Annotated in this window: 52 protein-coding genes and 4 pseudogenes (2 of these 56 running past the window's edge); 27 read left to right on the top strand and 29 right to left on the bottom strand. The window is 71.1% G+C overall.

Annotation, left to right across the window (positions count from 1 at the left end):
• From QNO09_RS03385 to QNO09_RS03375, 3 genes are all read right to left on the bottom strand, one after another.
• Positions 1–190, bottom strand: the 5' end (the start) of a protein-coding gene (locus QNO09_RS03385; protein WP_283968504.1) for a cation:proton antiporter. It extends 1,052 nt beyond the left edge of the window; 190 of the gene's 1,242 nt are visible here — the first part of the coding sequence; it begins with the start codon at positions 188–190; its stop codon lies off the left edge, out of view.
• 210 nt (positions 191–400) lie between these two features.
• A complete protein-coding gene (nhaA, locus tag QNO09_RS03380) occupies positions 401–1,717 on the bottom strand; it encodes a Na+/H+ antiporter NhaA (RefSeq protein ID WP_283968503.1) in 1,317 nt (438 codons plus the stop codon).
• A 534-nt stretch (positions 1,718–2,251) separates the two neighbouring features.
• Positions 2,252–2,773: a nitroreductase family deazaflavin-dependent oxidoreductase gene (locus QNO09_RS03375; RefSeq protein WP_283968502.1), complete on the bottom strand. Its 522-nt coding sequence runs from the start codon at positions 2,771–2,773 to the stop codon at positions 2,252–2,254.
• Positions 2,774–3,216: 443 nt separating this feature from the next.
• On the opposite strand from QNO09_RS03375, the gene QNO09_RS03370 reads away from it, so the two are divergent.
• The 3 genes from QNO09_RS03370 (at position 3,217) to QNO09_RS03360 (ending at position 5,324) form a co-directional block, all read left to right on the top strand.
• Positions 3,217–3,753: a MarR family winged helix-turn-helix transcriptional regulator gene (locus tag QNO09_RS03370; protein ID WP_283968501.1), complete on the top strand. Its 537-nt coding sequence runs from the start codon at positions 3,217–3,219 to the stop codon at positions 3,751–3,753.
• A 180-nt stretch (positions 3,754–3,933) separates the two neighbouring features.
• Positions 3,934–4,641: a hypothetical protein gene (locus tag QNO09_RS03365; RefSeq protein WP_283968500.1), complete on the top strand. Its 708-nt coding sequence runs from the start codon at positions 3,934–3,936 to the stop codon at positions 4,639–4,641.
• A 299-nt stretch (positions 4,642–4,940) separates the two neighbouring features.
• Positions 4,941–5,324 carry an STAS domain-containing protein gene (locus QNO09_RS03360; RefSeq protein WP_283968499.1) on the top strand — a complete coding sequence of 128 codons (384 nt, stop codon included), beginning with the start codon at positions 4,941–4,943 and terminating at the stop codon, positions 5,322–5,324.
• Between the two features lie 252 nt (positions 5,325–5,576).
• Here the strand turns inward: QNO09_RS03360 and thpD are convergent, their stop codons facing one another.
• The 6 genes from thpD to QNO09_RS03330 form a co-directional block, all read right to left on the bottom strand.
• Entirely contained in the window at positions 5,577–6,434 is an 858-nt protein-coding gene (gene thpD, locus QNO09_RS03355; protein ID WP_283968498.1) for an ectoine hydroxylase, read from the bottom strand.
• A 1-nt stretch (position 6,435) separates the two neighbouring features.
• The gene (locus QNO09_RS03350; protein ID WP_502962236.1) at positions 6,436–6,549 is read right to left on the bottom strand and encodes an ectoine synthase; all 114 of its coding nucleotides are present in this window, start codon (positions 6,547–6,549) and stop codon (positions 6,436–6,438) included.
• A 17-nt stretch (positions 6,550–6,566) separates the two neighbouring features.
• Positions 6,567–7,838, bottom strand: coding sequence for a diaminobutyrate--2-oxoglutarate transaminase (gene ectB / locus QNO09_RS03345; RefSeq protein WP_283968497.1), 1,272 nt, complete (start codon positions 7,836–7,838; stop codon positions 6,567–6,569).
• On the bottom strand, positions 7,835–8,125 hold the full coding sequence (locus tag QNO09_RS03340; protein WP_283968496.1) for a GNAT family protein: 291 nt from the start codon (positions 8,123–8,125) through the stop codon (positions 7,835–7,837). The genes ectB and QNO09_RS03340 overlap by 4 nt, the downstream gene beginning before the upstream one ends.
• Before the next feature lie 1,211 nt (positions 8,126–9,336).
• Positions 9,337–11,025: a chloride channel protein gene (locus tag QNO09_RS03335; protein ID WP_283968835.1), complete on the bottom strand. Its 1,689-nt coding sequence runs from the start codon at positions 11,023–11,025 to the stop codon at positions 9,337–9,339.
• 236 nt (positions 11,026–11,261) lie between these two features.
• Entirely contained in the window at positions 11,262–11,744 is a 483-nt protein-coding gene (locus QNO09_RS03330) for a DUF3040 domain-containing protein (RefSeq protein ID WP_283968495.1), read from the bottom strand.
• Positions 11,745–12,511: 767 nt separating this feature from the next.
• On the opposite strand from QNO09_RS03330, the gene QNO09_RS03325 reads away from it, so the two are divergent.
• Both QNO09_RS03325 and QNO09_RS03320 read left to right on the top strand, forming a co-directional pair.
• Positions 12,512–13,642 carry a PucR family transcriptional regulator gene (locus tag QNO09_RS03325; RefSeq protein WP_283968494.1) on the top strand — a complete coding sequence of 377 codons (1,131 nt, stop codon included), beginning with the start codon at positions 12,512–12,514 and terminating at the stop codon, positions 13,640–13,642.
• Positions 13,643–13,744: 102 nt separating this feature from the next.
• Positions 13,745–13,990, top strand: coding sequence for a DUF2180 family protein (locus QNO09_RS03320; protein WP_283968493.1), 246 nt, complete (start codon positions 13,745–13,747; stop codon positions 13,988–13,990).
• A 334-nt stretch (positions 13,991–14,324) separates the two neighbouring features.
• Here the strand turns inward: QNO09_RS03320 and QNO09_RS03315 are convergent, their stop codons facing one another.
• From QNO09_RS03315 to QNO09_RS03290, 6 genes are all read right to left on the bottom strand, one after another.
• On the bottom strand, positions 14,325–14,825 hold the full coding sequence (locus QNO09_RS03315; protein ID WP_283968492.1) for an Asp23/Gls24 family envelope stress response protein: 501 nt from the start codon (positions 14,823–14,825) through the stop codon (positions 14,325–14,327).
• Between the two features lie 71 nt (positions 14,826–14,896).
• On the bottom strand, positions 14,897–16,279 hold the full coding sequence (locus QNO09_RS03310) for an SGNH/GDSL hydrolase family protein (protein WP_283968491.1): 1,383 nt from the start codon (positions 16,277–16,279) through the stop codon (positions 14,897–14,899).
• A gap of 121 nt (positions 16,280–16,400) precedes the next feature.
• A complete protein-coding gene (locus QNO09_RS03305) occupies positions 16,401–16,955 on the bottom strand; it encodes a copper chaperone PCu(A)C (RefSeq protein WP_283968490.1) in 555 nt (184 codons plus the stop codon).
• A gap of 253 nt (positions 16,956–17,208) precedes the next feature.
• The gene (locus QNO09_RS03300) at positions 17,209–17,649 is read right to left on the bottom strand and encodes a PRC-barrel domain-containing protein (protein WP_283968489.1); all 441 of its coding nucleotides are present in this window, start codon (positions 17,647–17,649) and stop codon (positions 17,209–17,211) included.
• A 3-nt stretch (positions 17,650–17,652) separates the two neighbouring features.
• On the bottom strand, positions 17,653–18,222 hold the full coding sequence (locus tag QNO09_RS03295) for a PRC-barrel domain-containing protein (RefSeq protein WP_283968488.1): 570 nt from the start codon (positions 18,220–18,222) through the stop codon (positions 17,653–17,655).
• A 362-nt stretch (positions 18,223–18,584) separates the two neighbouring features.
• On the bottom strand, positions 18,585–18,962 hold the full coding sequence (locus QNO09_RS03290; protein ID WP_283968487.1) for an aspartyl protease family protein: 378 nt from the start codon (positions 18,960–18,962) through the stop codon (positions 18,585–18,587).
• A gap of 330 nt (positions 18,963–19,292) precedes the next feature.
• Here QNO09_RS03290 and QNO09_RS03285 point away from each other — a divergent pair, with 330 nt between their 5' ends.
• The 3 genes from QNO09_RS03285 to QNO09_RS03275 all read left to right on the top strand — a co-directional run bounded on the left by QNO09_RS03285 (position 19,293) and on the right by QNO09_RS03275 (position 23,229).
• On the top strand, positions 19,293–19,637 hold the full coding sequence (locus QNO09_RS03285; RefSeq protein WP_283968486.1) for a hypothetical protein: 345 nt from the start codon (positions 19,293–19,295) through the stop codon (positions 19,635–19,637).
• A gap of 118 nt (positions 19,638–19,755) precedes the next feature.
• Positions 19,756–20,901, top strand: a complete 1,146-nt coding sequence (locus QNO09_RS03280; protein ID WP_283968485.1) for a site-2 protease family protein — start codon at positions 19,756–19,758, stop codon at positions 20,899–20,901.
• 1,239 nt (positions 20,902–22,140) lie between these two features.
• A complete protein-coding gene (locus QNO09_RS03275; RefSeq protein ID WP_283968484.1) occupies positions 22,141–23,229 on the top strand; it encodes a PP2C family protein-serine/threonine phosphatase in 1,089 nt (362 codons plus the stop codon).
• Positions 23,230–23,421: 192 nt separating this feature from the next.
• On the opposite strand, the gene QNO09_RS03270 is transcribed toward QNO09_RS03275, so the two are convergent.
• Positions 23,422–23,832, bottom strand: coding sequence for a four-helix bundle copper-binding protein (locus QNO09_RS03270; RefSeq protein ID WP_283968483.1), 411 nt, complete (start codon positions 23,830–23,832; stop codon positions 23,422–23,424).
• A gap of 465 nt (positions 23,833–24,297) precedes the next feature.
• On the opposite strand from QNO09_RS03270, the pseudogene QNO09_RS03265 reads away from it, so the two are divergent.
• From QNO09_RS03265 to QNO09_RS03235, 7 genes and pseudogenes are all read left to right on the top strand, one after another.
• A pseudogene (locus QNO09_RS03265) lies at positions 24,298–24,631 on the top strand (hemerythrin domain-containing protein); the annotation flags it as partial.
• Positions 24,632–24,968: 337 nt separating this feature from the next.
• Positions 24,969–26,435, top strand: a complete 1,467-nt coding sequence (locus tag QNO09_RS03260; RefSeq protein ID WP_283968482.1) for a cation:proton antiporter domain-containing protein — start codon at positions 24,969–24,971, stop codon at positions 26,433–26,435.
• A gap of 124 nt (positions 26,436–26,559) precedes the next feature.
• A pseudogene (locus QNO09_RS03255) lies at positions 26,560–26,947 on the top strand (GDP-mannose 4,6-dehydratase); the annotation flags it as partial.
• A gap of 116 nt (positions 26,948–27,063) precedes the next feature.
• A complete protein-coding gene (locus tag QNO09_RS03250) occupies positions 27,064–28,377 on the top strand; it encodes a carbamoyltransferase N-terminal domain-containing protein (protein WP_283968481.1) in 1,314 nt (437 codons plus the stop codon).
• Between the two features lie 50 nt (positions 28,378–28,427).
• A complete protein-coding gene (locus QNO09_RS03245) occupies positions 28,428–29,144 on the top strand; it encodes a D-glycero-alpha-D-manno-heptose-1,7-bisphosphate 7-phosphatase (RefSeq protein ID WP_283968834.1) in 717 nt (238 codons plus the stop codon).
• Positions 29,141–30,145, top strand: coding sequence for a glycosyltransferase family 9 protein (locus QNO09_RS03240; RefSeq protein WP_283968480.1), 1,005 nt, complete (start codon positions 29,141–29,143; stop codon positions 30,143–30,145). The genes QNO09_RS03245 and QNO09_RS03240 overlap by 4 nt, the downstream gene beginning before the upstream one ends.
• Positions 30,142–31,104 (top strand): glycosyltransferase, encoded by a 963-nt coding sequence (locus QNO09_RS03235; protein WP_283968479.1) that lies wholly within the window; start codon positions 30,142–30,144, stop codon positions 31,102–31,104. Before QNO09_RS03240 ends, QNO09_RS03235 begins: the two co-directional genes overlap by 4 nt.
• Positions 31,105–31,124: 20 nt before the next feature.
• Here QNO09_RS03235 and QNO09_RS03230 read toward each other — a convergent pair.
• Positions 31,125–31,361 (bottom strand): annotated as a pseudogene (locus QNO09_RS03230) (adenylyltransferase/cytidyltransferase family protein); the annotation flags it as partial.
• A gap of 260 nt (positions 31,362–31,621) precedes the next feature.
• On the opposite strand from QNO09_RS03230, the gene QNO09_RS03220 reads away from it, so the two are divergent.
• On the top strand, positions 31,622–32,611 hold the full coding sequence (locus QNO09_RS03220) for a glycosyltransferase family 9 protein (protein ID WP_283968478.1): 990 nt from the start codon (positions 31,622–31,624) through the stop codon (positions 32,609–32,611).
• 356 nt (positions 32,612–32,967) lie between these two features.
• Here the strand turns inward: QNO09_RS03220 and QNO09_RS03210 are convergent, their stop codons facing one another.
• Positions 32,968–33,723, bottom strand: coding sequence for a DUF4142 domain-containing protein (locus tag QNO09_RS03210; RefSeq protein ID WP_283968477.1), 756 nt, complete (start codon positions 33,721–33,723; stop codon positions 32,968–32,970).
• 208 nt (positions 33,724–33,931) lie between these two features.
• Between QNO09_RS03210 and QNO09_RS03205 the strand changes: the two genes are divergently transcribed.
• Together QNO09_RS03205 and hpnR are read left to right on the top strand one after the other, a co-directional pair.
• Positions 33,932–34,357 (top strand): (Fe-S)-binding protein, encoded by a 426-nt coding sequence (locus QNO09_RS03205; protein ID WP_283968476.1) that lies wholly within the window; start codon positions 33,932–33,934, stop codon positions 34,355–34,357.
• A 709-nt stretch (positions 34,358–35,066) separates the two neighbouring features.
• Positions 35,067–36,560, top strand: a complete 1,494-nt coding sequence (gene hpnR, locus QNO09_RS03200) for a hopanoid C-3 methylase HpnR (protein ID WP_283968475.1) — start codon at positions 35,067–35,069, stop codon at positions 36,558–36,560.
• Positions 36,561–36,633: 73 nt separating this feature from the next.
• On the opposite strand, the gene QNO09_RS03195 is transcribed toward hpnR, so the two are convergent.
• Positions 36,634–37,476 (bottom strand): SDR family NAD(P)-dependent oxidoreductase, encoded by an 843-nt coding sequence (locus QNO09_RS03195; protein ID WP_502962235.1) that lies wholly within the window; start codon positions 37,474–37,476, stop codon positions 36,634–36,636.
• 336 nt (positions 37,477–37,812) lie between these two features.
• On the opposite strand from QNO09_RS03195, the gene QNO09_RS03190 reads away from it, so the two are divergent.
• Both QNO09_RS03190 and QNO09_RS03185 read left to right on the top strand, forming a co-directional pair.
• The gene (locus QNO09_RS03190) at positions 37,813–38,256 is read left to right on the top strand and encodes an SPW repeat domain-containing protein (protein ID WP_283968474.1); all 444 of its coding nucleotides are present in this window, start codon (positions 37,813–37,815) and stop codon (positions 38,254–38,256) included.
• Between the two features lie 141 nt (positions 38,257–38,397).
• Positions 38,398–38,973 carry a PepSY domain-containing protein gene (locus tag QNO09_RS03185; protein ID WP_283968473.1) on the top strand — a complete coding sequence of 192 codons (576 nt, stop codon included), beginning with the start codon at positions 38,398–38,400 and terminating at the stop codon, positions 38,971–38,973.
• An 89-nt stretch (positions 38,974–39,062) separates the two neighbouring features.
• Here the strand turns inward: QNO09_RS03185 and QNO09_RS03180 are convergent, their stop codons facing one another.
• Both QNO09_RS03180 and QNO09_RS03175 read right to left on the bottom strand, forming a co-directional pair.
• Complete coding sequence (locus tag QNO09_RS03180) at positions 39,063–39,629, bottom strand: DUF2238 domain-containing protein (protein WP_283968472.1); 567 nt, start codon at positions 39,627–39,629, stop codon at positions 39,063–39,065.
• Positions 39,630–39,781: 152 nt separating this feature from the next.
• Positions 39,782–40,864 carry an AI-2E family transporter gene (locus tag QNO09_RS03175; protein ID WP_283968471.1) on the bottom strand — a complete coding sequence of 361 codons (1,083 nt, stop codon included), beginning with the start codon at positions 40,862–40,864 and terminating at the stop codon, positions 39,782–39,784.
• A 234-nt stretch (positions 40,865–41,098) separates the two neighbouring features.
• Between QNO09_RS03175 and QNO09_RS03170 the strand changes: the two genes are divergently transcribed.
• Positions 41,099–42,592 (top strand): phosphatase PAP2 family protein, encoded by a 1,494-nt coding sequence (locus tag QNO09_RS03170; RefSeq protein WP_283968470.1) that lies wholly within the window; start codon positions 41,099–41,101, stop codon positions 42,590–42,592.
• A gap of 77 nt (positions 42,593–42,669) precedes the next feature.
• Here the strand turns inward: QNO09_RS03170 and QNO09_RS03165 are convergent, their stop codons facing one another.
• Complete coding sequence (locus tag QNO09_RS03165; protein WP_283968469.1) at positions 42,670–43,365, bottom strand: ANTAR domain-containing protein; 696 nt, start codon at positions 43,363–43,365, stop codon at positions 42,670–42,672.
• A gap of 282 nt (positions 43,366–43,647) precedes the next feature.
• On the opposite strand from QNO09_RS03165, the gene QNO09_RS03160 reads away from it, so the two are divergent.
• The 4 genes from QNO09_RS03160 to QNO09_RS03145 all read left to right on the top strand — a co-directional run bounded on the left by QNO09_RS03160 (position 43,648) and on the right by QNO09_RS03145 (position 47,872).
• The gene (locus QNO09_RS03160) at positions 43,648–44,448 is read left to right on the top strand and encodes an endonuclease/exonuclease/phosphatase family protein (RefSeq protein WP_283968832.1); all 801 of its coding nucleotides are present in this window, start codon (positions 43,648–43,650) and stop codon (positions 44,446–44,448) included.
• 200 nt (positions 44,449–44,648) lie between these two features.
• The gene (locus QNO09_RS03155) at positions 44,649–46,364 is read left to right on the top strand and encodes a SpoIIE family protein phosphatase (protein ID WP_283968468.1); all 1,716 of its coding nucleotides are present in this window, start codon (positions 44,649–44,651) and stop codon (positions 46,362–46,364) included.
• Between the two features lie 121 nt (positions 46,365–46,485).
• Positions 46,486–46,608 (top strand): hypothetical protein, encoded by a 123-nt coding sequence (locus QNO09_RS03150; protein ID WP_283968467.1) that lies wholly within the window; start codon positions 46,486–46,488, stop codon positions 46,606–46,608.
• Positions 46,609–46,714: 106 nt separating this feature from the next.
• Positions 46,715–47,872 carry a Rieske 2Fe-2S domain-containing protein gene (locus QNO09_RS03145; RefSeq protein WP_283968466.1) on the top strand — a complete coding sequence of 386 codons (1,158 nt, stop codon included), beginning with the start codon at positions 46,715–46,717 and terminating at the stop codon, positions 47,870–47,872.
• Positions 47,873–48,150: 278 nt separating this feature from the next.
• On the opposite strand, the gene QNO09_RS03140 is transcribed toward QNO09_RS03145, so the two are convergent.
• Positions 48,151–48,438, bottom strand: coding sequence for a hypothetical protein (locus QNO09_RS03140; RefSeq protein ID WP_283968465.1), 288 nt, complete (start codon positions 48,436–48,438; stop codon positions 48,151–48,153).
• Between the two features lie 201 nt (positions 48,439–48,639).
• On the opposite strand from QNO09_RS03140, the gene QNO09_RS03135 reads away from it, so the two are divergent.
• The gene (locus tag QNO09_RS03135) at positions 48,640–50,154 is read left to right on the top strand and encodes an MFS transporter (protein ID WP_283968464.1); all 1,515 of its coding nucleotides are present in this window, start codon (positions 48,640–48,642) and stop codon (positions 50,152–50,154) included.
• A gap of 92 nt (positions 50,155–50,246) precedes the next feature.
• Here the strand turns inward: QNO09_RS03135 and QNO09_RS03130 are convergent.
• The 4 genes and pseudogenes from QNO09_RS03130 to QNO09_RS03115 form a co-directional block, all read right to left on the bottom strand.
• A pseudogene (locus QNO09_RS03130) lies at positions 50,247–50,570 on the bottom strand (aldo/keto reductase); the annotation flags it as partial.
• A gap of 105 nt (positions 50,571–50,675) precedes the next feature.
• Complete coding sequence (locus QNO09_RS03125) at positions 50,676–51,008, bottom strand: STAS domain-containing protein (RefSeq protein WP_283968463.1); 333 nt, start codon at positions 51,006–51,008, stop codon at positions 50,676–50,678.
• Positions 51,005–52,327 carry a PP2C family protein-serine/threonine phosphatase gene (locus tag QNO09_RS03120; RefSeq protein WP_283968831.1) on the bottom strand — a complete coding sequence of 441 codons (1,323 nt, stop codon included), beginning with the start codon at positions 52,325–52,327 and terminating at the stop codon, positions 51,005–51,007. The genes QNO09_RS03125 and QNO09_RS03120 overlap by 4 nt, the downstream gene beginning before the upstream one ends.
• Positions 52,327–53,130: an alpha/beta fold hydrolase gene (locus QNO09_RS03115; protein WP_283968830.1), complete on the bottom strand. Its 804-nt coding sequence runs from the start codon at positions 53,128–53,130 to the stop codon at positions 52,327–52,329. The genes QNO09_RS03120 and QNO09_RS03115 overlap by 1 nt, the downstream gene beginning before the upstream one ends.
• A 539-nt stretch (positions 53,131–53,669) precedes the next feature.
• Between QNO09_RS03115 and QNO09_RS03110 the strand changes: the two genes are divergently transcribed.
• The gene (locus QNO09_RS03110; protein WP_283968462.1) at positions 53,670–54,809 is read left to right on the top strand and encodes an amidinotransferase; all 1,140 of its coding nucleotides are present in this window, start codon (positions 53,670–53,672) and stop codon (positions 54,807–54,809) included.
• Positions 54,810–54,862: 53 nt separating this feature from the next.
• On the opposite strand, the gene QNO09_RS03105 is transcribed toward QNO09_RS03110, so the two are convergent.
• Complete coding sequence (locus tag QNO09_RS03105) at positions 54,863–55,717, bottom strand: energy-coupling factor ABC transporter ATP-binding protein (protein ID WP_283968461.1); 855 nt, start codon at positions 55,715–55,717, stop codon at positions 54,863–54,865.
• Positions 55,714–55,868, bottom strand: partial view of a cobalt ECF transporter T component CbiQ gene (gene cbiQ / locus QNO09_RS03100; protein WP_283968460.1) — the final stretch only. The gene runs 595 nt beyond the window's last position; 155 of the gene's 750 nt are visible here — the last part of the coding sequence; its start codon lies off the right edge, out of view — the gene reads right to left on this strand; the stop codon is at positions 55,714–55,716. Before cbiQ ends, QNO09_RS03105 begins: the two co-directional genes overlap by 4 nt.

Raw genomic sequence — 55,868 nt, 5'->3', positions numbered from 1 at the left:
GCGCCAGATCGGCCGTGACGGACACGATGTCGCTGTCCGGCGTGATGTGGATCAGCCCGAGGAAGCCGTCACTGACGAGCGCCCCGCCGACCAGGAAGAGGAACGAGGTGGACAGGACGGTCCGGGCGGCGAGCCCCGACAGCAGCACCGCGATCAGCAGCGCCACCCCGAAGACCACGACAAGAACCATGACCGAAACCCCCGCTCGACGAAGAGACTTGTCCTCATATCGCCGACCAGGCTTCCCGGCACACCAGTGGGGACCCTACACGTTCCTTGCACTGCGCTGACAGGTACCCGATACACACTCCGGCGCCCTCGGCATTGCCGGAATCCGGCCTGTCCGTGGTCACGAAGGGGCGAGGATCGGCGAGATCCCGTGCTCCTAGGGCCGTCCTCATCAGCCGTCGCCCGTGACGTTGCCGCGGCCGGGGCTGCTCCGCTGGTAGATGTCGGGGATCCCGTCGGCGTCCTCATCCCGCGTCTCTTCCTCCCACAAGCGGCGGTAGATCCCGTTGCGGCGCTTGACCAGCAGCGCCGCAACGGCCGCGGCGATCAGGGAGGCGAGCAGCACAGCGGCCTTGATGCGCTCGGCTGCGGCCGGGTCGGGGAAGGCGAGTTCGCCGATCAGCAGGGCGACGGTGAAACCGATCCCGGCGAGCACCGCGAGGGCGAACACATCGGCCCAGGCCAGGTCGGGGTTGAGGCGGGCCCGGGTGAAGCGCGCGGCGAGGTAGGTGCCCGCGAAGATGCCAAGGGTCTTTCCGGCGACCAGGCCGAGCATCACGCCGAGCGGCTCCGGTTGGGTGAACACCTCGCCCAGCGACCTGGTGGAGACCGCGACGCCAGCGGCGAAGAGAGCGAAGAGGGGTACGGCCACTCCCGCCGAGACCGGGTGCAGCAGGTGGGAGGTCCGCTCGGCGGGGGAGGCGTCCTCGCCCTTGTCGAGGGTGGTGCGCAGGATGAGGCCCATGGCCACCCCGGCGACGGTGGCGTGGACGCCTCCGTTGTACATCAGGGCCCAGATGGTGATGCCGAGCGGTACGTACCACCACCAGCCACGTACGCGGTACCGCTGGAGTATGGAGAAGACGACCAGTCCGGCGACGGCTCCGCCGAGGGCGGGGAAGTTCAGATCACTGGGGAAGAAGACCGCGATGACGAGGATCGCGCCGAGGTCGTCGACGACGGCGAGGGTGAGCAGGAAGGCGCGGAGGGCGGAGGGCAGGTGGGTGCTGAGGACGGCCAGGACCGCGAGGGCGAAGGCGATGTCGGTGGCCATGGGCACGGCCCAGCCCTCCAGGCTGCCTCCGCCGACCTCGGCGGTGGCCGCGTACACGGCAGCCGGCACCAGCATGCCGCACAGCGCTGCGACGACCGGCAGCGCGGCCGTGGCGGGCGTACGCAGCGAGCCCACGACCAGCTCGCGTTTCAGCTCGATACCCGCGACCAGGAAGAAGACGCTGAGCAGACCATCGGCGGTCCAGTGCTGAACCGACAGGTCGAGGCCGAGCGCGCCGATGCCGAAGTGGAAATCGCGGATCTTCTCGTAGGTGCCGCTCCATGGAGTGTTCGCCCACGCCAGCGCCACCACAGCCGCGGCCAGCAGGACCAGTCCGCCGACTGTCTCCGTCCGCAGGGCCTGGGCCACCGCCGCCCGCTCCGGCCACGGCAGAAGGCCGAGGAAGGTGGAACGCTCGCGCGGGGCAGCAGCCATCAGACGGACCTCCGGGGCATCGGCATGAGGGCATGTGCCCCTTCGACGCCGACCAGACTTCCCGGCACACCCAGCGTGCGGCGCCTGCTTCGAGCGGGCCGCTGACGCCTTCCGAACACCCTAACCGCCTGCAACGTGACCACACCAGGCGGCCTCTCATCTGCCGCCATGCACCACGAGAGGGTCCGTCCACAACCAAGGCGCGGGGTGTGCACGGACCCTCCCTCGGCCTTGGGCCGGGAGTCCTCATATGGCTTCGCTCAGGGGCCGGGCCGCAGTCCCTGCGTGGCGCACTTCAGCCGGACGCTCTCGGGTCCGGTGGGCCGGTGGGCTCGGGCGGGGGCGCAGTGCCCGCCGCTTCCCCTTCTGGCCGGTTCGGGTGAGGGCCTGCCGACGGCCAGTGTGCTGTTCCGTGCCACATCAAGCGTGCCAACTTCACTCCTGGGCGCCGAAACGGCGACCGGCCGTCGACTCGGCCCCCTAGGATCATTGCATAATGCAAAATAAGATCGCCAGTCCGTGTGGCCCAGGAGGTCACCTACGTCCGCGGCTCTGCGGGCGGGGCCCATCGGCAGTTTCGAGGCGGACGAACGGTATGGCCCGGCCGGCGTCGCGAAACGACGTCTCGCTGCCGTCGGCGGGCAGGCCCATGAACGCGCAGAGGCGGCGGGCCGTGCGGGGATGCCGGCGGGAGTAGTCCGCCATGATCCGGGCGCCGTCGTCGGGGGAGAGGAAGCGGGCGGTGACCGCGTGATGGCGGTTGCCGACCTGGACCACGGTCTTCGGCTGCGCGCGCAGGTTGCGGTACCAGTCCGAGCCGGGACCGAAGCCGGAGGCGACGGTCCAGCCGGGGGGCACGGCCTCACGTGACACGACCTCGAGGACGACGTGGCGGTCGAGACCCGTCCTGCGCCCGACGTGGTGCAGAAGGAGGAACCGCTTGCCGAGAACCGGCCCGAGCCCGACACGGAAAAGGAAGAGTGGTGCCCGCGCGGCCAGGCGCCGCCAGCCGGTCGGGAGGGGGGATCTGGTCTCGGGGGTCTCTCTGTGGGGCATCGTAGCCTTCCAGGAGTGTCGTCGGAGGTGCCGGTCTTCGACCTCAACCATTGCATAGTCCAAATATGCGGGCGTCGGATGGGGAAGACGGCTCCCGAGGCCGCCCGCCTATGCGCTGCCGCTCGGTGCGGGGTCCACGGTACGGAGGGGCCCGAGCCCTACCGGGTCCACTTCCAGCCTGGCGGCACCTGCTGTACACCGACGGCGTCAGTGACGCCCGGGATGAGCAAGGGCCTCTACCCGCTCGCCGACCGGGCGTTCCTGATCAGCATTCGACGCGCAGCCGGCTCTCGAAGCCTTGCGGGAGGACCTCCTACGGCACACCACAGGACCTCCACACGACGACGCCGCCATACCCCGGCTACCCTTCCATGGTCATGAGAAGGGAAAATCTGTTCGCGACATGTGAGTGAGCAGGTGCTTCGGCGCGATACAAAGGACGTATGCCGCAGCACGAGACCCCAGTGGGGGCGATGGACGATGTCGACGAGGTCACCCGAGCGGTGCTGACCGCGTCCCGGTTGTTGGTGGCCGTCTCCGCCCGCTCGATCGCCGCGGTCGAGGAGAGAGTGACCCTCGCGCAGTTCCGGATGCTCGTCGTGCTCTCCAGCCGCGGGGCGACCAAACTGGTCGCCCTGGCAGACCTGCTCCAGGTGGCACCCTCGACGGCCATGCGCATGGTGGACCGGCTCATCGCCGCCGGGCTCGCCGACCGCCAGACCAACCCCGGCAACCGCCGCGAGACCCTGCTGCAGCTGACCGAGGAGGGGCGGCGCACCGTCGAGGAGGTCACCGCCCGGCGACGTGAGGAGATCGCCGGGATCGTCGCACGGCTCAGGCCGACACAGCGACTGGCGCTCGTCGAGGCGTTGGGCGCCTTCAACGAGGCGGGAGGGGAGCCGCCCGCTCCCGATGCGGACGATCCGGAGCCGCATCCGCTCGGCTGGGGAGCGGACGCGGCAGCGGCCCGCGAGGCGTAAGTCACCCGGCCGCCTTCGCCCCGCGCCGGTCGAAAGCCGCGCTGGTCCAAGGGCGGACCTTTCCGCCCTTCCCGCTCTTCACGGAGTCCGCTGCGTTTTGCATAATGCAAGAAAAATGCGAACGCGGTTCTCCCCACAGGCACGGGAGGTCCGCACAGGGACGGGAAGGGTGAGTGACGCATGCGCTGGTGGCGTCGCTCGCCACGCGAGGTCGAGCCCCAGCTGATGGCGCATGTGCGGGCCACCGTGTGGGGGCCTGCCGAGTTCGTCGGCTTCCCGCCGTGGTGGCTGGTCGCAGAGGGCGTGTTCGTGGCCCTGTCGGCCGTCTTGGGCATCGTCGGCACGTCTGTCCTCGGCGCCTGGACGGGGCGTCCCGAGCTGACCGACGGCGCGGTCGGCCTGGTGTGTGCGCTCGCTCTCGCTGTCCACCTGATCGTGGTGCGGGCGGGCCGGGCGCTGGTGGGCGTCGTCGTCGTGCTCGCGGTGAGCCTGGCGGCGCAGGCGCCGCAGGCCGCCGCCGGCGTCGTCCTGGCGGAACAGGGCCGGGTGCAGTCCGTGGTGGTGACGTCGGTGCGGGACGCCGGGGTGGAGCGGGGAGGCCGTGGCCGCTATCTCTGTTCCGTGGCCGACCGGCGCGGGGTGCCTCTGGCGGTACGAGTCTGGCGCGGATGTGGGCAGGCCACCCGCCCCGGCGACGCCCTTGCCGTCGTCTACGACCCACAGGGACGGGTACCGCCGCGCGGTGTCGGGTCGGGCCTGGGGGCGTTGCGTGCGCTGCTCGGCCTCACCGGGTGGGTGGCCGCTCTCGCTGCGGCAACGGTCGTCGCGGTCGTGCGCTCCTACCGGATGACCGTCCCGTCCACCCGCCGACGGGACGGCCCCTGTTGATCGGGTTTCGGTCGGCACCCCCGCAGGCGGCGTGACGTGGGCGTGGGGGCGTGATCCGCGAGGCGGCGAGTTCGGTGGGGCGACCTCCTGGAAGAGGGGTCGACCCTGTGGGTCGAAAACTTTCCGCAGAAGGTTGATGTGGTCTTTGCCCTGTGCAAAGATGACCGCGTGGAGGCACTGCTGGTGCTTCCTGGAGCGCCGGGAAGCCTGGTCGGCAACTGTTGCCGAGCCGATCCGGAAAGCCGATGCCACCACCTCACCCCGCCCCGCAAGATGACGAGACAGTCGATGCCGCGCCGGTGGGTGGCGACGAGTCGACCTTGCCGCAAGAGCCCCAGGAGACGGCATTGTCGTCGAGACTGTCCGTCCATCGGGAGGTCGGAGAAGGGGCTCCGCCGCGACTGGTGTTGCACCTCACGGGAGATCTCGATGCCGACACCGCGCCGGTACTGCGTGAGGATCTGACCGTAATCGCCGCCCACTCGACCGCACGCTTGCTGGTGCTGAACCTGTCCGGGATCACCTTCTGTGACACCCCAGGGCTCTACACGTTGCTGGCCCTTCGCCAGACCCTGCCCCTGGCTGATGTCGACGTGCTGTTCACCAGCGCCAGCCCGGTGCTCCGATCCGCTGCCGACCGAGCCGGTCTGACCTCCCATCTGGCTCTGGGGGACATCTCCTGACTGCGGCCGTCGCCGGGGCCACGAACGGGTAGCCCCGGCGGTGCACGGTACGGATCAGTTCCTGTCGGCCACCGGTGTGACCCACGGCGACGCACGCGGTCCGCAGGGCCGTGATGAGGGCGGCCGTGCGGACACGGGCGGTGGCGCCCCCCGGCCCGGCCGAAGGGGAGGCCCTCAAGGGCCGCGCACGCCCGGAAGGCATCCGCCCGTCGCCCCTGTCGAACCCCGTGCCTGGGACTGCCGGGGGAGAAGCTACTTCACCGGCAGGAAGTCGCGGGCCGCGATGAACTCCGGTCGCCGCACCGGCGCGGCGAAGGGTTCCACCGCTTGGTTGTCGACGCTGTTGAAGACGATGAAGACGTTGCTGCGCGGGTAGGGAGTGATGTTGTCCCCGGATCCGTGCATGCAGTTGCAGTCGAACCAGGTGGCCGAGCCGGCGGGGCCGGTGAAGAGCTTGATGCCGTGCTCGACGGCCATCTCGGTCAGCCCCGAGGGCGAGGGGGTACCCGCTTCCTGCATCCGCAGCGACCGCTTGTAGTTGTCCTTCGGCGTGGCTCCGGCGCAGCCGAGGAAGGTCCGGTGCGAGCCCGGCATGATCATCAGACTGCCGTTGGTGTCACGGTTCTCGGTCAGCGCGATCGACACCGAGACCGTGCGCATCCGGGGCAGGCCGTCCTCGGCGTGCCAGGTCTCGAAGTCGGAGTGCCAGTAGAAGCCACTGGCCCCGAAGCCCGGCTTGATGTTGACCCGGCTCTGGTGGACGTACACGTCGGAGCCCAGGATCCGCCGAGCGGTGTCCACGACCCTTGGGTCGCGGACGAGTCGGGCGAAGACCTCGCTGATGCGATGGACCTCGAAGACCGAGCGGATCTCCTTGGAGGAGGGTTCGACGATGGCACGCTCGTCGTTGATCACTGCCGGATCGGCGATCAGCCGCTTCAGTTCGTCCCGGTAGGTCAGTACCTCGGTCGGGGTGAGCAACTGGTCCACGGTGAGGAAGCCGTCCCGTTCGAAGCCGCGCAGGTCTTCGGAGGGCTCGCCCCAGAGCACGGGGTCCTGGCGGGGCGTCACCACCTCGGCGGCACCGCGGGTCGGGTAGAGGTCGGTCATGTCAGGGTCCTTCCGTACGCAAGGGGTGGACGCCGTTCTCGTCGTGCACCTCACGGCCGGTGACCGGCGGGTTGAAGACGCCGCCTTCGACGTCCGTCAGCCATCGCACGATCATGGTGTCGTCGTCTCTCGTCAGGCGGTCTGGCGGACGGCCCGGGCGAGAATGCGCAGGCCCTCGTCGAGCTCGTCGGTGGTGATGGTCAGCGCGGGCAGCAGTTTGAGGACCTCGTCCTGCGGGCCCGAGGTCTCGACGAGCAGGCCCAGTTCGAAGGCGCGGGCACATGCCCGGGACGCCCACCCCTTGTCCTCGAACTCCAGGCCCCACACCAGCCCCCGGCCCCGGTGGCGGGCGCCGGTACCCGGGTGCTCGGCGACGATCTCGCGCAGGGCGGCCTCGGTCTGCTCCCCGCGGGCGATCGTCTGCTTCGTCATGCTGTCGCCGTCGGTCCAGTACGTGTCCAGGGCTGCCGTCGCCGTGACGAACGCGGGGTTGTGGCCACGGAAGGTGCCGTTGTGCTCGCCGGGCTCCCAGACGTCGAGTTCGGGCTTGAAGAGGGTCAGGGCCAGGGGCAGGCCGTAGCCGCCGATGGACTTGGACAGGGTGATGATGTCGGGGGTGACGCCGGCCTCCTCGAACGAGAAGAACGTTCCCGTCCGCCCGCAGCCCATCTGGACGTCGTCGACGATCAGCAGCATGTCACGCCGCTCGCACAGGTCCGCCAGAGCGCGAAGCCACTCCGGGCGGGCCACGTTGACACCGCCCTCGCCCTGGACCGTCTCGACGATCACGGCGGCGGGCTGGTTGAGCCCGGATCCCTGGTCCTCCAGCAGCCGTTCGAACCACAGGAAGTCGGGGACACGGCCGTCGAAGTAGTTGTCGAACGGCATCGGGGTGCCGTGCACCAGCGGAATCCCCGCGCCGGCACGCTTCATGGAGTTGCCGGTCACGGCCAGCGAGCCGAGGGACATGCCGTGGAAGGCGTTGGTGAACGAGACGATCGCTTCCCGGCCCTTGACCTTGCGCGCCAGCTTCAGCGCGGCCTCCACGGCATTGGTGCCGGTGGGACCGGGGAACATCACCTTGTGGGCCAGGCCGCGCGGGCGCAGCACGAGATCCTGGAAGCGCTCCAGGAAGGCCCGCTTCGCGGACGTGCTCATGTCCAGGCTGTGGGTGACACCGTCGCGTTCCAGATAGTCCAGCAGGGCGCGTTTGAGCACCGGGTTGTTGTGCCCGTAGTTGAGCGCTCCGGCACCGGAGAAGAAGTCCAGGTAGGCGCGACCGTCCTCGTCGTGCATCCGGCTGCCCTGGGCCCGATCGAACACGACGGGCCAACCGCGGCAGTAGCTACGGACCTCGGACTCCAGCGTCTCGAAGACGGACAGGGAAGGCTGGGTGACAGTCACTGCGGTACGTCCTTCGGGGAGTTGGGCCGGGTCGGCGGGTCGTTGCGGTACAGGACCTCGGGCTCATGTCCGAGACCCTTGGGGAACAGGTCCTCGTCGAATGCCACCTGCCGCACGACCGAGGTCTGCGGGTGCTCGGGCGGTAGGTATCCGGTGATGGATCCGGGGGTGCGGCCATGTCCGTCACGCGCCACGACGGAGGTGCCGGAGAAGTCGCGGCGCCACAGCAGATAGGGGGACGAGGAGTCGAGGTCGTGCACCCCCGTATCACCAGCGATGCGCCACATCGCGGCACCGTCAGCAGTATCGGGAGAGCCGAGCGTCGATACCTGGCAGGACCAATCCGTTTCCTTGCTGACTTTCATGAGTGACAAACCTAGATGGAGAAGTTGAAATGCGCAGCGCATGAATCTCTCACAACACTCTTATCCCCGATGTCAGGTGGCGGCCGGGAACCAGCCAAAGAGGGGCATAGCGGGGCGGCATTTCGGGCATCGCTGTGGCGCGTTACGCTGCGATAACGATCCGGCAATCCGCTCGTTTAACGCACTCCTTATGGGGAACGGAAAGGGTCGGGATCATGTTCTCGTGCGGCCGAGAATGGGTGCGCGCTGCATGACTCCGGCAGGAAGTCCACCGGGGCCGTGTGGCCGTTCATATAGGGGCGGCCGAGTGCTCGGCGAACCGTCCTGAGGAATTCATGGGTCCGCTTTCGTCCCGGATCTCCGAGGAGCTCCTCGGGTGGGCCGGACTCGATGACGCGACCCGGTCGAGCCTCATGACCTCGTCCGATACCTCCCGTGCGGACCGCGTCTCGCGGGTGGCGGACCGCATCGCTAGGTCGATGCCCGCGGCGATGTCACGTGGCGGGCCCCGCATTCCTGCGGGTGTTAAGGCGCGTGACCGCTCGACATGGAGGAACGGTATTTCAGCCCTCAGGTGGGTCTGGTAAAGGTTCTTTCCCTCGGTGGCACGAGTTCCCTGCCGTGCGGAATCCCGAATTTGTTTGACCACGTTTTCGAGCGGCGACAATGCATCTCGATTCCGAGCCCCGGAAATGTGAGAACCAATGCACGAGAGACACGAGAGTTTCCGGCTGCGAGCACACCCCTGTCCGTCGGGTCAGTGGCCAAGTCTTCTCTGACCGCAGTCGACAGGCACCCGGCTTTGTGGAGATCGCCTCATGAAGGGTCTGCACCCCCGGAGGGGGCGCCGCCGCCCTCCGGACGGGAACCCTCTGAGGGGCGCGTTGCCGGTATGCGTCACGCGGTGGACCTCTCCGGACGTTCGTTCGCGGTCGGCCCTCAAGACGCTCGGGCCGGGCCCTCAGCCCGGGGCCATATTGAGCCTATGCAAGCTTTGCTCTGCGGAACCATTCCATGTCCTTCACCGTTATGGAATCGAAGCCGAAGCCGAAGCCGAAGCCGAAGCCGACGGCCGGGAGTCGCCCCTTACGTACGTCGTGGAGCCCTTGAGCCGACGCCGGCCGGGCGCGCCGTCAGGCGGTCGCCGCCTGTGCCTGCACCGCGCGCAGGGCGCTCTGGTGACTGAGCCAGCCGACAGGTTCGCCGTGCGCGCGGTCGAGCACCGGAACCCCGGTGCCCGCCGCCGACAGCAGGGCGTGCAGCGCCTGTGCGAGGGGCTGGTCCGCGACGACGGCTGCCGGTGGTTCGGCGAGCTGCCCGACCCGTGCGGGCGGGGCCTGCGGTTGCTCGGCCAGGGCCTCGGCAACGGCCTGGGCGGTCACCACTCCGACGTAGGCTCCGGCCTCGTCCACCACCGGTAGCGCGCCGTGGCCGGACAGGCTCAACAGGTGCGCGGCGTCGGGGAGTGACGCGGATGACGGCAGGGGTGAAGGAAGGGGCTCCATGACGGTGCCGACCTGCTGGGAGCCGATGCGCGCCCCGGGCGCCGGGCCGTCGAGATCGATACCGCGCCGGCGCAGCTTCAGCGTGTACACCGTCTCGTGCGACAGCAGGCGGCTGGTGGCGGTGGCGAGCACGATCGCCAGCATCAGCGGCAGGATGATCGAGTACGCGCCGGTCAGCTCGAAGAGGATCACCACGGCGGTGATCGGCGCACGGGCGGCGCCGGCGAAGACGGCGCCCATACCGACCAGCGCGTACGCGCCCACCGCCCCGGCCGTCCCGGGCAACAGATCATGTGCGCCGATGCCGTACGCGGCGCCCAGCATCGCCCCGATGAACAGGCTGGGTGCGAAGACCCCACCGGAACCCCCGATGCCGATGGTCAGGCTCGTCGCCAGCATCTTGCCCGCCAGCAGCACCAGCAGGAACCCGACGGCATAACCGCCGCCTGTGGCCTTCTCCAGCACCGGGTAGCCGACGCCGTACATCTCCGGCAAGGCGAGCAGCACCAGGCCGAGCAGCAGCCCGCCGACCGCCGGACGCAGCCACTCCGGACCGCGCCAGAGCCAGTCGCAGGCGTCCTCGACCGCGTACAGGAACCGGGCGAAACCCACCCCGATCACGGCGGCGACGATGCCCAGCAGGGCGAACAGTCCGTACTGGACGAGGTGGTCGACGTGGAAGTCGGGCAGGCTCAGGAAGGCCACGTCCCCGAAGGCCGCCCTGCCGATCACGCTTGCCGTCACGCTGGCCAGCACCGTCGCGCCGAAAGCCTCCGTGCTGAAGGTGCCCGTGATCAGCTCCATGGCGAAGAAGACGCCGGCCAGCGGGGCGTTGAAGGTGGCGGCGATGCCGCCCGCCGCGCCGCAGGCCACCAGAAGCTTCATCCGGCCCTCGGTCACCTTCGTCACCCGGCCCAGCGTCGAGCCGAGCGCCGAGCCGATCTGCACGATCGGCCCCTCACGGCCCACCGAGCCGCCCGATCCGATGGTCAGGGCGGAGGCGAGCGTCTTGACGACGGCGACCTTGGGGCTGATCCGGCCTCCGCGCTGGGCGACGGCCAGCATCACCTCGGGCACGCCGTGCCCCCGTGCCTCCTTGGCGAACCGGTGCACCAGCGGTCCGTACAACAGGCCGCCGAGGACGGGGACGAGGAGCACGAAGTACGGACCCAGCCACGGCACATACGGATTCCCGGAGCCGGGAGAGGCCGCGTAGTCGGCATGGCCGGAGAACAGGCGTGTGAAGGTCTCGATGCACCAGCGGAAGACGACCGAGCCCCCGCCGGCCCCGGCGCCGACGACCACGGCGAGGACCATCAGGGCCCAGGGCGCGGAGCCCAGACCACCCAGGGGGCGCGGGGGTCGGGGACCGCTCGGCGCGGTCCCGGTCCATCGCTTCGTGGGCTGGTGGTCTGTGACCGCCTGACTGATGCGCATTGCTGCCCCTTCCGTACCTTTGCATTATGCAAAAGCTGTCAAGGGGCTTGATCACCGCCTGCTTCGTGCGGCCCGGGAGAACGGTCAGGACGGCCGCTGCGGAAACGGCTCGGTGACTAACGTGCGCCCACGTCTGCCTCCGGACACGTCGTCGGCCGGCCGCTGGTCCGATGCCCGGGAGTCGTGCCCGAGCGTGGTCGGCGCGGCTCTGACGGGGGCGGCGAGCGCCGCTGAGCGAGTACGGCCGCGGCCGGAGCCAGCCCTTGCGGGGGGCCCGGGTTCTTGTCTGTGCGGTGTGGATTGCTGTTGAGCACCGCGGTGATGAAGAGGCCCAGGAAGGCGATGATCACGAACACGGTGATGGCGACCAGCCACCGACTGTGCCGCTCGTCCTCTTCCTCTTGGCTGTCGGTTCCCTCCTGGCTGTCGGTCTCCTGCTTGCTGCCGGTTTCCTTCTGGCTGTCGGTGGTCCTGTTGCGGGGCTCGTCGGGGAACTGCTGGTTGAGGGCGTCCATGAGGGCGGCCAGCGAGGGATCGTCCTGCGCGAGGCGCCGTTCGAGCTGCGCGATGATGCGTCCGTCGTTCATTTCCGGGTTCATGCTCGTCACCTCGGCCCTTGTGTGACGGGGTCGGCACCGGACGGCTCCTTCGGCTGTCGGAGCATGTCCATGAGGCGGAAGATCTCCATCGGCAGCGGGAAGATCAGGGTGGAGTTCCGTTCGGCGGAGATCTTCCGCCATGGTGGACAGGATTCGCAGGTGGAGGGCCGCGGGGTGGCCTTCGAGGCGGTCGGCCGCGTCCGCGAGGGCTTCGGCGGCCTCGTACTCGCCTTTCGCGTGGATGACCTTGGCGCGCCGGTCGCGTTGGGCTTCGGCCTGGCGGGCCATGGCACGGCGCATGGCCTCGGGCAGTCATGGCCGGGGCGGCCAGGAGGCAGGCAAGGGCTGTCCGGAGGATCCCGACGACCCTCCGGACCAAAGGCGCTGAGCGGAATCGGGGCATACCGCGGGGCCCCCTTGTCGCTGACACCCGTCCTGACCGGTCGCGTCCCCTGCCATGGACGCTTGTCGAGTGGATACCCCCGCGGTGTGGCCGAACGCGTTGTCGCGCATGTGCAACGGTGGCCGTTTCGGGCCGGTGCAGGTTGCCGACCTCCGGCAACGTGTACGGAGTCGACAGGGCTCTCACCCCCGGCGATCCGCACCCTGGTGGCCCGCATGCCCGTTCGTCGCCGAGAACAACAAGTCGGCCGCACAGAAGCCGCCCGGCAACACCCCTTCACGTCATCCGAGCTGTCCCTTCCTTCCCGGCAGCGGCAAAATGCAAGGAGATCCGCGGAAGCGGGGCCGAACGAGGTGAACGCGAGATGACCACCACCAGCCACCCCCGCACCAAGGGCAAGGGGAACGGACAGCCGCACGAGGGGAACGGACAGCCGCACGAGGAGGTGCTGGCCCGGGCCCTGGTGCGGTTCGGCGAGCTGAACGCCGAGGAGCGGTCCCGTCTGCGCCGGGAAGCGGAGCACGCCGCTGACGACGGCACCCCGCTGCGCCGACTCATCGAGACGTACCTGGACGCCTTGTGGCGTGGTCACTCGGCGGCGGCCGAGAGACCACCCCGCGCCGCCGCGGCGATCCCCGCGGACGCTCTGCGGGCCGTCCGCGACGTCGTGGTCATCCTCACCGAGGCGTACGAGGCCACGCACAGGTCGGCGATCAGGCGGGAGGAGGAGATACGCCACGCCTTCCTCGACGAGTTGCTCCGCGGCGCGGGCGATCTCGGCCGTATGGCGGAACTGGCCCAGGAGGTCGGCTTCCGGCTCGCTGGACCGCATCGCGTCGCCGTGGCGCGGGCCGAACCCGGCTTCACGGCCGCGGACCGCGCCGTCCGTTACGTCGAGGAAGCCATGTGCCCGGGTCGCGACGGGTGCGAGAGTCTGGTCGCGGCGAAGGACGGCGAACTGATCTGCGTCTCCTCGGGAAGCGGAACGGCCGTCATCGAGCGCTTCGCCGAACACGTCCGGCGTTCGGCGGCCCGGCACCCCCGGACCGCTGTCAGCCGTCCCCGGCCAGGGGCGAACGGCGTGGCGCGTTCCTACCGCGAAGCGCACGAGACCTTCGACCTCGCCGACCGCCTCGGCGCTCACCATCCCGTGATCCACGCGTCAGACCTCTTGGTGTTCCAGGTGCTGGGCCGGGACCGCGCGGCCATCACCGACCTCGTGGACACAGTGCTCGGCGGCCTCCAGGAAGCCCGCGGCGGCCCGGGGCCGCTGCTGCGTACCTTGACCACCTACTTCGACAGTGGCTGCGCCAACACCGTCACCGCCCGACGACTGGGACTCAGCGTTCGTGCGGTGACCTACCGGCTTGCCCGGGTGCACACGCTGACGGGGTACGACCCCGACGTTCCCGACCAGCGCTACGCCCTGCAGACCGCCACTCTCGGAGCGCGCCTGCTCAACTGGCCCACGGTCCCGCTGCAGCCGGCCGACTGAGGCGCAGGATCCCGGGGGCGTCCCCCGGCTCGACGCCGGTCTTCCTGAGCACGCCCGTTTCCCGACGGGGCGGCGCGGAACACGGTGATTGAAATGCTGTGAATGTTGGATTTGGGAGGGGTCGTGCAGTGCTACGACTGTCTCGCCGCGGACCGTACGACCGTGGCGGCAGCGGTATGCGTCTCGTGCGGTGCGGGGTTGTGCGCGGAACACGTGCGCGAAGAGAACAGGGAGGTCCGCCAGGTGGTCGGGATGGGCAAGGCCACCCATGATCCTCCCGCCCGCAGACTCCTCTGCGCGGCCTGCTCTTTCGCGGTACACCGGGTTTCGACGGAGGACCAGCCCTGAGGCCGGTACTCCGGTGCCACGGAGTTCGATGCACCGTCCGCCCTCGACGGCGCGGTCGGGGGCGGACCAGGCCATGACCCCGGAACGGACGAAGTCGGCGCCTGCCGGAGAGTCGAGCGGCCATGAGACCGGCCTCCAGGGCGGCAGGGCCTTGGTCTCCGGCCCCTCCGGCCGGAGTGCCCCAAGCGGCGCGCTCCCGCACGGTCAAGTGACCGAAGCGGGCAGCACCCAGGTCGCCCCTGGTCCCGGCCCAGGTCCTGGTCCTGCTTCCCGCTCGGGGCCGCTCGATACGGAGCCCCGGCGGCTCGGTCCTCCAGCGTCAGGGGCGCGACGATCAGGCGACGCGCCCGCCGCCGTCCTCGGACTCTTCCTCTTCGTCGGGCAGATGGACGTCATGGACGGCGATGTTCACCTCCACGACTTCCAGACCGGTCATGTTCTCCACCGCCTGGATGATGTTGGCGCGTACGTCCCCGGCGGTGTCGACGATGGAGGCGCCGTACTCGACGATGACGTCCAGGTCCACAGCCGCCTGACGCTCACCCACCTCGACGCTGACCCCCCGGGTGATGTCGCCGCTTCCGCCGGGGACGCGTTCTTTCACTGCCCCGAACGCCCTGGCCACTCCTCCGCCGAGGTTGTGGATCTCGGGGATCTCGCGAGCGGCCATGCCCGCGATCTTGGCTACGACCTTGTCCGCGACTGTGGTGTCCCCTCGTATCCCGGGAGGAGCATCGGTGCCCCTGCGGCCTTTCAGCGTCGTCCCCTTCTCGCCCGCCTCGTTGCGGGATCTCGTCCCCGCGTCGGCGCTGGTGCGGTCTGTGGTCTCCGGCATGGCGGTCACCTTCCGCTCTCAGAGCTGGTGTGTGAACGGTGCAATCCCTTCAAACTCTAGGCCAGTCGGTCTTAATCGGAAAAAGATGACCAGGCGGGCGGTCCGTGTGCGTCTGCGGGGAGGGCTTGCTGGTTGGAGAGGGCGAGGGCCAGTGCTCCGGCGGCCGTCGGGTGCAGCGGGGCGCGGTCCGCCGGCCCTTGGACGTACGGCTGGGCACTGCACAGGCGGTGTCCCTCGAAGTCCGGCTTCACCGTGGTGAAGCCCGCGGCCTCGGCTCCCTGGCGCAGGACGGTGTTGAGGGCGGCCAGTCGTGAGCTCAGCACCTCTGCTTTGCGCCGGGTGAGACCTTCGTCGCTCAGGCAGCCGACGTCCGGGCCGAAGGGATCGTAGTACTCGTTGACCAGCACCGACGGGTGCTGGGGGAGGGCGCCCAGACGGCGCAGAAGCGTGCGGTAGTCCAGGGCGAAGCGGGCGAGGCGGTTCTGGAAAAAGGCCGTTGAGGCGCGGTCGTCGCACGACGGAGAGATGGCGCACAGCTGGACCAGGTCCGACCAGCGCACGTCGTTGGCCCCGACACTGACCATGACGGCGAACGCCTCGGTGGCTCGCTGGGCCTGGGCGAACTGCGGTGGGGCCACCCGTTCTCCGAGGATCTGTACACCCAGGACGCCGTCACGGACCGTGGCGCCGGAGCAGGCGAGGTTGAGCACCTTCCAGTCGTTGGCACGGGCCAGCGCCTCGGGGTACGAGTCCGCACTGCGCTGACATGCCCGGTCGAGGTCGCTGGGGTCGGGCAGGGGGCGATTGCCGGTGCCCGCGGCGGTCGAGTCTCCCAGGGCCACCGCCCGCACCTCGCCCAGGGGCGGGCCTTCGGCCCTGGGTACCGGGGCCGAGGGGCTGGCGCCGACGAGATCTCGCAGCGACCGTACCTCGCGCAGCACCTGCGGGGTGTCCGAGGCCAGCAGGTGGAGACCGACGGTGTTGACCGCGGTGACCAGGGCCAGGCCGGTGGCCAGGACCAGGACGGTCCTGCCGGGCGGTATGCGGCGCAGGCCCGTCCAGGCGAGCAGCGGAAGCGCAACCAGCCCGGCGGCCACCGCGGTCTGCCAGGCGCCGTAGCGGATCCAGCCCGACGCCAGCTTCCGTCCCACCTCAAGGGTGAGCCGTTGGTGATCGCCGGACCGCAGCAGGCGAGCCACCTCCGCGTCCTCCTTGATGCGGGTCAGCTCCAGCCGGGGTCTGATCGGCCCTTCGAAGTGCGGTCTTGTCGGGAGCGTCTGGCCGAACAGATCGAGCCGGCCGGGGCCGGACAGGCTCCAGCCGAGCGGGGCGGCGCCCACGCGCACCGTCTGGCCGGCCGCGGACACCGGTTGCAACGGGGTGATCCGCACAGCCAGCCACACCGCGGCCAGCGCCAGCCCCGAAAGCCCCAAGGCGTACCAAGCGATGATCACTACCCTGTGTCGCCGCCGACCGGGCTCGCGCCGGGCCGGTCGTTGCCGCCTCGGTTTCACCGGTCCTGTCCCGGTGCCGCCGGCGCGGTGCCGGGTCTCGGCCGTCGCACCGGCGCAACCGTCATTCCGGCGAAGGGGATGTCAGTCCCGGTGCGTCGGTGGCCTCGTCGTCGACGTACGTGGGGATCTGGGAGTGCACCTGCAGGGCGATCTCGCCGGCGCGTTCGAAGCGGAGGGTGATCCACACGTAGTCCCCGCCCCGGATCTGTCGGCGCACATCTCTGAGCAGCAGGTGTGTGCTTCCCCTCTCCAGTTCGACGAGTTTGCCGGAGGGGAGTGCGACCGGCCCTCGTTCGGCGCCCTCGGCGTTCACGATGTCGACGGACCGGGCGACGGTCGTCTCCGCGCCGAGCAGCCTGTCGGTGCGCTGCCCCTGGTTGAACAACCAAACGTAGAAGGGGGCGTCGTCCCCCGTCTCCCACGGGCCGTCCGGGGGCTCGGCGATATGGGCGTAACGAATCAGGACCGGACCGACACGCGCGTTGGCGCCAGGGGGGTTGTAATCGTTGTCCTCACTGCCGCACCCGGTAACGCCCCAGACAGCGGCGAGACAGCCCACCACCATGAGCGTGACCGCCCTGCGCCACGGCTTCGACGTCCTCAGAGCAAGTCTCATGCCATTCCTTCTGGGTCCGGGTGGCACACATCCGATGCTGTCAGGCATGCCACGCCACCACTGTGGCGCTTCAGCCGTTGGTCCGATCGGAGGAACGGGACGGACGGCGACGGGGCGGTGGGCCGTGTGCAGGGATTCACTGCTCACTGAGCCGATGAGCAGCCGGCGCACGCTTCCACCAGCAGGTCGAGGGCCGACACCACCGTCACGTGGACGGCGCATACGATCCACGGCCACAGCGGGAAGACGCGCGTCACCGCGGGGCGGTGACCACCACCGCGTAGCTGCCCACTCCGATGAGGTCGTCGCCCGGAATCTGCTCATCCCCGGTCAGCAGGCGGGAGACGCGTCCTGACTGCTCGTCGAACTCCACGTCCATCACCGTGCCCATCTCGAGCCCCGTTTCGGTCAGAACGGCCTTCCCTACGGGGTCGTGCACGGCGTGGGCGTGATCGCCGGTGTCCATCTCCTTCTCGTCGCGGATGCGGTCGGCCTCCTCGATGGACACCGCGTCCGGTCCGAAGGACTGGACGTCTTCCCAGAGGAGAGCGTGGTGTCCCCGTCCGCGCGTCTTCAGGCGCAGACCGGCGATACGCGACGGTGAAGGGGCGACGGTGCACGCGGCGAGCGTTCCGATGGTCTCGGCCGTCGCCAAGTCCACGACAGCCCTGCCCTGAGCCTTGCTGAGCAGCATCGGTCAGTCCTCCTGCGGCTCGTGCGGGGGATGGTTGCGCAGCCCTTCCACGGCGGCACCGAACCCTTCGAGGTCCCCCGCGCTGTGCTCCGCGGTGGCGTCGGGGACGAGGATGCGTTCACCGGAGACGGTGACGGGGCCGGCGGCGGGCAGGAGAACACGTCGGCGCTCGGCGGTTTCCACCTCGTAGCCCGCCACCGCCGGATTCCGGCCGGTCGCGATGACAGCGTCGGTGACGACTCCCAGCCGTGTGCCGCTGCGGGTCGTGATCGCGACACCCAGTACGTTGACCCCGGCGCGCTCGTCCTCGCCCGGCCCGGCGGCGGTGTCGTCCTCCTCCAGTGCGTTCTCGTCGCGGACCATGACCGCGTGCGGTCCCAGGGCGTGGACGTTCCTCCACAGCAGGGCGCGATGGAGCGGACCCGCCAGCAGGCCGCGGCCGGCGAGGGTGAAGCAACGGATGTCGCCGGTCGAGGAGTCGAAGACGAGGTCCTTGACCTGCCCGATGTCGTCCCCCGCCAGGGTCACCACGGGCTTCTTGGCGATCTCGCCGGCTCGCATGTAGACGGTCATGACGTCCGTCCTCCCCCTTTGCCCGGAGGGCGGCGACCCTGCGCTATCACTCCACCGGACCGGCGCCGCGCCTGCAGCACCGCGACGCAGACGGCGACGGCGGCGAGGACCGCGAGCGCGATGATGAGCCAGCTCCACCATTCCATTTCGGTGCTCCTCTTCCCCCGCACGGTAACCCGTGCGGGCTACTCGTTCAGGATCTCTCCGGACATGTTGGGGTGTCGAGCGGACGGGGACGGCCCTGCGGCGCTAGGCCCCTTCTGATGGATCTCCGCGGCGTCGCGACGCCCGGCACGCCGAGAGCACGCACCGAACGCCGCTCCTTCTCCCGCGGAGATCCATCAGAAGGGGCCTAGGCGTCGTCACGCGGCGGGGAGGGTGAGGGTGCCGTCGTCGTAGTCGACGGTGATCGAGCCGAAGTCGCTGAGCACATCCGAACCGAGCAGGCCCTGAATGCCTTGGCTTCCCCTGGGAGGCCCCAGGTCGATGACCGTGACCTCACCCGGGTCGAGACGTACCTCGCCGACCTCCCACCGGTCCACCCGGGCGACGGGAACCTCCCCCGTGCCGATGACCCCGCTCACCGAGCGTCGCTCGCCGGTGCGTTCCAGGCCCACCCGGTCGGCGACCTCCTCGCCGACGACGCTCGTGGAGGCCCCGGTGTCCAGGGCGAAAGAGAAGGGCCCCCGGCCTTCGATGCTGACCGGGACGAACGCCAGCGTCCTGCCATCCTGCTCCATGACCCGCAGCGGTACCTCGCGCGCGCCCCCCGGAGAAGTCCGCGACGCACCCGGATCGTCGTCCTCGACCAGAACGCAGCCCGCGAGCAACGGTGCGGCCACGAGCGCCGCGAGGAGCCGGCGGGGCCTTCGCCGATGTCTCGCGCCGGACGCTCTCTCGTCCCGCGTGTTCATGCGGCTGGGGTGCCCGCCCGACAGCCGCGCAAACCGGCGTCGGCTGTGGCCGGTATCGAAAACCTGTGTCAGGCGCCTGGCTGGGGGGTAATCCGTCACAAAGGCATGAGGAGGGGGCAAAGGGGAGGGGGCAAAGAGGCAGAGGAGGTAAGAGCGATGCTTCTGCTGGCGCTTCTGCTCGTGCTGGCCACCGGCGCGTTCGCGGTCATCGCCGTCGTGGAGAACTTCTCGGGCGGCCCCGAGTACACGGTGGAGATCTTCGGCAACCAGATCGCGACGCTGACCCCGCCTGGAGTCTTCCTCTCGGGCGTGGCACTGACGCTGATCTTCTGTCTCGGACTGGCGATGCTCTCGGCCGGACAAAAACGGCATCATCGGCACATGCATGAGACCTCCGCATCCCCGTCGGCCAACTGGACGACAGAGGACCGAGAGGGACGACACCCGAAGCCGTCCCGATCAGGCCACCGCCGTCGCGATCGGCACATCTTCGGGCACTGACGTCCTCATCTCGCGCACAGGTGCCACTCAGAGGCTCGGCTGTTGCCGGGGTCCGGGTGGGGTCGAGGAGTCCAGGTGGGACCGACCGGGCGGCGGGACGAACCGGGAGGTGGCTGCTATGCGGGCGACGTTCTCACTGGGCCGTGTGGCCGGTATCCGGGTGGGGGTGCACTGGAGCGTCCTGGTCATCTTCGTCCTGATCCTGCTCGGGCTGGCAAGCGGCAGCTTCCGTGAGGCCCATCCCGACCGCCCGGCGTGGCAGTACTGGCTTGCGTCAGGAGTGACCGCGGCGCTGTTCCTGCTGTCGCTGCTGGCTCATGAGATCAGCCACGCACTGGTGGCCCGTCGCAACGGAGTGGCCGTCGAGGACATCACCCTGTGGCTGCTCGGCGGACTCGCGCGGCTCAGAAGCGAGGCGACCACGCCCGGAGCGGAGCTGCGCATAGCGGGTGTGGGGCCGCTGGTCAGCTTGCTGCTCGGCGGGCTGTTCGCTCTGGCCGCCGGATTGCTGGCCGCGTACTCCGATGCCGGACTCGTGGTGGCGGCGCTGGCCTGGCTCGCGGGGATCAACATCCTGCTGGCCGTCTTCAACACCCTGCCGGCCGCGCCCCTGGACGGCGGCCGGCTGTTGCGAGCGGCGGTGTGGTGGAAAACCGGTAGCCCGCTACGTGCCACCGTGGTGGCCACGGCTGCGGGACGGTTCCTGGGATGGACGCTGGTGGCTCTCGGCCTGTACCTCGTCCTGGTCGGAGCCGTCTTCAGCGGCATCTGGCTGGTGGTCATCGGCTGGTTCGTCATCGCGGTGGCCACGGCGGAGGGCGGCCAGGCGAAACTGCGTGAACTTCTGGGCGGAATCCCGGTGAGGGACGCGATGACGCCCGACCCCGTGACCGTCCCGGCCGCCACCACGATCAGCGAGTTCCTGGCCGACCCCCGTTTCCGCTACCGACACTCGGCCTTCCCCGTCGTCGACGCCGACAACATCGCGGCCGGTCTGGTCACCTTCAAGGGCGCCGACGTGGTCGCCGAGAAGGAACGGCCCTCCATCCCCGTCACCCAGGTGATGGTGCCGGTCGACGACCTGCCGACTCCCCGCCCCGACGACCCGCTCGCCCGGCTGGTTCCCGAGTTGCAGGCCCATCCCGCCCACCGCGCCCTCGTACTGGAAGGCAACCGACTGGCCGGCATCGTCACTTCTTCCGACATCAGCCGCGTCACGTCCTGGCTGAGCTCCTCGTCCTCCTGGCGGAAGCGGACCCTGTGACGGCCGCGGTCCACGGAGAGTCCGACCGTCCTCGTGCTGTCGTGGCCGCCTGGGAGAACCTGGTTGAGCGCGTGTCCGACCTGCTCGCCGGCACACGTCAGTGATCACTGTTGCAGCGACCCCTCGAGAGTGCCTGGCGGCGCGGGGCTTGGCGTAGGCACTGCCTTCGGCGCCGTTTCCAGTTCTCGGACAGTACTGCCGCCCGGTTCGGTACGCGGTGTGCCCGCTGTGGTGGACAGCCAGGACCAGGCCCCGAGGGCCACAGCGATGGCCGCGGCCGTGGCGATCAGCCGACCGAACCGGCGGAACCTGCCACGACCGTCGAGTTCTCGCCACGTCGGTTGTGGATCGTCGGGGTGCCACAGGTCACCGACTGCCTCCGCCCCGCCGTCTGCCGGAGCGTGGGCCGGAGGTGGACCGCAGCGGCCTTCTGGGCCGGTGTCGCGATGGCTGGGATGCCGAGCGCGCGCCCGCTCCCGTGCGGAGGGCTCTTTGAGGGCGGACTCGCGAATGGCTCGCTCGTCGTCCGTCAGGAATCGCAACCAGATTTCGTCGCTGATGGATGGCATGGCATCAGGGTGGTCCGGCGTTCCTTCTCTGTCCGGATCTGGGATGGTCACGTCACCTGTTCCTCCCGGGAAGTGCTGCGTGCTCGCGGCTACTGTCTGTGTGAGGAGGCTGACCGGCGGCTGGAGGGTTGTCCTGTGCCCGACCGGCCGTCGGTCAGCCCCGTGATCCGATCATTGCACAGGGCAAAAACAGATCGCCAGTATGTCTTCGAGAGGAATTCCGCGATCACTGGCGTAGGGCCGGGGTCGGCCGTAGTGGTCGGCGGTGGCGAGACTGCGAAGGGGATGGTCTGGGGGTGGTCTGTCCTGCGGGGTGGAACGACTTTTCGCCGATGTCCGCGTGGTCGCGCTCGCAGAGCCGCCCGGTGTGGTGCGGCAGAAGGATTCGCTTGCCGACGAGGGGGGCAAGTCCCGCTCCCGGCACGTAGATTGGCAGCGTAGGGCCAGTCGGTGCCAACCAGTGCGGGGCCGGGGTGGCGGGGTGTGGTGTCTCTGTCGGGCGTGGCCGCCTTCCGTGCATCGGAAATGACAGCCTTGGGACTCGATTGGGTAAAGGACCCAGGGCGAGAGTCGTCCTCCGGAGCACACCGTTGCATAGCCTAAAGATGGGGAGGGGCGCCTGCAGGAAGTTCGGCGGCTCTCGACAGCCGCGACACTGCAGGAGTACCGCATGACCGACCAGAAGACGCCGTCGAGTTGGACGCTGCTGTCCTGCATGCCGGTCGTGGTGATGGCGGTGGTGGCTGTGGTGGACGTTCTGGCCGGACCTGGTGTCGGATTTCTGCCACTGGTGTCCCTCGGGCCGGCCTTCGCCGGGCTGGTCGGGGGATGGCGCCGTACGGCGGGGTTCGGGCTCGCGGCCCTCGTGTTGTGCATCGCGCTCGGGCTGTACGACGGGCTGTTTGACGAGCGCCGGGGCTACACAGCGCTGGCCTCCGTGGCCGGCGTAACCGGCGTGGGTGTCGCGGCCGCGGTGTCGCGGTCGCGCCGGGAGGCGGAGCTGGCCAGCGTGCGGTCGATCGCGGAGGTCGCCCAGCGGGTGCTCTTGCGGCCCGTACCCCTGACCGCGGGCCCACTGCACGTGGCGGTGTCGTACACCTCGGCGGTCGCCGAGGCGCGGATCGGCGGGGACCTGTACGAGGTGGTGGCCTCCCCGTACGGCGTGCGAGTCATTGTCGGGGACGTCCAGGGCAAGGGCCTGGTCGCAGTGGAGACAGCGGCCGTGGTGCTGGGTGCCTTTCGGGAGGCGGCATACGACGAGCCCGACCTCTCAGGGGTGGGTGAGCGCCTGGAGCGGAGCATGGCCCGGGAGTTGGAGGGGGAGAAGTTCGTCACCGCGATCCTCGCCGAGATCGGAACGGCGCGTGAGGCGGTCTTCCTCAACTACGGGCATCCGGCCCCCATGGTCGTGCGGGGGGACGGCACGGTCGAGTTCCCGGAGCCGCTCGCCTTTGGGCTTCCGCTGGGTCTCGGTGCGCATGCGAGCGAGAGCCCGGCTCCCTATCGGGTGGACTTCGCCCCAGGCGAGCAGTTGCTGCTGTACACCGACGGCGTCACCGAGGCCCGCGACGAGGAGGGCCGCTTCTATCCCGTCGGTGAGCGGGCGCAGCTGTTGGACGACCCGGACGCGCACCGCGCCCTGAAGGCTCTGCGTGAAGATCTTGCACAGCACTCCGTCGGACCGCCTCACGACGATGCCGCGATGCTCCTGCTGCGCTACCACGGTCACGGGGAAGGGAAATCCGTTCCCGCGGCGTGATGGCCCTGCGCGGAACAGGCGCATCGCCGCAGCTCGCCGGCAGTCGGCCCACATGTTCGGCGTCCGTTGCGGGAGCGGCACCTGCCCGCGCTGTGAAGGATCGACACAGCGCGGGCAGGTGCGCGACGGACGGCCGCCGAGAAGGAGCGACGCATCCGCGGCCTGTCCCGTGGCAGCGAGTGACGTGGGACCTCAGCCGAGTTCGGCGAGCAGTGCGTTGCATGCCTGTTCGCAGCTGCGGCAGGCCTCGGCGCAGACGCGGCAGTGATCGTGCATGTCCGCGTGGCTGCCGCACTCCTCCGCGCAAGCCTTGCAGGCGGTGGCGCATGCCTGGAGCACGGCTCGGCTGATGTTCGCGTCGTAGCCGGTGTGACGGGAGAGCACCGATGCCGTGGTGTTGCAGATGTCCGCGCAGTCCATGTTCGTACGGATGCACTTGGTCAGCTCCTCGACCATGCGCTCCGACAGACAGGCGTCCGCACATGCGGTACATGCCTGCGCGCAGGCGATGCACTCCTGGATGCACTGCGCCATTGCCTCGCGGTCCACACCGCCCAGGTCGGCGGGGTAGGTGTCCAGCATTTCCTTCACAGAGGTGGTCATGCTCCATCGCCTCACAGTAGGTCGTGTGCCGTTGGTGCCGCTTTGCCGATGAGCGGGCGGCCGTACTAAGGGCCGGGTTTCACCAGGGCCGGGCCACGAAACGGGTAGCCCGCGTGGGCCGGCTCGATACACGCACATCCCGACCGCCGGCCCGCTTCGCGCCGGGCGGATCCTGACGCGCCCCCCTCGGACGGGGTCGCCACGCGGTGTGCGGCACCCATCCGGCGGCTGTTCGACTGCGGGTCGCGCGGCGAGCGCACAAGATGACCTTTGCATAGGCTAAAGAAGTGGGGGGACTCGTGAGCTCGACCACTCCTCAACAGTTCAGAGGGATCAGCATGAAGCCCGACAGCATCCTCGCTGAACCCATCGAGCAGAGCGACATGCTCTCCTCCGCCGAGCGCATCGATGAACTGGTGTGCGGCGTCGCCGCTCTGCCCCCCGGGCCACAGCGCCAGGTGGCGCGACAAGGAGATCGAGGACCATGCCGCCGCCGAACGGACCATGAAGGAACTCGAAGGCGTCGACGCCGACAACCCGGAGTTCGACCGGCTCATCGGCGAACTGATGACCGAGATCCGCTCCCACGTCCGCGACGAGGAGGACAATCTCTTCCCCCGGCTGCGGGAGGCGACGTCCGAGGAGGAGCTGATGAAGCTGGGGGACAAGGTGCGCCACGCCAAGGAGGCCGCACCCCTCCGCTCCGGACACCCCGCCCGCCAACAAGCTGCTGGCCCCCGGGGCGGGCATGGTCGATCGAGTCAGGGACGCCCTGACCGGCCGCGGAAAGGGGTCCTGACCCGCCCGTCGCGCCCGTCTGACCCCGCCCGGCCAGAGACAACCCCCTGGCTGCGGCGGAGACGCGGCTGCCCGCGCGTCTCGACGGCCCGGGTGGAAGGTTGCTCTTGAGCGCTCCGCGCCGCCCGGACCGCCGCGCACTGCTCCCGCTCGGTGCCGTCGGTGCGGCGGCCACCGGTCTCGTTCTACGGACACGTCACCGGCGGCCGACGGGCGAGCGCCGCCGGTGCGCTGAAGCACTCTCCGCCGCCTGTCGACACCCGGGACCCCATGACGGCAGCCCATGACGCGGCCCCGAGCCCCGTGGATGAGGACCAGGACAGGAAGGAACTCAGCAGGTGGAGGGCACGTGGTCGTTCGGGCTGGCCATCCTGGTCGTCGCGGTGGCCGGCCTTGCGGCCGTGCTCTCCAACCGGCTGAGTGAACGCACGCGCGTCCCGGCCCCGGTGTTCTTCCTGGTGGTCGCGGCCGTCGCGGTCGACGTCTTCCCGTCCCTGCGGCGACTCTCCATGGGAACCGTGCAGGACGTGGTGACCGTCGCCCTGGTGGTGCTGCTGTTCCAGGGTGGTATGGAGATCGGATGGCGGCGCTTCAAGCCGGAGGCGCGGGCCGCCCTCTCGATCGGCGTGCTCGGCACGTTCGCCACCGCCGGGCTGCTCGCCGCCGCCGCGCACTACCTGCTGGGTCTCGACTGGCGGCCGGCCCTGCTGCTGGGCACGGCGCTGGCACCGACCGATCCCGCCGTCGTCTTCTCCGTGCTCGGCCGCCGGAAGATCACCGGCCGGACAGGGACGCTGATGCCCGGCGAGTCGGGCCTCAACGATCCCGTCGGCATCGCCCTGATGGCCGGGCTGCTGGGCACCTCGTCCGGATCGGCTTTCACCACCGCCGGTCACACCGCCGTGCTCTTCGCGCAGGAGATGGCCATCGGCGGGGTCATGGGCTTCGCCGGCGGCTGGGCGCTGAAGTGGTTCATCCAGAAGGTGCCGCTGCCCGCCGAGGGGCTGTACCCGCTGCGCACGCTCGCAGGCGCGTTCGCCGTGTACGGGGTGACCGTGGTCGCGCACGGCTCGGGCTTCCTGGCTGTCTTCCTCGCCGGTGTGCTGCTGGGGGATGTCCGCGCCCCGTACAAGAGGGAGATCGAACGCTTCCACACCGCTCTGGGCAGTCTCGGCGAGATCGTCGCGTTCACGATGCTCGGTCTGACCGTGCCGTTGTGGACCTTCGCCAGGGAAGGGGCGTGGCTGGACGGACTGGTGCTGGCCGTGGTGCTCGCCTTCCTGGTCCGCCCGGTGATCATGGCCGTGTTGCTGTGGCCGATGACCCTGACCGTGGGGGAACGGGCGTTCCTGGCCTTCGCCGGACTCAAGGGGGCCGTGCCGGTCCTGCTCGGCAGCTACATCGTCAGCTCCGGCGCCCCGGACGCCGACCGCCTCTACGACGTCATCTTCGTGGTCGTCGTCTTCTCCGTCCTCGTCCAGGGCTCACTGGTGCCCACGGTGGCCCGGCGGTGCCGGGTGCCGATGCGGTCCGTGGAACTGGAACCGTGGGCACTCGGCGTCCGGCTGCGGGACAAGCCGGAGGGTGTCTCCCGCCATGTGGTCCAGCGGCACTCCACGGCCGAGGGAAGCAGGGTGGACGAGCTCGACATCGGCGAGGACACGTGGATCAGCGTGGTCGTTCGGGAGGGCCGCCTGGTCCCGGTGAGCGGATCCACGCAGCTCCGGGTGGGCGACGAGGTGCTGCTGCTGACCGGTGACGACGACGAACAGTGCGCCGGCCTGTTCACCGACGGCTCCACCTGACTTCTCCGAGGGTGCGCCGGCGCTCGCGGGGTTACTCACCGCCGGCTTCCGAGTGGCAGGCGAGAACAGGGAGGTCTCCCGGGTGGGGCCGGGCTCCTCGGGTCCCACTTGTGCGAGCGGCCGCCTGCCCGGTCGATTCGACCTGGTCCTGCACTTCGCGTGCCGGCCTCCCCGGCCGACTATCTGCGGTTTCCGCTGGAGACCCTCGACGTGGGCAGCACCGGGACCCGCAACGCCTGCAACGGGCCCGCGCGGACGGCGCGCGCTTCGTCCTCGCCTCCACGTCCGAGGTGTACGGCGACCCGTTGGAGCACCCTCAGCACGAGGACTACTGGGGCAACGTGAACCCGATCGGGCCGCGCAGCGTCTATGACGATTCCAAGCGGTTCGCGGAGGTGCTGACCACCGCTCATCGTGCGATGCACGGCACCGGCACGGCCATCGTCCACATCTTCAACACCTACGGTCCGCGCATGCGAACCGGTGACGGCCGTGCCGTGCCCACCTTCATCACGCTAGATATCGGCCTATAAGACCATCTAAGTTGATTTCAGGTGTTTGAGTCAGCTTCATCCCGGCCACTTACACGCACGCAGATCCACGTGCCGAACAGCAGGGAGCGGCCCAGATGCGCATCCTCGGAATCAACGCCCTCTTCCATGATCCCGCAGCCGCGCTCGTCGTCGACGGCCGGATCGGCGACGGCCGGATCGTCGCGGCCGCGGAGGAGGAGCGTTTCAGCCGCCGCAAGCACGGCAAACGGCCCCTTCCGTTCTCCGCGTGGGAACTGCCCGAACTCTCGGCACGCCGGTGCCTTGAGCACGCGGGGCTGCGCCCGGAGGAGCTCGACGCCGTCAGCTACTCCTTCGACCCGGCCCTCGCCCGGCCCGCCGCGCAGATGGGGCTCTCCGACCCCTGGGACCCGCTGCGCCTGGAGTACGCCCGCCGCGCCCCCGAATTCCTGGCCGAGGCCCTTCCCGGGCTCGATCCGGCGAAGGTCGTCTTCGTCCCCCACCACGTCGCCCACGCCTCCTCCGCAGGCCCCGCCTCCCCGCACCCCGACAGCGCCGTGCTCGTCCTCGACGGCCGTGGAGAGGCCGCCTCGCACCTGGCCGGCCGCTTGGACGGCGGACGGCTCGGCACCCTGGCGCTGCCCGACTCCCTCGGCCTGGTCTACGAGGAGCTCACCGAGCACCTCGGCTTCCTGCGCAGCAGCGACGAGTACAAGGTCATGGCCCTCGCCTCCTACGGCACACTCGCCGAGGACCTCTCGGGCACCACCCCCGACACCGCCGGGGTCCAGGGCGTGATCACCGTGCCGCTGCCCGACGAGCGGCCTCCCACGGACTGGGAGCGCGGCACCGCCGGTCTGGCCCGGTCCCGGTGGATCACCGCCGACATGGCCTACCGCACCGATGCCCTGAAGCAGGTCGGCGGCTTCGACGAACGTTTCCGCCGCACCTTCCGCGAGGACGCCGACATCGCCCTGCGCCTGCTGGACGCCGGCCGGCGCGTGCGGCAGGGACGGCGCACCACCCGGCACCCCGTGCGGCCCGCCGACCGCTGGGTGTCCCTGCGGGCCCAGCGGGGCAACGCCGACGATGCCCTGATGCGGCGGCTGCACGGGTCCGACTGGTGGGACAGGGCCGCCGCGCCGCGCGGCCGCATCCGCGCCCACCTCGCCCTGACGGCCGTCGGCACGGCGGCCTGCGCCCTCGCCGCGTCCGGGCACCGGCGGGCCTCCGCGGTCGCGGCGCTCGGCTGGCTCGCGGGGACCGGCGAGTTCACCTGGGCCCGTGTCGGGCCGGGGCCCCGCACCCGCGACGAGGTGATCACCATGAGCGCCACCAGCGTCCTCATCCCGCCGGCCGCGACCTGGCAGCGGCTGAGGGGACAGCGGCGGCACCGGGCCGCCCGGCCCTGGCCGGAGGTGGCGCCATGAACCGCCACGACACGACGCTCGAGGCCCCGGCCACGGACCCGGTCCCGTCCGTGGGCCGGGTCGGGGCCGTGCTGTTCGACCGTGACGGCACCCTCGTCCACGACGTCCCCTACAACGGTGACCCCGCACAGGTCCGCCCCGTCGAAGGGGCGCGGGAGGCACTCGACCTGCTGCGCGCCCGCGGCATCCGGACCGGCGTCGTCAGCAACCAGTCCGGGGTGGCCCGCGGCCTGATCACCGCGCAGGACGTACGCCGCGTCAACCACCGCGTCGACGAACTCCTCGGCCCCCTGGACGTGTGGGCCGTCTGTCCGCACGGTCCGGACGACGGCTGCCCCTGCCGCAAACCCGCCCCCGGTCTGATCCTGTGGGCGGCCGGACGGCTGTGCGTGAACCCGGCCGACGTCGTCGTCATCGGTGACATCGGCGCCGACGTCGAGGCCGCCCGCCGCGCCGGCGCGCACGGCATCCTGGTGCCGAACGCCACCACCCGTCCCGAGGAAGTGGCCGCCGCTCCGCACGTCGCCCCGGACCTGCTCGGCGCGGTGCGCGCCGTCGTGGCGGGACGGCCGGAGCACGAACCCGCCGACACGGGGTGCGGTCGTGCCGCACGACAGGGCACCGCACACGAACAGCCGTCCGCCCCGGGGCGGCCACTCGCCACCCCGGAGCGGCCGGTCGCGTCCACCGCGGGGACGCACGCCGGCCACCGTCACGCGCGGCAGTCCGCCGAAGCCGCCCCCAGCAGCCCGCGGAGGCCGCGGTGAAGGCTCTCGTCACCCGTCTGGACAGCTTCGGCGACGTCCTGCTCGCCGGCCCGGCGATCCGCGCCGTGGCCGCCCGCGCCGACTCGGTCACCCTGCTGTGCGGGCCACGCGGCGCACCCGCCGCCCGGCTGCTGCCGGGCGTCGACGACATTCTCGTCTGGGACGCCCCCTGGGTGGGCCTGACGCCCCCGCCCGTCGGGCGCGGTGAGGTCGAGCTGCTGATCGACTCCCTCGACGCGGACGCGGCGCTGATCCTCACCTCCTTCCACCAGTCGCCGCTGCCGACCGCCCTGCTGCTGCGCCTGGCGGGGGTGGCGCACATCGCCGCGGACAGCGAGGACTACCCCGGCTCGCTCCTCGACGTGCGCCACCACCGCGCACCGCACGCCCACGAGGCAGAGGCGATGCTCGACCTCGCCGAGGCCGCCGGTTTCCCCCGGGTCGACGACGGGCGGCTGCGCGTGCTGCCGCCCCCCGCCGCCACCGGGCTGACCGGCCCGGGCGAGTACGTCGTACTGCACCCCGGAGCCAGTGTCCCGGCCCGGGCCTGGAGCCCGGAACGCTGTGGGCAGGCCGTACGCGAACTGACCGCGGCCGGCCACCGGGTCGTGGTGACCGGCGGGCCCGGCGAGCGCGACCTGACCGCCTACGTCGCAGGCGAGGACGCCATCGACCTCGGCGGTCGCACCGGCGCCCCGGAACTGGCCGGCGTCCTGGAGGGCGCCCGGGCGGTGGTCACCGGCAACACGGGCCCCAGCCACCTGGCCGCCGCGGTCGGTACCCCCGTGGTCTGCCTGTTCGCCCCGGTCGTCCCCGCCGAGCGGTGGCGGCCCTACGGCGTGCCCTACGTACTCCTGGGAGATCAGAACGCCCCCTGCGCGGACAGCAGGGCCCGGGAGTGCCCCGTGCCGGGCCACCCGTGCCTGCAGAGCGTGACCGCGCACGACGTGGTCGCCGCGGTGGAGAAGGTCGCGGGGGAGAAGAAGGGAAGGCAGCCGTGAGGATCCTGCTGTGGCATGTACACGGCTCCTGGACGACCGCGTTCGTGCAGGGCCCGCACACCTACGTCGTTCCGGTCACGCCCGGCCGCGGGCCCGACGGCCTCGGTCGCGCCCGCACCTTCGACTGGCCCGACAGCGTGATCGAAGTCCCGCCCGAGCAGTTGCGCGAGACCGACGTCGACGTCGTGATCCTGCAGCGCCCGCACGAGGCGGACCTGGCCGAGCAGTGGCTCGGACGCAGGCCCGGACGGGACGTCCCCGCCGTCTACCTGGAGCACAACGCCCCGCACGGACAGGTTCCCGACACCCGCCACCCGGCCATCGGACTGTCGGGCGTCACCCTGTGCCACGTCACCCACTTCAACCGCCTGATGTGGGACAACGGCGACCTCCCGGCCACCGTGATCGAGCACGGCATCGTCGACCCCGGATCGCGGTTCACCGGGGAACTCCCGCACGCCGCCGTGGTCGTCAACGAACCGGTGCGGCGTGGCCGCACCACAGGCACGGACCTGCTGCCGCAGTTCGCCGACGCCGCCCCGCTCGACGTCTTCGGCATGGGCACCGAGGGCCTGGCCGGACACCTCGGACTGCCGCCCGGCCGCTGCCGCTCCCACGAACTGGCACAACGGGACCTGCACACGGCGATGGCCCAGCGCCGCGTCTACGTCCACCCGGTCCGCTGGACCTCCCTGGGCCTGTCCCTGCTGGAGGCCATGCACCTCGGGATGCCCGTGGTCGCCCTGGCCACCACCGAGGCCACCGAGGCCGTACCGGAGGGCGCCGGAGTGGTGTCCACCCGGATCGACGTCCTGACCGATGCCGTACGGGACTTCATCGCCGACCCGCTGTACGCGCGCACGACCGGCGAGCGGGCGCGCACGGCAGCGCTCGCCCGCTACGGACTGTCCCGCTTCCTGGACGACTGGGAGCGGCTGCTGAAGGAGGTGACCCGATGAGGATCGCCATGATGTCCGAGCATCGCGACCGCGTCCACGCAGGCGAGGGCGTGCAGGACCCGGGCCCGGTCGGGCAGCGGGTTCACCGGCCGGCCCTCGCCCTTGCGGCGCCTCACGGAGGCGTCGGAGTTGACGCAGACGACCAGGCAGTCGCCGATCTTCCGGGCCGCCTGCGGAAGCCGGACGTGCCCGGCGTGCAGCAGGTCGAAGCAGCCGCCCGCGGCGACGACGGTGCCGCCGGCGGCGCGGACCCGGGCGACGACGTCGAAGGGGTCGGCTCCGGTGTGCGGGGGGCCGTGCCGGGAGGGCGCCCGGTCGACGAGGAGACCCCCGAACGCCTGCTCGACGCCCTGCGCCCCGACGTGTGGGTCAAGGGCGGGGACTACACCGGCGCGGAACTGCCCGAGGCGGCGTTGCTGGAGGAACGGGGCGGCCAGACGGTCCTCCTGCCCTACCTCGACGGACGCTCTTCCACCGCTCTGCCGGCACGGGCCGCGACGGGGGAGGGGGGCGCCGCGTGAACGCGACCGTCGGATCACCGCGCATCCTGGTGCTGCGGGCCCTGGGCCTGGGAGACCTGCTGGCCGGTGTCCCCGCGCTGCGCGCGCTGCGCCGCGCCTTCCCCGGACATGAGCTGATCCTGGCCGCGCCCGCCGAACTGGCGCCCGTAGCCGAGGCGACGGGCGCCGTGGACCGGCTGCTGCCCGCCTCCGCCCCGGGCCGCGCCGTGCCGAGCGGCCTGGACTGGGACGGACCGCCGCCGGACATCGCCGTCGATCTGCACGGCAACGGACCGCCCAGCCACCGGCTGCTGCAGGACCTGCGGCCCGGGCGGCTGTTCGCCTTCGCCCACCCCGCCATGCCGCAGATCGACGGCCCCCGGTGGCACGCGGAGGAGCACGAACGGCGGCGATGGTGCCGGCTGCTGGCCTACTACGGCATCCCCGCCGACCCGTCCGACCTGCTGCTGCCCCGCCCCGGAGAACCTTCCCCGGCCCCGGGAGCGGTGGTGGTGCACCCCGGTGCCGCGGCGGTCTCGCGCCGCTGGCCCGTCGACCGCTACGCGGCCGTCGCCGCCGCCCTGCGCGAGCGCGGCCACCGGGTCGTGGTCACGGGAGGGCCGGGGGAGGAGGACCTGGTGGCGGCGCTCGCCCGGGAGGCGGAACTGCCGGACGCCGATCTGTTCACCGGCGGGCTGCCCTTCACGCGGCTTTCCGCGCTCGTCGCGCGGGCGCGCGCCGTGGTGAGCGGCGACACCGGCATCGCGCACGTGGCGGTCGCCCAGGCCACACCCTCCGTCACCCTGTTCGGCCCGGTACCGCCGGACCGCTGGGGTCCGCCCGACGACCCGCGCCACCGCGCCCTGTGGCATCCCGGACCACCCGGCGACCCCCACGGCACCCGGCCCGACCCGGCGCTGCTGCGGATCACCCCGCAGGAAGTACTGGCCGCGGCGGACACACTGCCCCTGCCGGACCTCCGACCGGCACAGAGCGCCCCCGCATGACGACCGTAGGGTGCCCTCGCCCGGACACACGGCGTCCGCGCCCTCGACACTCCCTATGCCGCCTTCAGCGACGACGACTCCTGGTGGGCTCCCGGCACCCTGGACACCGCGGTCAAGCTCCTCGACGCCCACCCCGGCCTACGATCTGGCCGCCCGCGGCTGAGGCGTCGCCCACTGCCCCGAAGTGGGCGCCCACCACCACCCCGACCCCCGCCCGCACACCGGCAGATCTCCTTGTTGTCTCCTGAAAAGGGGGTGTCCGAAATTCGATGCTCACGGAGTATCCGAACCTGCCGGAGACGAAAAGGCCGGAGCCCGGCCGCCGGGACGCCGCCCTGCGAGGCTGCGGCTCTCTGTCAGCCTTCTGCCGGAGGAGAGGGGGTGGGAGCACTCGGAGCGTTCGTCTGGAGGTCCTCCAGGCCCTTGGGAATCTTCAGCGTGAGGACCGGTGACCCCGGTTGCGGGGGCGGCGGGGTTGTCTGCTCCTCGGGCATCTTGGGTGGGCTTGTCTGCTGCAGATTGACTTGTTCATGATTGACGAGCCCGGTCTTCTCCAGGACGGTGATGTGGTCGAGCACGGTGTCGTTGGCCTGGTCGGCAAGCTGGCGTACCAGGGTGTTCCTGGTGTTGGCGCGGATCTTGGCGATGACGGGGAAGATCTGGCCGTGGGTGACGCGCATGATGTTCACCGCCAGGGAGTCGAACTCCTTGCCGGTGCTGCTGTCCACGGTGGCCACGAACTGCTGCTGCTGGGGGGAGGCCTGGTTCGGGAGGGTGATGTTCAGCTCCGGGGCGATCTTTCGGCAGGTGGCGTCCAGTCGGCCGTGACCGACGACCAAGTGCTCACCGGCTTCCTTCATCTCCGGCGTCGTGCCCCGCTGCATCGTCAGCAAGCCCAGCGGATGTTCCCACAGCCCGGCTGCGCGGACCTTGGCCACGAAGTCGCGATCGGCCTCTGTGAGGGGTCCATAAGGGGTGTTGGCGATGATCCGGTCCGGCGACGTGGCCGTGTTCTCCACTCCGAGCATCGCCGGGTAGGCCAGCGCGGCGATGGTCAGACCCAGGGCGCCGACGGTGAACACGCTGCCGGCCTTGGCTCGGGATATGCCCATGGTGCCTCCAGAGGTAGGGCGGTTTGATCACAGGGAAGTACGCATGACTGAGCGGGTTCCTTCATTGCATCAGGCAAATTTTGCACTTGGTTGTGGGCCGGGGGCGTCGAGGCCGTCCGGCGGAGGCGGTTCCAGGCCGGCGTCAGGCGACGCGCAGCCTGACGAGATCATCGCCGAGGGAGGCCGCCACCATCGCGCGACCGGCGGCATGAGCCCCGAGCAGGAGTTGCTGGAGAAGATGGGCCTCACCGTGCGGAACCTTCAGGGCGGGTGCTGCGGACTCGCCGGATCGTGGGGCTTCGAGGACGGCAAGTACGACATCTCCATGGACTGCGGCGAACAGGCCCTGCTGCCGGCCGTCCGTGACGCGGACGACGACTGTCTGGTCGTCGCCGACGGCTTCTCCTGCAAGACGCAGATCAAGGACGCCGGTACCGGGCGGCAGGCACTGCACATCGCCGAGGTGATGAAACTGGCCCGCGCCGAGGGCGTGGGAGCCACGTCCCGCCCGCTCGAGCGGGGCGCACTGCGGGCACCGACCCCGCCCTTGAAGGAGCGGACCCTGCGTGTCCTCGCGGTCGTCGGACTGGGGGCTGCCATCGGCGCGGCCGGAGTGGCCGTGGCGCGCCGCTGACACGGCCCTCCGCGCATCCCGACCGACCGACGCGGTCCCTGCCGAAGCCGTCGCCCACAGCCGCCCACACGGCTCCCGCGCATGCCACCGCCGTCCACCGCGCGGGACGGCGGTGGCAGGTCAGGAGGAGGGGCTCCCCGACCGCTGAACGAACCGCCGTACGGCGCCCCGAGCCCGGGCGGCGAAGCCGGCCGCCACACAGACGCCGACCAGTGACAAGCAGACCAGCGCCGCTCCCCACCCCTCACTCAACGCCTTTCCCCTCTTTCTCCCGGAGCCCGGGCGACTGTACAGACCGTTGAGCTGTGTCGAACGCCAGATCGCGGAACGCCAGATCGCAGAACGCCAGAACGACAGAACGCCTGCACGGCCGTGGACGGGGTCACCCTTCCGTACGCACTGAGCGGGACGTGTCCGGTGGGCTGCTGTGAAGGTGGAGGTACTGGTGCCCTCCTGTCGTACCGGGGGTCGGTGCCGGCCCGGAGTGGCATGGGACCGTCCACGCCGACCGGGACGTACGAAGGAGCGACATGACCGAGTCCGACGAACACAAGTCCTCGGCCCTCGGCGCCGGCACCTGTGCCGACGGGCCTCGGCGTCCGTCGGCCGGGGACGCGGCACCGTTCGCTCCGGCCGCCTGTCCGGCACCCGTCGGCCCGATGGCAGCGTCCCCGCCCTCGTCTCCCTCCAGCCGGACCCCGAGGTGACCATGCGCCTGCTCCTCGTTCACCCCAGCGCCCTGATGTACTCGGAGATCTTCCTGCGCCTGGAGCCGCTCGGCCTGGAGAGGGTGGCCGGCGCGGCCCGCGACGCGGGACACGAGGTGAGAGTCGTGGACCTCCAGGTGACCGGCGAGAAGGAACTGGCCCGCACGTTCTCCTCGTTCCGGCCCGACGCTCTCGGCGTGTCCCTGAACTACCTCGCCAACATTCCGGAGGCGATCGCCATCGCCCATGCGGCCAAGCGCGCCGACCCGGGATGCTTCGTCTTCTTCGGCGGTCACAGCGTGTCCTTCGTGGCCGAGGACGTCCTCGCGCAGAGCGAAGGAGCCGTGGACGCGGTGGTACGCGGCGAGGGGGAACCGGCCGTGCCCCTGCTGCTGGCGGCCGTCCGGGACGGCGGTCTGGACACCGTGCCGGGAATCGTCACACCGGCGGGCCGTGGACCCGAACCCCGGATGCTGCACGGCATCGACAGTCCCGTGCCCGCACGCGACTTGATGCGCCACCGGCGCAAGTACTTCATCGGGGAACTCGACCCGTGCGCCTCCATCGAGTTCACCCGGGGATGCCCCTGGGACTGCTCGTTCTGCTCCGCCTGGACCTTCTACGGCCGCAGCTACCGCAAGGCCTCGCCGGAGGCGGCCGGGGCGGAGATGGCGAGCATCCAGGAGCCCAACGTCTTCATCGTCGACGACGTCGCCTTCATCCGGCCCGAGCACGGGCACGCCATCGCCGCGGAACTGGAGCGCCGCAGAATCCGCAAGCAGTACTACCTGGAGACGCGCAGCGACGTCCTGCTGCGCAACGAAGAGGTCTTCCAGCGGTGGACTCGTCTGGGCCTGAAGTACATGTTCCTCGGCATGGAAGCCATCGACGCCGAGGGACTGGACCTCTACCGCAAGCGGGTCACCCCCGACGACAACTTCCGTGCCCTCGAGGTGGCGCGCCGACTCGGCATCAACGTCGCGATCAACCTCATCGTGGACCCGGCATGGGACGAGGAACGCTTCCGCCTCGTCCGGGAGTTCGCCCTGGCCGTCCCGGAGATCGTGCACCTCACCGTGATGACGCCCTACCCCGGCACCGAGATCTGGCACACCGAGTCGCGCAAACTCACCACCCGCGACTACCGGCTCTTCGACATCCAGCACGCCGTGGTGCCCACCACCCTGCCCCTGGACGTCTTCTACCGCGAACTGGTGCGGACCCAGGCGGTCATCAACCGCAAGCACCTGGGACTGCGGACCGCGCTGGGCGCGCTGCGCGTACTGGGCGGCAACCTCGCCCGCGGACAGACCAACTTCGCCCGGATGCTGTGGAAGTTCAACCGCGTCTACAACCCCGCACGTCAACTGGCCGACCACCGCCGCCCCGTGCGCTACGAACTTCCGCTGCCCCAGCACCTGGAGATCGGTAACCGTCGGGAACTGTATGTCCACAGCCGCCCCGCGCTCCGCCGCGAGGCCGAGCAGACGGAGTAGGGCGCCGGGCGGGCCACCGCTGAACAGCGCCGCGAGCAGGGCGAGAACCACGGTGAGCACGCCGCAGGGGCGATCAGCCGAAGACGGAGGCGAGACGTCTGAACACGGCCGGTGCGGCACCGTGCACGCGCGCCGGCAGACGAAGCCAGCCGGGAACGTAGATCTCGTCCTTGCCTCGGCGGACCGCGGTCCATACGGCGTCCGCCACCCGTTCGGGGGGTACCGGCCTGGGCCGGGACCGCGGGTAGGCGGCTCCGCGCCGCTCGAAGAAGGGTGTGTCGACCACGCCCGGTACCACATGGCTGAGTCCCACGCCGGTGCCGCGCAACTCGTACCGCAAGGCGTCGGTGAAGGTGCTCACCGCCGCCTTGGCCGCCGAATACACGGCCTCGCCCCGCACCCCCACCACCCCCGCGACGGATCCGATGAGCACGATCCGCCCATGGCCCTGCTCCACCATGTGGGGCACCACCTGCTGCACCAGACGCAGCGTGGCGAGGAGATCCGTTTCGATGACCTCCGTGAGCGCAGACGGGGGCATGTCCACGAAGTCGCCGGCCCAGCCGACACCGGCGCCGGCCACCAGCAGGTCGACGCTCCCCGACTGATCGAGGGCGAACCGGGTCAGCCGCTGTTCGATGCCGGGCACGGTGAGATCTGCCGGGAACCGCGAGGCCCCGGTCCGGACGGCCACGTCCCTCAGGCGTGCAGTGTCCCGTCCGTTGAGGACGAGCCGCCAGCCCTCGGCGGACAGGCGATGCGCCACGGCCGCGCCGATGCCGGAGGAGGCTCCGGTCACGACTGCCGTGGGTGGCCGTCCGCTTCTGCCGGAGAGCTTCTGTGAGGGGCACGGTCCCGGCCCTCGCATCGGCGTGGACACGGTGTTCGCGGCGTCGACGCGGGGCACGTGAGACATGTCTGCACCTCTGCAAGGTGGGGGCCGGGAGCCGTTGTACGGGCATACCCGGTCCTTCGGGGTGGAGAAGGCGAGCCCGTAGTATCCCGTGACTTATATTGCGAAACGCGGCAATGTCCGGTTCATCGGAGTGGGGCGTGGGCGTACGTCGTTCGTGGATACACCACCTTCGCCGCCGCGCCCGCCTTGCCGTTCGTCGCCGCGCGCACCGGCTACCCGCGGAGGCGACCTTGCTCGGCGGTCATGACAGGGGCGGCGTGGAGAAGCCGCTGCGGTCGCCTCCGGCCGCGGCACTCACCGTCCCGTCCGGCACCTCGTGGCAGAAGGGGATGGACGATGCGCGACCATTCCGTCGGATCCTCCGTGCACGCTCGGCGTGTCCCCCGGGCGGAGAGCGCCGACACCCTGAGGGCCTTCCTCATCAGCGTCGTGCTCCTGCTGGTGGCGGTGTGGCTTTTCCTGGCCGGTTGGGTGCTCGACTACCCGCCCGGGGACCCGACGAGCGACGCCCGTCTGACTGAGATCCTCGTCTGCGTGCTCGTCTTCCTGACGGCGGCAACCCGTCTGGTCCGAACCCCCGGCATCCCCTCCGAACCGCTCCTCATCGCTGCCGGCGCATGGCTGGTCGGGGCACCGTTCGCGCCGGGCTACGGGGACACTTCGATGACCGAGGCCGCGCGCTTCAACGACGTCGCCTCAGGGGGCCTGATCGTTCTGCTGGCCCTCGTTTCCCTGGCCGCGCTGCCCGTCGCCCGCTCCCGCACGTCCCCGGCTGCCTGAACCGCGGCTTCCGCGCGACCTGGGCGGCACGGGCCCGCATGGTCTGTCGTCACCGGCGCCGCGCGGTTCCACCGGTCGGCACCGCACGGCGTGATTCGTTCCGGCGAGGAGGGATAGTCGGCACGCATGAGAGTGATGAGTGTGACTTCTCGCCTCTGCGGTGGCCGCCGGTGGCAGCGGCTCGCCGTGGCTGTGTGCGTGCCGTTGACCGCTTTGTCGCTGCTCGTGGGGTGTGGTCGTGACGATCCGCTGAACGAACCCGTCGAGCGGTTCGGGATGGTGGAGATTTCCTCCGAGCGCGCCATCCGGCTGTCCGTGGCGGAGGTACCCGCCGGTGAGCTGGCCGCCTTGGAACTCAAGGAACCCGAGTCGGTCTCACCCGTGTGGGAGAGCAGGGTCATGGGCAAGGACGAGCAACTGCGCACCGTGCGGCTGGGCGCCACCCGGGGTGAGGTGCTGGGGACGAGTTCCTCCCCCGCTCTCACGGACGCGGAGCGGCAGGCGTTGTCCCAGCGCTTGGACAGAGCGCGGATCCTTCCGGGCGAAGCGGCTCGGGAGGCGGCCGACCACGGTGAGACCGTCACCGCCATCCGCCTGGAAGAGCGCGACGGCGTGCCGGTCTGGAGGGTGAGCGTCCTCGGAGTGGCCGACGACGAGGCGACGGTCCACGTCGTCGACGCCACGACGGGAAAGGTCGTCGAACGCCTTCCGGCCTGACGGTTCTCGGACCGGCCAGATGACCAGGCACACGCGCACAGTCGTCGGACCGCGCCGGCTGCCTCGTCCCCGTGGCTGCCGGTGCGGACCTACGGTGCCGAGGAGCGTCGGATCGCGCACCACGTCAACACGATTCCCGCGACGACGGATCCGCCTAGGCCCACTGCGAGGTCGACCAGGGTGTCGGTGTATCCGACCGGGATGTGAGCGTGGAAGACCTGGGTGGCCAGCCCCTCGTACAACTCCCACAGGACAGCGACGGTGGCACCCACAGCGGCCGTGACCAGAGGACCGGCGGCGTGACGCAGTGTCCGGTCTCCCGGGGCCGGAACCAGCCGCCAGCGGGACAGCAGCAGATGGAGAGCGACGGCCACAACGCCGGGCGTCACCGAGTGCACGAGCGTGTCGTACCAGTCGGCCACCCGGTACCAGTGGCCTACCGTCGACCAGGTCGCCCAGGTCAGCACGGCACACACCAGCAGGTCGACGAGGGCCGGGAGCCGGGTGATCCGCGGCACCAGGAGGGCCAGGAAGAGCAGGGTCAGCATCACCGCCCCGTCACGGGAGACGAGGGCCAGGACCACGGCGCCGCAGAGCACCGACAGACGGACCACATCGGCGGTGAGGCGCAGGGGGCGAGGCTCGACGTCCGACATCTGCGACGGGTGCCCTCCCGGCCGGGCGCCAGTCACGCCGCGGACGCTTCCTCGAACCCCTCGGCCCTCGCTGCCGGGGCTGTCCGGGATTGGTGCACGGCCCGTCCGGAACGCCCGGCCGCCGGTGTGCGAGAAGGGAGCCGGACACACCGCTAGGAGTCCGCGGCCGGCTTCCCGGAGGACCCCGTTTCGGCGGGCCCTTCGGGCTGTGAGAATCGCTCACGGAGTTCCTGCACGACGCCGAATGCCGCGGCGGTGACCGGCACCGCGAGGAGCACACCGATGATCCCGGCCACGGCCCCGCCCGCGGTGAGCGCCACCAGGATCACCGCCGGGTGAATGCGCACGGTCCGGCTCTGGACCATCGGCTGGAAGATGTTCCCTTCGAGCACCTGGACCACGAGCACCACCCCGAGCGCCCACAGCGCGATGGCGAGCCCGCGGTCGGCTAGCGCCACCAGCACGGCCGCGGCCCCGGAGATGAGTGCGCCGAGGTAGGGGACGTAGGCGCCGATGAAGACGATGGCGCCGAGCCCGAAGGCCCCCGGGACGCGCAGGACCAGCAGGCCGGCGGTGATGCAGACCGCGTCGATGAGGGCCACCACGGTGGTGCCCCGCATGAACCCCTCGACGCCCTGGAACGCCCGCCGGGCCATCGCCTCGACGAGGTCGGCGCTGCTTCGCGGGACGAACGAGCGAAGGGTGCCGACGGCGCGGTCGGAGTCGCGCAGGAAGAAGAAGACCAGCAGCAGGGCGAGCACCGTCATACCGAGTACCTGAGCGGCGGCTCCGACCCCGGCCACGATGCTGGACGCGGCTGTCCCGCCGAACTTGCCCAGCAGATCGAGGGCGTCGTCGGCGAGATCTTCTAGGGAGGTGCCGGACGCACCGAACTGATCGGCCAGCTGTCGCACCGCCCTCCGCACCGACACGACGATCTGGCCCCAGGTGTCGACCAGCGCGGCCGTGGCCACGTACACGGCGCCGCCGACCACGGCGAGGACGGCGGCGCAGGTGAGGCCGGCGGCGACGGACCGATTGACCTTCACCTTCGCTACCAGCGACCGGTGCAGGGGGCGGAGCAGCGCGGTGCCGAGCAGGGCCAGTAGCGCGGGAACGAGGGCCAGCCAGAGCGCCACGAACACCTGGACCGCGACATAGGTGACCCCTGCGACCAACAGAATCACGGTGCACCAGGCGGCAAGCCGACGAACGGGTTCTGGCAGCAGTTGCACGCGCCCCAGCGTACGCATCGGCCCCCCCGGCCCGAGCGAGCCCCGCCCGGGAAAGGCGGCGTGATCGACTTGCGGGCGCCCTCTCTGCGGACCGGCCGACGCCGCGCCCGCGCTTCGATCAACCGGGACCATCCGGATCATCGGCTACGTCCGCCGATGTTTCCCCACCGGCTCTCGGTGGCACCTCGACGTGGTCGCTCGGGTACGTCGGTCGCGAGGCGGGAGGAACAGTGGATGCCTGACGGACGGACGATGCCGCGTCCTGCCACCGGGTCGGCGCTGCTGTTGCCGGCGACGGTGGGTTTCGTGCTGCTGTTGTTCCTGGTGCGCGGCGCGTGGGGGCCTCTGCGACGGCTGGACGAGGCGGTGGCCGACGGGCTCAACGACGCCGTTGCCGACCACGGCGTGGTGGTGGAGGCGCTGCGGGTGGTCACCGCCCTGGGAGGCAGCCCGGCCCTGGCCTGGGTGATCTGCGTGGGCGTCGTGTGGCTGTTGCTGCGGCGTCAGGTACGTGCCGCCCTGTACGTGGTGGTGGCCGCAGTGGGCGCCTGGATCTTGATCTCGGTGGTCAAGACGTTGGTGGGCCGACTGCGGCCGGTTGTCGACGAGCCCCTGGTCACACCCTCCGGCCTGAGCTTTCCCAGTGGGCACGCGCTGAGTTCCCTGGTGTCCTACGGTGTGCTGCTGCTGGTCTTCCTGCCCGCGATGAACCGGACGGCGCGCCGGTTCGCCGCCGTCGTGGCGGTCGTGATCGTCGTCCTGGTCGGGTTCACCCGCATGGCCCTGGGGGTGCACTACCTCAGTGACGTCGTCGCGGGCTGGCTGCTGGGTGCCGTCTGGCTGGCGGTGACCGCGGTCGCCTTCCGGCACTGGCCGCAGGACCGCCTGCTCGGGCACCCGCTGCCGAGGGTCGCTCAGGGCGGTGGGACGGAGCGCTCCCGCGTGCCGTCCGGACTGCCGGTCCTCGGCTCGGCAGCCGGACTGCGCCCGGTGCCCGAACGCCACCACCCCGTCCTGCCGCGTCCGCTCGTCGCCGCGGCCGCACTGGGAGTGGTCTGGCTGCTGACGCTCGGTGCCCTCTATGGGCTGGGACTCCTGGTGAAGGACGCCGGACCGGGCTCGGGCCCGGCGAGCTGGGACCGGTCCGTGGTGCACCAGTTGGCGGGTGCGCGCACGCCGAGGCTGGACGACAGCGCCACGGGCCTGCAAATCCTCGGTGGCACGCTGGGAATCACCGCCGCTGTGGCGGTGGTCGGTCCGCTCGCCGTGGCCGTCACCCGAAGCTGGCGGCCGTTGGCGCTGCTTGCCCTGGCCTTGGTGGGCCAGGTGACCTTGTTCCTCGTCACCGTGGCTCTGGTGGCACGTGACCGTCCTGATGTACCGCACCTCAACAGCGATCTACCGCCCACCGCGAGCTTCCCCTCCGGTCACGTCACGGCGACCCTGGCCCTCACCGCCTGCACGGCGATCATCGTTTTCCGGGCCACCGGCCACACGGGGTGGCGCGTCACCTCCGTGGTCCTGGCCGCAGTGATCACGACCGCGGTCGCCGTCGAGCGGTTGTACGCGGGCGCCCACTATCCCAGTGACGTCCTGGCCTCACTGGTCCTGGCCGGGCCCTGGACCGCGGCCTGCTGGTGGATCACTCGTCCGGTACCCCAGGCCAGGGCTGAGGAACAGGCCACCACACACCCGGCGGAACACCGGCGAGCCGCCCCCCGACGGTGAGCTCCGGCGGAAGCGGCCACAGCGGTAGCGCGGGCGCGCACCGCTCGTCCGGCGTGGTCGACCCGGCGGTCGAGCCGTCACGACGGATCACTGGTGCGCTTGTCGCGGATCCGCTGTGCGACGTCGCGCAGCTTGATGTTGTGGTGCTGGGAGATGTTGCGCAGCACACTGAAGGCGTCGTCCTCGCTCATCCCGTGGCGTTCCATGAGGATGCCCATGGCCTCGCCGATGGCGTGCCGGGTCTCCAGGGCGTGCTCCAGCTGGTCGATGGTGCGGGCGTCCGCGAGGGCGACGGCGGCGTGCGAGGCCAGCAGCCAGCCGGCGGTGGCGTTCTCCTCGGTGAAGACCCCCGGGCGTCGGGCGTACAGGTTCAGCGCGCCGAAGTCCTCGTCGTGGGTGTAGAGCAGAATCCCGGTCATGCTCCCGATGCCCAGTGCGCGGGCGGCCTCGGCGTACCGCGGCCAGTCCGGCTGGGGCCGGGTCATGTCCACGATCCGGAACACGCGGTCCTCGTCCACGCGTCTTGCGAGATCGAAGCACGGCCCCTCACCCAGTTCACCCTGCACCCGGTCGGATTCCTCGACCATGTCGCCGTAGGAGGACAGCGTGACGGCGCGGCCCTTGCGCACCGCGAGGACCCCGGCCGCGTCACAGCCGTCCACCAGCTTCACGGCCGACGCCGCGATCTCGTCCAGCGTCTCCTGCACGGAGTCCTGTTTGAGCAGGGTCCGGGCGAGCACGGCCATCTCCTCGGCGAACTTCTGCCACTCCATGTGCCACCGCCCGTGTCGATCACCAGTTCAGTCACCCTATGCACAGCCTGGCCGTTCCCGGCCGAAGGCGCCATGAGGCCGGGAGCGTGGCGCCGCCCCGGCGTCCTCCCGGGGCGGCGGCATACAAGAGGACACCGTCCCCGCATGCCCGACGACCCCCTCCCGTAACCTCGTGCCCCATCCCATAGCCTCGTGCACGGAGACACGGACATCGGGTGTGTCCGCGGTGAGGAGGCGAGGGTGCTCGGCAGGGGGACGTGCGCGCGGTGGTTCGCGGGCGCCATGGCGGCGGTCTTCGTGGTGCTCGTCGGCCCCAGTGAACCGGGCGGCGCCCTCTACGCCGGGGGGCGGCGCGCCGAGGCCGTCCGGGACGTCGTGGCGAACCGTGTCATGACGTGGAACATCTGCAACCCCTGCGAGACGAGCGACGTCGACCGGGCCGCGGAGATCGCCGCGTACGCGCCCCAGGTCATCGGCCTCCAGGAGGCGTGTGTGCGTGACGTCGAGAGGATCCGGGAGTACCTGGAGAACCTTCACGGGCTGGTGTACCGCGTCGAGTACGGGAGCGTGCTGCGGAAGTGGGGCCGCTGCGGCGGCGCGCCGTGGCATCCGGGCGCCTACGGCCAGGCCATCCTCTCGGCCGCGCCGATGACTGACCCCGTGAGCGTGGAGTATCCCGACGGCGGATCCGAGGACCGCGGGTACATGGCCGTGACCACCACGGTGGGCGACCGGTCCGTGCGTGTCTTCAACACCCATCTCGCCCAGCGGGAGCAGCAGGAGGTCCGGGACGGTCAGACCCGTGTGCTCGCCCGGGAGTTCGCCCGGTACGACCGCGCGATCCTGCTCGGCGACCTCAACGCCGTGCCGGACGCCCCCGAACTCGCCCGGATCTGGGCACTGGCCACGGACGTGGACCCGCAGTGCCGTCCGTCGTCCACCGGGAGCTGCCGGCCGACCACCGACTGGCAGAGCAAGTTCGACTACGTGTTTCTGCGAGGCGTCGTCCCGCTCGGTCACCGGGTGCTTCCGAGTCCGCACTCGGACCACCACCTCCTGTACGCGGACCTGGACCTGACCTGAGCGGTCCACCCCGGCTCCCCGCAGGGCCGGGGTCGCCGTCGGCCCGCCCGGCCCGGTTCCTCTGAATGCCGGGTCAGGGACCCGCCCGCGCTGAGCGTCGCCGCACGACGTGGAATTCTTCCTCGCAGGGGCATACGGGGAAGGCGAGCAGGCAGGGATGCCGGTGACAGGACGCCGGCCCGATCAGCAGGGAGGCCGCGATGGCGGGGCCGGAGCACACGGAGACCTTTGAGGGGGCGTCCGTGCCCACAGCGTCCGTCGTGCTGGCCGGGACTCTGGAAGCAATCGGCGCCGGTGCCTACGTCGTGAACGAGCAGGGCTGCGTCGTCGCCGTGAACACCCGCGCCGAGCAGCTCCTGGGCCGCTCCGCCGACGATCTGATCGGCCATGACGCGCACGACCTGCTGCACCGAGGCCCGCAGGGGCAGCCACTGCCGCGAACCCAGTGCGCCATGCGGCAGCCGTTCCACGCCGGGCGCACGGCCCAGGCCGACGAGGCCTACTTCGTCTGCGGCGACGGCACCCTGCTGCGCATCTCCTGGCTGATCACGCCCTACGACGTCGGCGGCCGGCACGCGGGCACGCTCGTCGTCTTCCACGCCCCCGACCACCAGGAACTCGCCGACCCGCAACCGGAACCGGCGGCCCAGCCGCTGTCCGAGCTGCACCGGCTGGCGCTGCTCGCCGAGACCACCGCGCAGCTGACCTCCACGCTGGACGTCGACGAGGCGCTGCGCCGTCTGGTGGGGCTGGTCGTGCCGCGGCTCGCGGACTGGGTCGTCGTCGATCTGATCACCGAACGCGACGAGGTGTGGCGCAGCATCGTGGTCCACGCCGAGGGTGACACGTACACCCACCGCGAAGACCTCCAGGGGCCGATGCCGCCGATCCCGGAGGAATCCCCGATGCCCCTGTCCAGAGCCCTGCGCGGTGTCGCCTCCAACCTGGCCGTACCGCAGACCTACCAGGGGGCACCGGATTCCGGCATCGCGGTCGAGCAGCGCCGCCTGTTCGAAGCCACAGGGATGCACTCGGCGGCCATCGCGCCCATCCGCAGCACCCGCGCCGTCCTGGGAGCGCTGACCCTCGGGCGCGACGCGAACCGGCCGGCCTTCACGCCCGTGGACCTTCCACTGATCGAGGACATCGCCCGCCGTGCCGGTCTCGCCCTGGACAACGCACGCCTCTACCAGCGTCAGCGCAAGGTGGCCGAGACCATGCAGAACCACCTGCTGCCACAGATGCCGGGCGTCGCGGGCCTGGAGTTGACCGTCCGCTACCTGCCCGCTCCCGACGCCTCACAGGTGGGCGGCGACTGGTACGACGCCTTCCCCCTGGCCGACGAGTCCACCGCACTGGCCATCGGAGACGTCGTCGGCCACGACCTGGAGGCGGCGGCCGGCATGGCGCAGGTGCGCAACATGCTCCGCGCCTACGCCTGGTCCCAGCACGAACCCCCCAGCCGGATCGTCGAACGGCTCGATCAGGCGATCCAGCACATCACCGACGTCACCATGGCCACGACGATCTTCGCCCGGGTCGAACCGGCCGACGCCGGGCAGTGGAAGCTGTCCTGGACCAACGCCGGTCACCCTCCGCCGCTGCTGATCAGCCGGGACGGCCTGGCCCGCTACCTCACCGACGGCCACGGCATCCTCCTGGGCACCCAGACGGGCACCCGGCGCCCCGACGCCACCGCGCTGCTCCCGCCCGGTTCCACCCTGGTGCTGTACACGGACGGCCTCATCGAGGCGCCCCGCCACACCCTCGACGAGGGACTGGACCGACTGCGTCAGCACGCCGCCGCCCTCGCCCACCGCCCCCTCGCCTCGTTCACCGACCAGCTCCTGCGCCGCGTCCGGCCCGGCAACGACGACGACGTGGCCCTCCTGGCGGTGCGCGTCCCCGAGAGCTGACCGGCAGGAACCCCTCCCGCGGGGGCCAAGTGGCGTCGATGCGGGCCGCCGTGCCCGTGGTGCCCGCCCCTCCCCCCTCGGCACACGGGGCCGCGTCCTCCGCCCGCCGGGGGCGGGAGCGGTGAAGGCCGGTGCGAAGTGGCCCGAGGGCTGGGCCACCGGCCAGGACCGCGTCCTCGGAGCATTCCGCAAGGACACCGCGGCCACCGGAGTCACCCGTCCGTACGCGCTGGGCAGGGCGTGACCGGCGCGCCGCGACCAGGATGGGCGACGCCGGGGTGTCCGCCGGCAGCTCGGTGCTGCCTGATGTGACGCGCGGCAGTCGCCGCCCGTACGCGCGAGGGAGAGGCATGTCCGAGACCGACGAGGCCGGGACCTTCTCTGGCGGGGATGAGTGGCCCTCGGAGCATCGCGACCCGGTCACCGGCAGGATCGACCTCCGGCGCGTCGGGGCGAACCCGGACTTCTGGTATCCCGTGGCGCTGTCGAGGAACGTGCGCAGCAAGGGGACGTTCGCGGCGACGTTCGCCGGTGAGCGCATCGCGCTGTACCGCGGCGAGAGCGGCACCGTGTACGCGCTGGAGGACCGCTGCGCCCACCGTCAGGTGCCGCTGAGCATGGGCGTCGTGGAGGGCGAGGCACTGCGCTGCTGCTATCACGCCTGGGCCTATCGCGGTGACGGCCGCATCTCGCAGATCCCTTACCTCTCCAAGGGCGACGGCCGGCCGCCGCGGGGCGTGCGCGGCTACCCCGTCCGGGAGGCGTACGGCCTGGTGTTCGCGTTCCCGGGCGACCCCGACAAGGCGGCCGACGCGCCGCTGCCGGACCTGCCGGCGTTCGGGTCACCGCGCTACAAGACCATGACCTACTCCCGGACCGTGCGCTGCCACTACTCGTTCATGCACGAGAACCTGCTCGACATGAACCACCAGTTCCTCCACCGGGGCGTCGTCGGCAGACTCCACCCCGAACTGCTGGACTACCGGACCGACGAGCAGTCGGTGGAGGCCAGGTACCTCTTCAGTCATGCCGGGGGCAAGCGGAACCGCGGGGCCAGCCTGCTGGCCTCCGAGGGCATCGGCGGCAGCGACTCCTGCGACGTCATGACGATCCGCACCGCCTACCCGTACCAGACCCTCGACCTGGTCCCGGAGAACGCGGAGCGGCCCGCCTTCCGTCTCTGGGCCGCCTATGTACCCGAGGACGCCGAACAGCGCAGGTGTCGCGCCTTCGGTTTGCTCATGATCGAGAAGCCTCGGTTCCCCGGCGTCCTGCAGCTCGCCTGGCCTCTCATCAGGCGTTTCACCGAGCGGGTGTTCGCCGAGGACCGGATGGCCGTCGAGGCCGAGCAGCGGGCCTGGGACGAGCAGGGCGAGGACCGCAATCGCGAGGTGTTCTCACTGATCCTGGACGTCCGCGAGGTGCTGCGCACCAACGGTGTCCCCCTCCGCCCCCGGCCCGCCGCGAGCGGCGGCGCCGCGGTGTGCGACGGACGGGAGCGCGGTTGACGGAGGGCGGCCGGTGCCGCGGGCCCCGCGCCCCGGACACGCGGACGCGGTCCCGCTGGGCTTCAGGCCGGGAGTTCCCTCAGCAGCCGGTCCAGTTCCTCGGCCGTTCGGTGGGGAGGGAAGGGTGCGAGGCGCCGGGCAGGGTGGCGACGCGCGCCGGGCAGGAGTCGGCGTGCGGCGGTCACGGCGCGCAGCGGGTCGTGGGCTCGGCTCCGTTCGGCCAGGACCACCGGGGCCGGTACGGTGTGTGCCCGGGGCGGGGCGGAGCGCGACGGGCCTCACGGGCGAGGACGGGTGCGGTGCCACCGCGGGCGGGCATCGGAGCCCCTGCGTCCCGCCACCGAGGCGCAGCGCGGGCACTGCCGCTGCACCCGGTCGGCCGCGCCGCCCGACTCCGGGAAGGTGTCCGGCCACTCGACGTGCGGGAACCGGACCAGCCGGGAGCGGCTGAGGGACAGGCCGCAGACCGTCTCGTTGCGGCCCGGCTCCCACGCGTGCACCTCACCGGAGGGCAGCCGACGCCGTCGGCCCCGTCCGCACCTTGCGGATCTCGCACTCCGTCGCACCCCTTGAGCTGGGGTGTCGCCACGCCTCCCAGAAGGCGAGTCCCGTGCGGACGGGGCCTTGCGCGGCGCCCCGGTCGGTCACGCAACGTGAGGCACGGGCGCTCAGGGTGGGACGGTGGTCGCCCTCTCGGGCGCGGTGTGTGCCCGAGACCCGGCGGGGAACTTGGTTCGCCGGGTGCGTGCCTGGTGAGAGGAGCCCAAGTGACGACGTCGGCGGCGGGCGGCCGGAGCCGGGGCGGGCACGAGGACGGCCACGAACCGGACCCCAACCGGTGGCGGGCCCTGTGGGTCACGCTGGTGGCCGGCTTCATGAGCCTGCTGGACGTGTCGATCGTGGCGGTCGCCCTGCCCACCGTCCAGAAACAGCTGCACGCCTCCGCGGCCGAGGTGCAGTGGGTGGTGTCCGGCTACGCCCTCTCCTTCGGCCTCGCCCTCGTCACCGCGGGCCGGCTCGGTGACGCCCTGGACCGGCGCCGCATCTTCCTGCTCGCCCTCAGCGGCTTCGTGCTCTTCAGCGCGGCCTGCGGGGCGGCCCCCACCATCACCTTGCTGGTGGTGGCCCGGCTCGCCCAGGGCCTGGCGGCCGGCTTCATGGCCCCGCAGAACTCCGCGCTCATCCAGCAGATGTTCCGCGGCGGGGAGCGCGGCCGGGCCTTCGGCTTCTTCGGCGCCACCGTCGGCATCTCCTCCGCCGTCGGCCCCCTCGCCGGCGGCCTGATCCTCGCCCTGGCCGACGGGCCCCAGGGCTGGCGGTGGATCTTCTACGTCAACGTCCCCATCGGCATCCTCGCGGTGCTGCTCGGCCGCCGCCTGCTGCCCCGCACCCGGCGCTCCGGCCGCGAACACGTCGACCTGCCCGGTGTCCTGCTCCTCGGCCTCGGCGTTCTCGCGCTCATGTACCCGCTGGTCCAGGCGGAGACCGGCGGCCTCACCCGGCTGTGGTGGCTGTTCCCGGCCGGTGCCGGGCTGCTGTTCGTCTTCATCCGTCGGCAGCACCGCCTGCTGAACCGCGGGACGCAGCCGCTGCTCGACCCGCGTCTGTTCACCACCGTGCGCGGCTACGCCGTCGGGGCGGGTGTCGGCACGTTGTACTTCATCGGCTTCAGCGGCGTCTGGCTGGTCTTCGCCCTCTTCTACCAGCACGGCCTGGGCTTCTCCCCGCTCATGTCGGGTCTCGCGGTCACTCCCTTCGCCCTCGGCTCGGCCCTGGCCGCCGCGGTCTCCGGGCGCCTCGTGGACCGGCTGGGCCGCCTGCTCACCGTGGGCGGGCTCACCGGTGTCATCCTCGGGCTGGGCGGCACCGCGCTGCTGCTGCGCTTCGCGCCCCTCGACATCGCCCCCTGGATCGCCGCCCCGGTCCTGTTCCTCGGCGGGGTCGGCGGCGGGTGCGTGATCTCGCCCAACATCACCATGACGCTGCGCGATGTGCCCGTGCACATGGCCGGAGCGGCGGGCGGCGCCCTGCAGACCGGGCAGCGCCTGGGCGCCGCGGTGGGCACCGCCACGCTGCCCGGCCTCTTCTACCTGGTGCTCGGCAGCAGGAGCGGCGACTACCGCGGTGCCCTCTTCCTCGCGATGGTCGCCGGGCTCGTCGGGATGGCCGCGTCCCTGGCCCTCGCGGCCTACGACTGGCGGCGCGACCGGCGGATGAGGAAGCCGCACCGCCGGTGCCCGGACGATGTCGCCCACAGCCCTGTGCACGCCCGGCAGACCTGAGCGTTGGCCGCCCGCCACGCCGCGCGTGCGGGCAGGGGCCGTCGCGGGCGCAGGGGAGCGAGGTGGAGGCGCTCCCTGCCGGTGCGTCGGGCGAGGTCGGAGAGGTCTTGCGGGGTGAGGGTGATCGACCGGGCGGCCGTGTTCTCCTCCAGGTGGGTGAGGGAGCCCGTGCCGGGGATGGCCAGCGTGACGGGGGAGGACGCCAGCAGCCAGGCAAGGGCGATCTGCGGGACGCTCACCCCGTGTCGGTGCGCCACCTTGGTCATACCGTCACCGCTGAGGTCGCTCATGCCGCCTCCCAGCGGGAAGAACGGTACGAAGGCGATGCCGGCCTCCTCGCAGGCGGCCAGGAGCCGGGCGTCGTCGCGCTGCCCGGCGTGGAAGTGGTTCTGGACGGCCGCGACGGGCGCGATCGACCCGGGAAGGTCGTCTCCCCTGTCATCGACTGGGAGGACCTGCCGGCCGCGCTGCCGGGGAAGCACCTCAAGCCGGTGTTCGTCCGGGCCGCCGGCCAGGACGGGTCATGACGCGGCGCTGGAGTCCGGGCGCAGGGTGAAGACCTGATCGAGACCGACCAGGGTGAGGACGCGCAGCAGGTTCGCCGGTACGGCGGCCAGGACGATGTCGGCCCCGGCGGCCAGGGCGTGCTGCCGGGCGGCGAGGAGCGCGGTGATGCCCGAGGAATCACAGAACTCGAGGCCGGCCAGGTCCAGGACCAGACACTGCCCCGGTGCCAGGGAGAGCTGGTCCAGCCTGCCGCGCAGTACGGGGGCCTGATCGTAGTCCAGGTCGCCGGTCACGCGCAGAACGGGGCCGGTCGCGGTGGCGTGCTGTCTGAGGGCGAGAGGCTTCATGAGGCGTGACCCGTCTCGGGGCCCAGGGGGGAAGGTGCGGCGGGAACACCGAGGGCGAGCAGGGCGGTGTCGTCGTCGAGACCGTCGCCGAAGCTCTGGAGCAGCCCGGTGAGTGCGGTGATGGCCTCGCGCGGTGCGGCGGGAGCGTGGTCGGCGGCGAAGGCGTGCAGGGCGTCCTCGCCGTACAGGTCGTCGCGGCCGGCGCCGACGCGGGCCTCGGTGAGGCCGTCGGTGTACAGCACGACCGTGTCGCCGGGGGCGAGGACGGTCTCGGCGGTGCCGATGGGGGCGCCGGGGACGATGCCGATGAGCAGCCCGCCGGGGGTGGGCAGGAACTCGGCGCTGCCGTCGGAGCGCAGTACGAGCGCCGGCGGGTGGCCGCCGGAGGCGAGACGCACGGTCGTCGGCCCGTGCTGGCCGCCCGGCTCGATGATCCCGAAGATGCAGGTGCAGTACCGGGGGTCTCCGTCGGCGGTGTAGCGCTCGTGCAGGACGGCGTTCAGCGTGGTCAGCGCCGAGGTCGGATCCGGGTCGTGGTGGGCCGCGGCGCGCAGGGTGTAGCGGGTCAGCGACGTCAGGGAGGCGGCCTCCGGGCCCTTGCCGCACACGTCGCCGAGGAAGAAGGCCCACCGGTCGCCGGCGACCGGGAAGAGGTCGTAGAAGTCGCCGCCGAGCTGGTCCGGCGCGGCCGTGTGGTAGTGGACGGCCGTCTCCACGCCCGGCACGGCGGGCAGTGAGTCCGGTACCAGGGAGCGCTGCAGGACGGCGAGCGCCTCGGCCAGCCTGGCCCGGTCGGCCTCGGCCTGCCGCCGGGCCTCGTCCGCTTCGGCGCGGGCCCGCTCGGCCTCCTGCCGACGGTGCAGGAGTTCCTTCTCGTAGGCGCGGCGGTCCGAGGCGTCGAAGACGGTGATACGGATCAGCAGGGGCTCGCCCTCGGTCCCGTACTTGATCACGGCGGAGACCAGCACCGGCAGCCTGCCGCCGTCGCCGCGCCGCAGCTCCAGGGCGATCCCCCGCAGCTCACCCTGCATGCGCAGCAGCGGAGCGAAGTGCGTCTCGTGGTACAGCTTCCCGCCGACGGTGAGCAGGTCCGTGAAACGCTTGCGGCCCGCCACGGCCTCACGATCCAGACCGAGCCAGTCCAGCAGGGTGCTGTTGATCTTGGCGATGGTGCCGTCCATCAGAGTGGACAGGTAACCGCACGGCGCGTACTCGTACAGGTCCTCCACGCTGTCCTCCAGCAGCGCTGTGAAGGCCGCGTCCGTGCTCGCCTCGCCTCCCGTCCCGGCGGGCTCCGGCACGCCGCCCGTACGGCACATCACGTCAGGGACTCCAGGAAGTCGACGATCGCCTCGGAGGTGGCCTCCGGGGCGCTGAGCTGCGGGCAGTGCCCGGTGGCGGCGAGTGTGGCCAGGCGCGAGGCGGGGATCGCCTTGTGCACGTAGGCACCGACCTCGCGCGGCGCGATGGCGTCCTGCTCGCACTCCAGCACGAGCGTCGGCACGGACACACCCTTCAGGTCCTCCCGGCTGTCGGTGAGGAACGTCGTGCGGGCGAAGACGCGGGCGATGTCGGGGTCGGTGGCGCAGAAGCTGTTGGTCAGTTCCTGGCCCAGCTCCGGCCGGTCCGGGTTGCCCATGATCACCGGCGCCATCGCGGACGACCAGCCCAGGTAGTTCGCCTCCAGGGAGCCGAGCAGTTCCTCGATGTCCTCGGTGCTGAAGCCGCCGCGGTAGTCCTCGTCGTCGATGTAACAGGGCGAGGGGGTGACCATCACGAGCGCCCCGATCCGCTCCGGAGCGGCCTGTGCCGCCAGCACCCCCACCATGGCACTCACAGAGTGCCCCACGAAGACCGCCTGCCGCAGGTCCAGCTCCTGACAGACGTCGACGACGTCGGCGGCGTAGCCCTGGAGCGAGGAGTACCGCTCCTCGTTCCATGCCGCGAGGTCCGAGCCGCCGGAACCGACGTAGTCGAACAGCACCACCCGGTAGCGCTCGGCAAGCACCGGCACCACCAGCCGCCACATGTTCTGGTCGCAGCCGAACCCGTGTGCCATGAGCAGCACCGGCGCGTCATCGCGACCGATGACGTTGACGTTGTTCCTGCTGCGGATGTCCATACCGACCATGCTCCCACCTCGGCCGGAACGGCTCGACGGCGGGCCCGTGAGCAGGGGTCTTCGCGAACGCGAAGTCAGCCCAGGTGCAGCGGCACCTTTGAGGCCAGTGCGACGGGCCCGGCCCGTTCCGCCCCGGTGGATGCCCGCCCACCGGCGCCGATCAGCAGCGCGGCCACCTCGTGGAAGGTGGCCGGGAACGCTCCCCGCGACCCGCTCCAGCATCTCCCGGAACCGGGCGAGCCCCTCCGCCGGCGGCTGCCGCGCGTCCGGGAGGTGGGCGATCAGGTCGAGGTGTGTGCGGCGTCCGAAGTCCTCGCCGGAGAGATCGGTCACCGCCGCGCGCAACGCCGTCCAGGCGAGTGAAAAGGGATCCAGCTCGGCACCGTGGTGCGGTGCGGCGGGCGTGGACATGCACATTCCGGGGCACCTGGATGGGTACCGGACGCGTTGCGCCCTTCGACGCGCACGACCCGGGGGGTCACGTCGAGTGACCCGGCAGTGGTGGCGTATCACAGCTTGCGATCGAAAAGGTGGTGAGCATGACCGTCCTGCAGAACCCCGGAGTGCTGCCCGCGGCCGGTGAGGGCGTGGAGCGGCTCGTGTCGCCGGTCGGTTCGCACACCGAGTGGGATCCGCTGGAGGAGATCATCGTCGGACGTCTGGACGGCGCGACGATCCCCTCCGACCACGCGGTGGTGACCTGCAACGTGCCGCCGTGGGCAGGGCGTTTGCAGGGGCTCGCGGCCGGTTTCCGCTATCCGCGGCTGCTCGTCGAGCAGGCGCAGCAGGAGATCGACGCCTTCGTCGCCCTGCTGGAGTCCCTCGGCGTCACGGTCAGGCGGCCGGAGGCCGTCGACCACCGGCGCCGCTTCGGAACCCCCGACTGGACCTCGCGCGGCTTCTGCAACACCTGCCCGCGCGACAGCTTGCTCGTGATCGGCGACGAGATCATCGAGACGCCGATGGCGTGGCCCTGCCGGTACTTCGAGACGCACTCCTACCGGCCGGTCCTCAAGGACTACTTCCGGCGCGGCGCGCGCTGGACGGCGGCACCCAAGCCGCAGCTCACCGACGAGCTCTTCGACCCGGACTTCCGCATCCCCGGGCCGGGCGAACCCATGCGGTACATCCTCACCGAGTTCGAGCCCGTCTTCGACGCCGCGGACTTCGTCAGGGCGGGGCGGGACCTGTTCGTCACCCGCAGCAACGTCACGAACGCGATGGGCATCGACTGGCTGCGCCGCCACCTCGGCCCGGGGTACCGCATCCACGAGATCGAGAGCCGCTGCCGCACCCCCATGCACATCGACACGACGTTCGTCCTGCTCGCGCCGGGGAAAGTGCTGATCAACCCCGAGTACGTCGACCCGGACCGCCTCCCGGACGTCCTCCGCTCCTGGGACGTCCTCGTCGCTCCCGAGCCCGACCCGATCGACGAGCGACTGCTCAAACTCACGTCGATGTGCGGCAAGTGGCTCAGCATGAACGTGCTCATGCTCGACGAGAAGCGGGTGATAGCGGAACGGCACCACACCGGGATGCTGCGCGCGCTGGAGAAGTGGGGCTTCGAGCCGATTCCGTGCGACCTGCTGCACTATGCCCCCTTCGGCGGCTCGTTCCACTGCGCGACCCTCGACGTCCGACGCCGCGGCTCGCTCCAGTCCTACTTCGAGGACTGACCGAGCCGCTCCGACGGCGGCAGGCAGGGCCGAGGGCACGGCCACGGGGGCCCTCACCCTCCGGTGACTCCGAGCCGCGCCGTCGTGAGAGCGGCGAGTTCCTCCGGGGTGCGCGGTCCTGGTTCCGTCGCGGCCAACAGTCCCTGGGCACGCAGAAGTTCAGCCGTCGCGGCTCCCCAGGGCAGGCGTAGCCCCGCCTCCCGCAGCAGGTCGGCGCGGGCCAGTGCCGTGGCCGCCGGCCCGGTGCGGACGCCGGACGGGGTGAGGAGTGCCGCGTCGTCGGCCCAGCGCAGGGCCAGGTCGACGTCGTGGGTGGCCATCACCACCGTGGTGCCGGTGGCACGGAGTCCGTCGAGGGTCGTCAGGAGGCGCTCCTGCCCGTCGGGGTCGAGCCCGGCCGTCGGCTCGTCGAGGACGAGGACGCGGGGTCGCATGGCGACCGCGCCCGCGATGGCGGTGCGCTTGCGCTGCCCGTAGGAGAGGAGATGGGTGGGCCGGTCGGCCAGGGCCGTGATGTCCAGGGCGGCGAGCGCCTCCGCCACCCGCGCCCGCACCCGCGCGTCGTCCAGACCGAGGTTCAGCGGCCCGAACGACACGTCCTGCTCGACGGAGGCCGCGAACAGCTGGTCGTCCGGGTCCTGCACCACCAACTGCACGGTCGTCCGCAGCCGGGTCAAGCCCTTGCGGTCGTACGACACCGGCCGGCCCTCGACCGTCAGCACGCCCGCCCGGGGCCGCAGCCCGCCGGACAGCAGCCGCATCAGCGTGGTCTTGCCGCTGCCGTTGCGGCCGAGCAGCGCGAGCGCGCGCCCCTCGCGGATGTCGAAGTCGAGGCCGCTGAGCACGGCCGGACCGTCCTCGTAGGCGAAGGACGCGCCCCGCAGGGCGACGAGGGCGGGCTCGCTCATGTCAGCGGCCTTTCCAGTACGAGGGTGAGGGCGGCCAGCGCCGCGAGCAGCGCGCAACTGGCCGCCGTGAAGCGGACGGAGACCCGGGCCTCGGGGACCAGGACGCGCAGGGTGCCGTCGTAGCCGCGCCCGGCGAGCCCGGCCTGGAGAC

Source organism: Streptomyces sp. 378 (genome assembly GCF_030124145.1).
Taxonomy (GTDB): domain Bacteria; phylum Actinomycetota; class Actinomycetes; order Streptomycetales; family Streptomycetaceae; genus Streptomyces.
The sequence above is the reverse complement of the archived record's forward strand: the minus strand, read 5'-3'. Positions and strand labels throughout refer to the sequence as shown.

Coding starts and splice junctions, on each gene's coding strand:
- QNO09_RS03315 (WP_283968492.1), bottom strand. CDS start 14,825: ATGCCGGAGACCACAGACCGCACCAGCGCCGACGCGGGGACGAGATCC.
- hpnR (WP_283968475.1), top strand. CDS start 35,067: ATGCGCCTGCTCCTCGTTCACCCCAGCGCCCTGATGTACTCGGAGATC.
- QNO09_RS03300 (WP_283968489.1), bottom strand. CDS start 17,649: ATGCTGCTCAGCAAGGCTCAGGGCAGGGCTGTCGTGGACTTGGCGACG.
- QNO09_RS03145 (WP_283968466.1), top strand. CDS start 46,715: ATGTCCGAGACCGACGAGGCCGGGACCTTCTCTGGCGGGGATGAGTGG.
- QNO09_RS03330 (WP_283968495.1), bottom strand. CDS start 11,744: ATGAACCCGGAAATGAACGACGGACGCATCATCGCGCAGCTCGAACGG.
- QNO09_RS03285 (WP_283968486.1), top strand. CDS start 19,293: ATGCTTCTGCTGGCGCTTCTGCTCGTGCTGGCCACCGGCGCGTTCGCG.
- QNO09_RS03335 (WP_283968835.1), bottom strand. CDS start 11,025: ATGGTCCTCGCCGTGGTCGTCGGCGCCGGGGCCGGCGGGGGCTCGGTC.
- QNO09_RS03280 (WP_283968485.1), top strand. CDS start 19,756: ATGCGGGCGACGTTCTCACTGGGCCGTGTGGCCGGTATCCGGGTGGGG.
- QNO09_RS03165 (WP_283968469.1), bottom strand. CDS start 43,365: ATGGAGTGGCAGAAGTTCGCCGAGGAGATGGCCGTGCTCGCCCGGACC.
- QNO09_RS03190 (WP_283968474.1), top strand. CDS start 37,813: ATGCGCGACCATTCCGTCGGATCCTCCGTGCACGCTCGGCGTGTCCCC.
- QNO09_RS03110 (WP_283968462.1), top strand. CDS start 53,670: ATGACCGTCCTGCAGAACCCCGGAGTGCTGCCCGCGGCCGGTGAGGGC.
- QNO09_RS03170 (WP_283968470.1), top strand. CDS start 41,099: ATGCCTGACGGACGGACGATGCCGCGTCCTGCCACCGGGTCGGCGCTG.
- QNO09_RS03325 (WP_283968494.1), top strand. CDS start 12,512: ATGACCACCACCAGCCACCCCCGCACCAAGGGCAAGGGGAACGGACAG.
- QNO09_RS03195 (WP_502962235.1), bottom strand. CDS start 37,476: ATGTCTCACGTGCCCCGCGTCGACGCCGCGAACACCGTGTCCACGCCG.
- QNO09_RS03270 (WP_283968483.1), bottom strand. CDS start 23,832: ATGACCACCTCTGTGAAGGAAATGCTGGACACCTACCCCGCCGACCTG.
- QNO09_RS03295 (WP_283968488.1), bottom strand. CDS start 18,222: ATGACCGTCTACATGCGAGCCGGCGAGATCGCCAAGAAGCCCGTGGTG.
- QNO09_RS03305 (WP_283968490.1), bottom strand. CDS start 16,955: ATGAGACTTGCTCTGAGGACGTCGAAGCCGTGGCGCAGGGCGGTCACG.
- nhaA (WP_283968503.1), bottom strand. CDS start 1,717: ATGGCTGCTGCCCCGCGCGAGCGTTCCACCTTCCTCGGCCTTCTGCCG.
- QNO09_RS03350 (WP_502962236.1), bottom strand. CDS start 6,549: ATGATCGTGCGATGGCTGACGGACGTCGAAGGCGGCGTCTTCAACCCG.
- QNO09_RS03115 (WP_283968830.1), bottom strand. CDS start 53,130: ATGGACATCCGCAGCAGGAACAACGTCAACGTCATCGGTCGCGATGAC.
- QNO09_RS03275 (WP_283968484.1), top strand. CDS start 22,141: ATGACCGACCAGAAGACGCCGTCGAGTTGGACGCTGCTGTCCTGCATG.
- QNO09_RS03250 (WP_283968481.1), top strand. CDS start 27,064: ATGCGCATCCTCGGAATCAACGCCCTCTTCCATGATCCCGCAGCCGCG.
- QNO09_RS03340 (WP_283968496.1), bottom strand. CDS start 8,125: ATGTGGCGCATCGCTGGTGATACGGGGGTGCACGACCTCGACTCCTCG.
- QNO09_RS03290 (WP_283968487.1), bottom strand. CDS start 18,962: ATGGAGCAGGATGGCAGGACGCTGGCGTTCGTCCCGGTCAGCATCGAA.
- QNO09_RS03205 (WP_283968476.1), top strand. CDS start 33,932: ATGAGCCCCGAGCAGGAGTTGCTGGAGAAGATGGGCCTCACCGTGCGG.
- QNO09_RS03155 (WP_283968468.1), top strand. CDS start 44,649: ATGGCGGGGCCGGAGCACACGGAGACCTTTGAGGGGGCGTCCGTGCCC.
- QNO09_RS03375 (WP_283968502.1), bottom strand. CDS start 2,773: ATGCCCCACAGAGAGACCCCCGAGACCAGATCCCCCCTCCCGACCGGC.
- QNO09_RS03105 (WP_283968461.1), bottom strand. CDS start 55,717: ATGAGCGAGCCCGCCCTCGTCGCCCTGCGGGGCGCGTCCTTCGCCTAC.
- QNO09_RS03180 (WP_283968472.1), bottom strand. CDS start 39,629: ATGTCGGACGTCGAGCCTCGCCCCCTGCGCCTCACCGCCGATGTGGTC.
- QNO09_RS03120 (WP_283968831.1), bottom strand. CDS start 52,327: ATGTGCCGTACGGGCGGCGTGCCGGAGCCCGCCGGGACGGGAGGCGAG.
- QNO09_RS03160 (WP_283968832.1), top strand. CDS start 43,648: ATGGCGGCGGTCTTCGTGGTGCTCGTCGGCCCCAGTGAACCGGGCGGC.
- QNO09_RS03210 (WP_283968477.1), bottom strand. CDS start 33,723: ATGGGCATATCCCGAGCCAAGGCCGGCAGCGTGTTCACCGTCGGCGCC.
- QNO09_RS03125 (WP_283968463.1), bottom strand. CDS start 51,008: ATGAAGCCTCTCGCCCTCAGACAGCACGCCACCGCGACCGGCCCCGTT.
- thpD (WP_283968498.1), bottom strand. CDS start 6,434: ATGACCGACCTCTACCCGACCCGCGGTGCCGCCGAGGTGGTGACGCCC.
- QNO09_RS03320 (WP_283968493.1), top strand. CDS start 13,745: ATGTTGGATTTGGGAGGGGTCGTGCAGTGCTACGACTGTCTCGCCGCG.
- QNO09_RS03365 (WP_283968500.1), top strand. CDS start 3,934: ATGCGCTGGTGGCGTCGCTCGCCACGCGAGGTCGAGCCCCAGCTGATG.
- QNO09_RS03370 (WP_283968501.1), top strand. CDS start 3,217: ATGCCGCAGCACGAGACCCCAGTGGGGGCGATGGACGATGTCGACGAG.